Source organism: Flaviaestuariibacter amylovorans (assembly GCF_039541815.1).
In the GTDB taxonomy this organism is placed as follows: Bacteria; Bacteroidota; Bacteroidia; order Chitinophagales; family Chitinophagaceae; genus Flavisolibacter; species Flavisolibacter amylovorans.
On record NZ_BAABGY010000001.1, the window covers coordinates 57,672 to 113,876 of the forward strand.

Consider the following 56,205-nt stretch of genomic DNA (forward strand, 5'->3'; position numbering starts at 1 on the left):
CGCAACCACATCGAGAACGGCTCCATGCTCAACACGCCGCCCGTGTTCGCCGTATACGTGTGCCTGCTCACGCTCCGCTGGCTCAAGGGCATCGGCGGGGTGGACGTCATCGAAAAGGAGAACGAGCGCAAGGCGGCCCTGCTCTATGATACTATCGACGCCCTCCCGGTCTTCAAGCCCACGGTGGCCAAGGCCGACCGCAGCCGCATGAACGTCTGCTTCGTGATGGACAACCCCGATACCCAGGCTGAGTTCCTTGCGCTGTGCCAGCAGGAAGGTATGGTAGGCGTCAAGGGCCACCGCTCCGTCGGCGGCTTCCGCGCCTCGCTGTACAATGCGCTGCCCTACGAAAGCGTGGTGGCCCTCACCGACCTGATGAAGCACTTCGCGCAGAAGAAGGCATGATGCAATGTGCTGATGTGCAAATGAGTTAATATGCTAATAGAAAAAAGCCGCTCTACGGGAGTGGCTTTTTTATTGGGTGATTTCAAAAGATTAGCACATCAGCACATTAACCCATTAGCACATTGATTAACTGCGGTAGGGGAGCTTCTTCGCGATCCAGTTGCTGTAGTACTGCACGAGGTCGTTCACGTTGTTAGGCAGGTCGTCGCCGCCTTCGCGGAAGGTCTTCCAGAGCATGCGGCCGTCGGGGCCGTTATACAGCGTGCTGTTCATGTTGATGTCGGTGGCGTTGAAGCCGTCGAGGGAGGTGCCGGTGTTGCGGCCGCCCTTTCCGAACACATTGAGCAGGTCGCGGCCGACGCCCACCGCGGTGGCCACGCCGTCGCTTACGTTCTTCTTCTTGTCGAGGGTCGTCATCATCACGGCATCCACGCCCAGCAGCTTGGCCAGCTCCTCCGGCGACTTGCCGTAGGCGGTCTCGATGTCGAGACCGGCGGACTTGAGCAGGGCATTGGTCTGGGCCGCACCCTGGAAGCTTACCAGCGGGCCCTTGCGGCGCTTGCCGGCCTGGCTCACGATGTAGGAGAGGAGCGTTTCCTGGAACTGGGCGCTCCAGGCCTCGTTGGCGGCACGGATGCTTTCGGCGGTCTCGTTCTTGCCGACGTGGCCGGTCTGCACCACGCGAACGGGTAGTACTGCTACTTTTTTGTGCGTCGAAGCCTGCTGGCTAAAATCGGAAGCGGTAAATACATTCTTGCTGCTGCTGCAGGAGGCGAAGGCGATGGCGCCTGCGAGGAGGAGGGGTAGGAGTGTTCTCATAATTTAGTCGTTTAATTCCCAGACGAAGCCGGGCCGTAAAAGTGTGGCGCGTCGGTGTTAAAAGGAAGTAAAAGCCGGTCCGCCTGCTTTTTTAGGGGCACCGTCCGTGCATGGAACCGCGGAATGGGGTGATGAATTGCGAAACGCAGCACCCCTGCCGGTTCGCAAATATTCGCTACGTTTGCCCCCTTAGTTTTCAACGCTTCAATCCTTTCCGATATGGCCGACATCCGTCCGTTCCGCGCCCTGCGCCCGCACAATGAATTCGCTGCCCAGGTGGCTTCGCGTCCCTACGACGTGCTCAACTCCGAGGAGGCCCGCAAGGAGGCCGAGGGCAACCTGCTGTCGTTCCTGCACGTCACGAAGTCGGAGATCGACCTGCCCGCGGGCATCGACATCCATACGCCCGAGGTGTATGCAAAGGCCAAGGAAAACCTTGACGCCCTCGTGGCCCGCAAGGTGCTGTTCCAGGACGAGGCGCCCTGCTACTACATCTATGAGCTTGCCTGGCGCGGCCGCAGCCAGACCGGCCTCGTGTGCGTGTCGTCGGTGGACGATTACTTCAGCGACGTCATCAAGAAGCACGAGTTCACCCGTCCCGAAAAGGAGAAGGACCGCATCGAGCACATGGCCGCCATCCGCGCGCAGACGGGCAACGTGTTCCTCGCCTGCAAGGACCTCAAGGAGCTCAACGACATCTTCGAGCACTGGAAGAGGCAGCACGATGCGGAGTATATCTTCACCGCTCCTGACGGCGTGACGCATGCGATCTGGGTCGTGGACGGTGCCGCCACCATCGATTCGATCACCAGCCTCTTCGCCGAAAAGGTTCCCTTCACCTATATCGCCGACGGCCACCACCGCTGCGCCTCCGCCGCCAAAGTGAGCCAGCAGCTCCCCGACAGCGAGGCTGCTCAATGGTTCCTGACCACCATCTTCCCGGCCAACCAGCTCGCCATCCTCGATTACAACCGCATCGCGAAGGACCTGAACGGCATGAGTCCCGAGGCGTTCCTAGCTGCATTGAACGAGCAGTTCGACGTAACGCCGGCCGAAGGGGCCGTGCAGCCGGCAAAGCTCCATGAGTTCGGTATGTACCTCGGCAACCAATGGTACCGCCTCACCGCAAAGGAAGGCAGCTTCCGCACCGATCCCATCGGCGTGCTCGACGTCACCATCCTGCAGGAGAACGTACTGAGCCGGCTCCTCAATATCAACGATCCCCGTACCGACAACCGCGTCGACTTCGTGGGCGGCATCCGCGGCCTCGGCGAGCTCGAGAAGCGCGTCAAAGCGGGCGAGGCCGCGGCGTTCAGCCTGTATCCCGTGAGCATCCAGCAGCTCTTCGATATTGCCGACTCCGGCCAGGTAATGCCGCCCAAGAGCACCTGGTTCGAGCCGAAGCTGCGCGACGGCCTGCTCACGCACCTCATTTGATCTCAGATCTCGGATGTGATGATGTCTGATGTGAAGGAGAAAAAGGGTAGAAGTGATTTTTGACCGTTACAAAAAGAAGTAGAGAAGGTATTCGCTAAGAGACAAGTCCCGCGGCAGCGGGACTTTTTTTGTTGGATGGCCGGCGGGGGATTGCCGGCCGCGCAAGTTGCCTTTGTGCACGTTAGTCGCCAGAACGTGAGAGCGTCCACGCAGGGTCGCCGCCAGGCGAAAAGGCTGTCCGGTCAGGAACGACCGCTTACCAATAAACCAATAGACAAATAGACCAATAAACGCTTTTAACACATACTCCGCCCGCGATTCCTTTATTTTGGGCCCATGAAACGTTCCTTTCTCGTATTGCTGGCGGCTGCCCTCAGCTTCGGCGCCCGGGCCCAGGACCCCTCGGTCCAGGAAACGGCCCGCACCTTCCTGCGTTCCGGCGACTTCGATAACGCCGTGCTCGTGCTCACCCGCGCGCTCCAGCAGGATCCGAAGAACTACGGCCTCCAGAAAGACCTCACGATGGCGCTCTTCTACAAGCGCGATTATACAAAGGCCCTCGACATCATCCCGATGATGCTCGATCACAAGGAAGTGGACCCCTCCGCATTCCAGATCGCCGGCAACATCTACCGCGCGCTCGAACGGGCCAAAGACGCCGACAAGCTCTATCGCAAGGCGCTGGATAAGTTCCCGAAAAGCGGCCCGCTCTACAGCGAGTATGGCGAGCTGCTCTGGGCCCGCAAGGACTTCGACGCCATCAGGCAGTGGGAGAAAGGCATCAAGGCCGACCCGGCCTATGCCGGCAACTACTACAACGCCGCCCTGTATTATTACCATACGAAGGACAAGGTGTGGGCCCTCGTTTACGGGGAGATCTTCGTGAACATGGAAAGCCTCAGCGAGCGGGCCACCGCCATGCGCGGGCTCCTGCTCTCGGCCTACAAAGAGAAGCTGTTCGCCGATGCCGACATCATGAAGGACCAGCCGAAAGGCTCGTCGGAGTTTGCCCGCGCCTTCCTCGAGTCGATGGGTAAGCAGTCGTCGCTGGTCAACGCCGGCGTCAACGCCGACGTACTTACGATGGTGCGCACCCGCTTCATCCTCGACTGGAGCCGCAACTACGCCCAGAAGTTTCCCTTCAAGCTGTTCGAGTTCCAGCAGCAGCTGCTGCGCGAGGGGCTCTTCGAGGCTTACAACCAGTGGCTGTTCGGCACCGGCGACAACCTGCCCGCCTTCGACACCTGGGCCCGCAACCACAGCGCCGAATACGAGAAGTTCACCAACTTCCAGAAAGGCCGTGTGTTCCGCATGCCCCCCGGCCAGTACTACCAGTAGAATACCGAATAGCGAACAAGGAATATCGAAGGAGACCCCGGCCAGAGAGCCGGGGTCTCTTATCTCAGATCGGTGATCTCAGATCTTGGATCTGCCTATGCGCAACGCTTCTTACTGTTCGGATTTGCAGAAGTGGTACGAAGAACGCAGAAATGGTCCGCTTGGAACAGAGCTGAAATCTGAGATCTCAGATCTGAGATCTTGTCTTACCTTGTAACCGGACCTTATTTTTGCTATATGAGTACCCCCCGCCGGCTCTTCGACTGCCTGGATCAACTGATGGAAACGGCCCCCAACGACCCGCTGCTGGCAGCGAAGGAGCAGGGGCAGTGGCGCACCTATCCGGTGCGCGAAGTGAACGACATCGTGAACCGCCTGGCGGCCGGCCTGCTGGCCCTCGGCATCGGCGGGCACGACCTGTCGGTGGAAGGCAGCGACAAGATCGCCATCCTCTCCAAGAACCGCCCCGAATGGGTGTTCCTCGACCTCGCCGTGCAAAAGGCCGGCGCCGTGCTGGTACCGGTGTATCCTACCGTAGGCCTGCCCGACCTTGCCTTCGTGCTCAACGACGCACAGGTGAAGCTCGTATTCGTGAACGACGCCGACATGCTGGCCAAGGTGAGCGCCGTGCAGGAGCAGTGCCCCACCGTAAAGGCCGTCTATAGCTTTGAGACCATCACCGGCACGCAGCACTGGCGCTCCCTGCTCGACACCGGGCGGCCGGAGCACACGGCGATGCTGCAGGACGTCAACAGCCGCATCAACACCGAGGACCTGCTCACCATCATCTATACCTCCGGCACTACCGGCACCCCCAAGGGCGTCATGCTCTCGCACCACAACGTGCTGAGCAACGTCATGGCCACCCTGCCGCTGCTGCCCGTAGGCCGCGGCTGCAAGGTGCTCTCCTTCCTGCCGCTGAACCACATCTTCGAGCGCATGGTCACCTATATCTACCTCTATGCAGGCGTGACCATCTACTATGCCGAAAGCCTCGAAACGCTGGGCGACAACCTGAAAGAGGTAAAGCCCGAGATGTTCACCACCGTGCCGCGCCTGCTCGAGAAGGTGTACGAGAAGATCCTGGCAAAGGCCAACGACCTCACCGGCATCAAAAAGAAGCTGTTTTTCTGGGCCCTCCGCCTCGGCGAGCGCTACGACGTGCAGGAGCCGGGCTCCTTCGGCTACCGCCTGCAGCTGAAGCTCGCCAACAAGCTTATTTTCAGCAAGTGGCGCGAAGGCCTCGGCAACAACCTCAAATGTATCGTGACTGGTGCGGCCGCCTGCCCGGCGCGCCTCATCCGTATTTTTACGGCCGGCGGCATCCCCATCATGGAGGGCTATGGCCAGACCGAGTCCTCGCCGGTGATCTCCGTAAACCGGATCGAGCCCGAGAACCGCCGCTTTGGCACCGTAGGCCCCGCCATCGATGGCGTGGAGGTGAAGATCGCCGAGGATGGCGAGGTGCTGTGCAAGGGCCCCAACGTGATGATGGGCTACTACAAGCGCCCTGACCTCACCGAGGAAACCGTGAAGGACGGCTGGCTTTACACCGGCGATATCGGCGTCATCGAGAAGGGCAAGTTCCTCAAAATCACCGACCGCAAGAAGGAGATCTTCAAGACCTCCGGCGGTAAGTTCGTAGCGCCCCTGCCCATCGAGACGAAGATGGTGGAGTCGCCCTTTATCGAGCAGATCATGGTGGTAGGGGATGGCGAGAAATTCACCGGCGCCCTCGTGGTGCCCAACTTCGCCCGCCTGCAGCAGTGGTGCACCGAATCGGGCATCGACCACTCCGACCGCGACGCACTGTGCAAGAACCAGAAGGTCCAGTCCTTCCTGCAGCAGCAGGTGGATGCCTACAACTCCTTCTTCAACCCCGTGGAGCAGGTAAAGCGCATCGCGCTGCTGCCGAAAGAATGGAGCGTCGAAGGCGGCGAGATGACCCCGAAGCTGAGCCTGAAGCGCAAGGCCATCATGGAGAAATACAAGGAGGCGGTGCAGGGCATTTATCGTGAATGACCTCACCCCCCTGCCCCTCTCCGGGAGAGAGGGGTGACTCTGTTCATCTGACCTTTAACGGCGAGCCTTAACTTATGTCAAGGATGGTTATTAAAAAGCCCCTACATCGTAGATGTAGGGGCTTTTTCTAGTGATTATTCGAAAGTTGTGAACACAGCGCCTATAGTTCTGTTCCACAGAGTCACCCCTCTCTCCCGGAGAGGGGCCGGGGGTGAGGTCACGGAATCCCCTCCGTCGTGTTCTGTCCATTGGCATCACGCATCTGCTCTACATCCTGCTTCGTGTCGGCGCCGTCGCTCTGCTCGGTGAGGCGGCTGCTCTGCCGCTGCAGGTACTCGCCCTGCTCCTTCTGCTGCACGTCGGTCTGCGTGGGCTTCGGGTAGGCATTGGGGCGGTCGGGTTGATTGTTGTCCATGATCTTGGGTTTTAGTGCGAAACACAACGCCCTGTAGGGTGTACAGGGCGTCGGTCATTAGTTAACTAACAAGCAAATCGTGGGGTATTACATACCACCTTCGCGGCCGGAGTTGCCGCCCGACTGGCTCGAACCGCCACGGCCGCTGTCGCCGCTGTTGAGGTCCGTACCGCCGGAAGAGGAACCGTAATCGGAGCCGGAGCTGCGCTCAGAGCCACCGAGGTTGCCCGAGCTGGTGCCCTGGCTTTGTCCGCCGAGGCCTTCGGAGCCGCGCTGCTGGCCACCCTGGCCGGATTCAGATCCGCCCATCGAGCCGCCCTGGTTGCCCATCGAGCCGCCTTGCTGACCGCCCTGCTGACCACCCTGATTGCCCATAGAGCCACCCTGCTGACCACCCTGGCTGCCCATAGAGCCGCCCGTGTTCTGCGATTGACCACCTTGCTGGCCGCCTTGGTTACCCATCGAGCCGCCTTGCTGACCAGACCGGTTCATGTCCTGGTCCTGGTTTCTTTGATTGTCCTGCATAACTACTGGTTTTGTGTTAAGAAAAAATAGATACTACTGGTCTTAAAGAATTATGCCCGGAGCACCGCCGTTCAGCGCCTTCCCGCCGGACCGGTCCGGGAATCGGGACGCGCTTCCCTTTGTAGAAGCTTTGACACAGCGCACCGGCTGGCATAACGTTCTTAGCTACCCGAAACCTGCCCGTCGTAGTCGGAGCCGGTGATGCCCTTCTTGGTGCTGATGCCCGAATCGCCGCGGCGGGTAGCGGCCCCCGTGGTGCCCATATCGGAGAGGCCGCCACCGCTCGTGCGGGAGTCGCCACTCTGGTTGCCCGTGCCGCCCGTTTGCTGGTCGAGGCCGCTGTTGCCCGACAGGCGGTCGCGCTGCGGGTCGATGTTCTGCTGTTCGCGTTCGTTGTTCATGATCGTTGATTTAGAAAATGAAGAATAGCAGGGACCTACCGGCCGCTGCGGATGGCGCCGCCGGTGCCGCCCTGGCGGTTGTTGCCGCTGGTGCCTTTGCTGCGCTCCGATTCGTTTCCGGAATCGCCGGACACCTTTTCATCGGGCTGATCCTGCAGGCCGCGGGCCAGGCCCGGCGTCTGCTGGTCGTTGCCGCTGCCGCCTTTATGATTGTTGTTGCCGTGTGACTGCTCGTCGAGGCGTTTGTTCTTCTTTGACATGATGCGTCGTTTTTTATGAGTGAATAAGACCGGGCCTTGCGGTCCGGCAATAAGCTGCGGCGGGCGGGTCAGGGGTGCTTTTCGACGACGGAAGAGGAGCGAGGCGCCGACCGCTCCACAAGAGCGATCCGGACCGATACATATCAAAAAATTATGCCATGCTTTTGGCATGGAGGCGCCAACATATTAGGGATTAACCGATTCCGTTAGCGCCAAACGCCCTATCTTGTCGCACTCCTAAACAAAACGACTGATGAGAAAAGCCATCGTGGCGGGCCTTCTTGCCCTCCTGTGGGGAAAAAGCGGGGCACAAACCGACTACGCCATCTTCCGCGATACCGCTACCCTCCGGGCGGCCGACTCGGGGCGACTCTCCCTCGAGATCGACAACATCAACTACCTGCGCAACTACGAGTGGTTCGGCAACATCCCACTGAGCTATACGCTGCTCGGCTCCCAGCTCATCCCCCAGCTCAAATACCAGGTCAACGCTTACTTCCAGCTTAAGGGTGGCCTCTACGTCCGCCGCGAGTTCGGCCGGCCCGGCTATGTGACCGTGGAGCCGGTGTTCAGCGCGAAGTACCAGAAGAAAGGACTCACCTTCATCATGGGCACCCTCGAGGGCGGGCTCAACCATCGCTTCGTGGAGCCGCTCTACAACATCGAGCGCTTCATCGTGGGCCGCATGGACCGCACCGGCCTCAACGACGTGCAGCGCGCCGCCAACACCCGCATGGAGCAGGGCCTGCAGGTAAAGCTTCAGCGAAAGCGCTTCTGGGGCGACTGGTTCATCGACTGGCGCGAGTCCATCATCGTCGGCGATCCCTTCCGCGAGCAGCTCAACTCGGGCATCTCCACGCGCACACTGCTGGTAGACCGGCCCGGGGTACAGGTAACGGTGCCCCTGCAGGTACTCGTGTCGCACTACGGCGGCCAGGTGTCGAGCGCCCCCGTGGCCATCGAGTCGCTGTTCAACAGTGCGGTGGGCGTGTCGGTGCACTTCCCGATGCGGAGCGGTGTGCTGAAGTCGGTGCAGACCGATCATTACTACGTGGGCTACAAGAACATCTCGGGCAACAAGCTCCAGATCTATAACGAGGGATATGGGTGGCTCTCCACGCTGCTGCTGAAGTCGAAATGGAACCTCGACCTCGAGCTGCGCTACTGGAACGGCAATACATTCTATGGTCCGCTCGGGCTGCCGCTCTACAACTCGATCTCGGAAAAGTACCCCGGATACGGGGAGCCGGAGCGCTCGCTGCTCTTCGCCACCTTCATCTACGACAAGCAGCTCTTTCCCCACGTCGCCATCGACTTCCGCCTCGAGCCTTATTACGACCTGAAGAACAGCAAGCTCGAATACGGCTACTCCGCATTTCTACGGTTCAACAAAGATTTCTTCCTGAAAAAGCTTCGCTGATTCAAGCCCTCCGTTCGGAGGGCTTTTTTTATGCCGCCGGGGCGGCGGATCACGACAGCACGACGGCGCAAAGGCACGACGAATACCATCGCCCGCTTCACCAAATGCTATCGGCTTTGCACACATTCCTGCTTCGTGATCGACTTGACTCATTTCGTTGCGCCGTCGTGCCGTTGCGCATAAGGCGCTTGCGCCACTCATCGCTTCAGCGATGACTAAAAACAAACGCCTCCCGGCAGGGAGGCGTTTAGAATTATCGGATATAGGCCTTAACCTAATTTGGCTTCCGAAGAGATCTCCGTCTTCAGCAGCTTCGAGATGGGGCATTCCTGCTCAGCCTTCTTCACGCTTTCCTGCCACTTGGCCTCGTCGATGCCAGGCACGGTGCCGGTAACGGTGAGGTGCGATTTGGTGACGGCGCCGTTCTCGAACGTGATGTCGCACTTCGTCTCGAGGCGCTCGGGGGTAAAGCCGGCCTCGCCCAGCACGAAGGAGAGCTTCATCGTAAAGCAGCCGGCATGCGCCGCCGCCACGAGCTCCTCGGGGTTCGTGCCCTTGCCTTCCGCGAAGCGGGAGTTGAACGAATACTGCGTTGCCTCGAGCACGCCGCTCTGGGTGCTGAGGTTGCCATTGCCTTCCTTGCCGGAACCGTTCCAAACGGCTGTTGCGTTACGTACCATAATCGTTGATTTTGAAAATTTGACGCTAAAGGTAGGGGCGGGGTGAGGAATCGAACAATGAATAATACTATCGGATAATGAATATCGCCTCGCGGATGGTGGCGGTGCTCCGATGTGCTCCCTGCTGCCTCAGCCAAGAACCATAAGAACCTTTGAACCCCTTAAAACCCTCAGAACCCTCGCAACCCTCAAAACCTTAATCTCTAAACCCGGAACTTATCCCTATCTTTAGGTATACGCGGCCGCCTCGTCACCATGCCTGCGCCTTGCACCTCAACCAGGCTAAACAACCAAGACCAATCCTATGCCGCTGCTGATTAACAAGATCCTGCTGGTCGACGATGACCCCGATGATGGCTTCCTGATGGAAAAGGCACTGCTCGACGTTTCCCCCGACCTCCAGCTCCGCTACCTCGAAGAATCCGACCACCTGCTGGCCCTCCTGGCCGCGGAAGTTCCGGACCTCATTTTCATGGACATCAATATGCCCCGCTGTAATGGGATGGACGCCCTCGCCGAGCTGAAGCGCTCCGCCTACGCGCACGTCCCGGTGGTGATGTACAGCTCTTCAGACCGCATCTCGAGCGTGACCGCAGCCTATGAGCAGGGGGCAACACTCTACTTCCGCAAACCCGCCTCTTTTGGCAGCCTCGTCGACGCCCTGCGCGTCCTGATCGGCTACGACTGGAGCAATCCCGACGCCGTCAAAGCCAGTCAGCTGCTCGGTGGCCAGTACCTGCCTTTCGAAACCCCGGACGTGCGCTGAGTGCTTCCCCTTACGAAAGGCTTCGCAGGCTAAAACAACCTAAATTTTCCCCTTAGCGCTACCCCGCAAAAACCCGGTTTTTCGCGAGAAAGCGGGGCCGTTACTCATTTTTGGGTATAGCTGTGCTTAACTTCACTTCATATCCACGAAAAACCAAACAATCCAATCCTTTGAAAACGAAACGAGTCTGATTCCCATGAAAAACCAAAAGGTCCTGACTCCTGTGAAAAACCGCCGCCAATATCCTTCGAAAGTCCAACCGGCAAATTGATTCCGACAAAAAACAGGTAGGAAGCTCAATCCGTACCGTCCTCTTCCCGCCTGAGCCGACATTGATCCCCTCCCCACCAGGAGGGGATTTTTCGGCCCATCCCCCGGCCCCTTCCCGAAGGGAAGGGGAGTTTGGGTGCGGTTCCAAAAGGAAAATCTCAGTAAACGACGGGATTTTTCCCATGGCACCTTGCTTCATCATGGGGAGCTTTCCGGTATGGAGCAAAACCTGGAATTCTACCATTATCAACAGGCGCTTTCGGGAAACTATGCCGTGCTGAAGCAGTATGCCCAGCGGATGCGGGCAGCGCCCACGCCGGCGGAGGCTTTGCTGTGGGGCTACCTGCGGGGCTCGCGGCAGCAGGGATTGCACTTCCGGCGCCAGCACGTGATGTATGGATACATCGTCGATTTCATCTGCCTGACGCGCTGGCTCATCGTGGAGCTGGATGGCGGCATCCACAACAGGCCCGACCAACAGGCGTGGGACGCCCAGCGGACGCTGAAGCTCGAAGCCAAAGGCTACCAGGTACTGCGGTATCCGAACGAAGCCGTCTTCGCAGCCCCCTGGAAGGTAACCACAGAGATCGTAGCGGCCGCCCTTGCCCGCCCCCACCGCCCCCTTAAGGGAGACCAGCCGTAGATAAGAAAAGTCAGCCAACCCCTACCGGTTCAGGGAGCCCACACGTAAGCAGGGGAACAAAGCTCCCCTTCCCTCAGGGAAGGGGCCGGGGGATGGGCTGTTCTGTCACTTTACATGACTGTTTTTCGGTTAGACACGCCTGCGGAGCCATCTGACAGCCTTGCTGAGTGGTTTGACATCGCTGTTCTACCAGCCGCCATGACTGTTTTTCCCGATGACGTCTTTGTTTTGCGACCAGACATCGTTGTTTTGCGTAGTGACATGTCTGTTTGTCAGCCGACAAGCGTGTTTTGTACGCGACAAGCCTGTTCTGACCCATACATGCGTGTTATTTATCATACATGGCAGTTTTCAGGCCGGCAGGCGTGTGGCGCACCGGGATCGATTGATGGGCCGCGCTCCACCCTCCGGTTGCATAAACCAAATGTTAAAACGGAGCTCAAACTCCCCTTCCCCTGGGGAAGGGGCTGGGGGATGGGCTAAAACCCCCCAAAACCTTGCTCTTCGGGCGTACCTTTGCGCCCAATTATGGAACGCAAGCAAGAATTCGTGCAGGATGTGGTCATCAAGTTCGCCGGCGACTCCGGCGACGGCATGCAGCTCACCGGCACCCAGTTTACCAACAATACGGCCCTCCTCGGCGTGGACCTCTCCACCTTCCCCGACTTCCCCGCCGAGATCCGCGCCCCCATCGGCACCCTCCCGGGCGTATCGGGCTACCAGCTCCACTTCTCCTCCAACTCCATCCATACCCCCGGCGATGCCTTCGACGTGCTCGTGGCCATGAACGCCGCGGCCCTCAAGGTCAACATCAAGCACCTCAAGAAGGGCGGCAAGATCATCGTCAACGTCGACGGCTTCGACGCCAAGAACCTGCGCCTCGCCAACTACCCCGAGGGCGTCAATCCCATCGAGGATAACTCGCTCGACGGCTACGAGGTGATCCGGATGGACGTGACCAAGATGACCCGCGAGGCGCTCAAGGACGACAAGATGGGCACCAAGGAGAAGGACCGCGCCAAGAACATGTTCGTGCTCGGCTTCCTCTACTGGATGTACGGCCGCGACATGGCCTCCACCGAGCAGTTCCTCAACGAGAAGTTCGCGCGCAAGCCCGAGATCCTCGACTCCAACATCCGCGTGCTCCGCGCCGGCTACAACTACGGCGACACCACCGAGACCTTCACCACGCAATACCAGGTCGAAAAGGCGAAGATGAAAGTGGGCTCCTACCGCTCCATCATGGGCAACCAGGCGCTCGCCTACGGCCTCATCGCCGCCTCCGTGAAAAGCGGGCTCCCGCTCTTCCTCGGCACCTATCCCATCACGCCCGCCTCCGACATCCTCCACGAGCTGTCGAAGCACAAGAACTTCGGCATCCGCACCTTCCAGGCCGAAGACGAGATCGCCGGCATCTCCGCCGCCATCGGCGCGGCCTATGGCGGCCACCTCGGCGTCACAACGACTTCAGGTCCCGGCATGGCGCTGAAGACCGAGGCGATGGGCCTCGCCCTCATGCTGGAGCTGCCCCTTGTTATTGTAGATGTACAACGCGGCGGCCCCTCCACCGGCCTGCCCACCAAGACCGAGCAGAGCGACCTGCTGCAGGCCGTGTACGGCCGCAACGGCGAAAGCCCGATGCCCGTGATCGCGGCGTCCACGCCCTCCGACTGCTTCGATATGGCCTATGAGGCCACGCGCATCGCGGTGGAGCACATGACCCCCGTAATTCTACTGTCGGACGGCTACATCGCCAACGGCGCCGAGCCCTGGCAGTTCCCGAACACCGACGCGCTGCGTCCCATCCACGTGGAGTTCAAGACGGAGCTCGGACACAGCGAGCCGAAGTTCCAGCCCTACCTCCGCAACGAGAAGGGCGTGCGTCCCTGGGCCGTGCCCGGCACCGCCGGCCTCGAGCACCGCATCGGCGGCCTCGAGAAGGAGAACGTGACCGGCAACGTGAGCTACGACCCCGAGAACCACCAGACGATGGTGAAACTGCGCCAGGAAAAGGTCGACAAGATCGCGCAATACATTCCCGAGCAGGCCCTCGACAACGGCCCCGAGCGCGGCAAGGTGCTCGTGCTCGGCTGGGGCTCCACCTATGGCGTCATCAAGACGGCCGTGAAGGACCTGCTGGCCGAGGGCCATGAAGTGGCGCACGCGCACCTGAAATACATCCGCCCCTTCCCGCGCAACCTCGGCGAGCTGCTGGCCCGCTACGAGACCGTATTAATACCGGAGATCAACAACGGCCAGCTGATCAAGCTGATCCGCGACCAGTACATGATCGACGCCAAGGGATACAACAAGATCATGGGCGTGCCCATCACGAAGGCCGAATTGACGGAAGCGGTCCGGCAGTACCTTTAGAACAGCAGAACAAGGAATATCGAATGATGAAATATGGAGGCGCACCCGGTGCGTCTCTTTTCATTTGAGCGGGGGCTTGGTGAAGAAGTAGTAATTTGGAGCGACCGAAAAAAGGGGTGTGCGGTTACGCACTCCTGCCAACACCTACCGATGGAAGAAGACATCCACCAATCCGACCCGACTGCCGAAGAGCGGGCTGAGTCGATGAAGCGGCTGAACCGGGTATTTCTTGTCGTTCAGCTCCTGGTCCTGTTTCTCACCACGCTGCTGCTCCTGCAGTCGGGCAGCTACGGCGGCACGCTGTTCCTGATCATCCCCTTTTCAATCGGTGTCACCATCGGGGCCTATTCGCGCACACAACACACGAAGCGGGGGCTTCGCCAGTTCGGCCTCGTGCTGCTGGTGCTCGCTTCGTTCTGCATCCTGCTCGTAGCGGTGGGCGCCGAAGGTGCGATCTGCGTGCTCATGGCGATCGGGATCATCTGTATTCCCGCGCTGCTCGGCACGCTGATCGGCTACTGGATGCGCAGGGCTGTTCGCGGACTTTCGGTGGTGCTGATCGCGGTGCTTACCTCGTCGTCGGCCACGCTGGATGCGTACAGCGATGGGGCGGTTCGCTCGGTGGCCACCCGGTCGGTCATCATCAGTGCGCCGAAGGAGCGTGTGTGGGCCGTGCTCACCAACCCCGTGCGTTTCCTGCCTCCCCGCCATGCCCTCTTGCGCGCGGGTGTGAGCTACCCAACAACAATGGCGGTGACGCGCACAGCTGGTGGCGGCGCTTACCTCGACTGCTCTTATTCGAACGGACACGGCCGCTTCCCGATCGGCAGCCTCGACTCGCTGCGGCGCCTGCGCTTCACGATGATAGAGGACCTGACGACGATGTCGGAAGTTTCGTGGCTGAACGAGGTCGACGCCCCGCACCTGAAGGGCTACTTCGAGCCTTTTTATGGCGAGTTCGAGATCGAGGAGCTGGGGCCGGACCGATGCCGGCTGACGGCCCGTACGGCCTATGCCTATAAGATACGCCCGGCGTTTTACTGGCAATGGTGGACCGATCACCTGACCAATGCCATGCACGACAACGTGCTGCGCACGATCCGGGAATACGCCGAACGCTGATGCCTTGCCCATGTCGCTCCTCCCGCTCCAACAAGTCTTCGACGGCCTCGCGCCGTACTATCACCTGCCGGATCTCCTTTCGTTCCGGGTCGCCGACCGCCTGCGCCGCAACGTCGTGCGCGCTGCCCTGCGCCCTGCCGACCGGACGGTGATCGACCTAATGTGCGGTAGCGGGAACAACCGGAAGTGGCTCACCGGCAGGCAGCCGTTGCACTACACCGGCTATGACGTGTCGCCGGCCATGATCCGCGAGGCCCGGCGCCGGTATGGCGCCTCCGCCGGCGTGGACTTCTTCGAGCGCGACCTGCTTCGTGAAGATTGCGGGGCAGGGGCTGCCGACCTCGTGCTGTGCAGCTATGGGCTCAAGTGCATTCCGCCCGCGGACTACGAAGCGTTCGTGTGTCTGGTAGACCGTGCCATCGGGCAGCAGGGGCGCTTCTGCTTCCTCGAGTTTCAATACCCTTCCGCTCCGTTCCCGCGGCGCCTCGCCAAAGCCTACCTGAAGTGGATATGCCGCCCGCTGAACGGCCTCGTCGCAGGCAACAGCATGGCCACGCGGGCACTCGAAGCCCGTTTGCAATTTCCGGTCGACACGGAGCGGTGGTGCGCGCTCTTTGCGGCGAAAGGCATTGCGGTGGCCCTGCGCCGGCGTTTCGGGGGCGCGGTGATCGAACTGGAAGGCCAACGTATAGCCGCCCAATCGTGTGCTGCGGGCACTCAGGCTGTCGCTCCTGATGGCGTATCTTGAAGGATCAAAATCGACCGCGCATGCGCCTCCTCACCTGCCTGATCGCCCTTTACTACACGCTCGCCGCCTCCGCCCAGGACCGTGCCCGCGACTGGGGCATCCCCTTTCCCGGCACACCGGGTAAATACAATGCCATCACTGATGTGCCCGGCGTGGAGGTAGGTTATAAGACCCTCATCTCCGGCAGTGGCAAGAATGTAATCGGCAAGGGCCCCGTACGTACCGGCGTCACCGCCATCCTGCCCACGGGCCGCACGCGCAAGCCGCTCTTCGCCAACTGGCATACCCTCAACGGCAACGGCGAGATGACGGGCACCACTTGGATCACGCACTCCGGCCTCCTCGAAACCCCGATCCTCATCACCAACACCAACTCCGTGGGCACCGTGCGCGACGCCGTGCTCAAGTGGTTCGTGAAGCGCAACTGGTTCGGCAACGACAAGGGCTTTTACAAAGACTTCTGGTACACTTATCCCGTAGTGGCCGAGACCTACGACGGGATGCTCAACGACATCTACGGCTTTCATGTGCGGGAGCAGGACGCCTGGGAGGCGCTTGATTCGGCCCGGGGCGGCGCCATCGCAGAAGGCAATGTGGGCGGCGGCACCGGCATGACCTGCCTCGGCTTCAAGGGCGGCACCGGCACGGCTTCGCGACTCGTAAAGGCGGCGGGCCGTAGTTATACGGTGGGCGTGCTGGTGCAGTCCAACTTCGGCGGCCGGGCCAACCTGTCGATCGCGGGCGTGCCCGTGGGCCGCGAGCTGCGCGACACGCTGCGCCCGGAGTTCAAGGCCCCGCCGCAGTCGGCCGCGCCCGAAGGCCAGGGCTCCATCATCGTGGTGGTGGGCACCGACGCGCCGCTGCTGCCGCACCAGTTGAAGCGCATCGCCGAGCGAGTCACCATCGGCGTGGGGCGTGTGGGCGGCCGCGGCGAGAACTCCTCGGGCGATATCTTCTTCGCCTTCTCCACCGCCGATGCCGGCACCTTCAGCCGCGACAGCGTTACCAGCGTGCACCTGCTTCCCAACGAAGCCATCGACCCCCTCTTCGAGGCTACCGTGCAGGCCACCGAGGAAGCCATCCTCAATGCGATGGCCGCGGCTAAGACCATGGAAGGCATCAACGGCAATAAGATGCCGGCGCTGCCCCGCGAGGCGGTGATCCGCATCCTGAAGAAATACAACCGCGTTCCTTAGGGTTTTAGGAGGTTTTGGGAGGTTTTAAAGGTTTTGGAAGGTTGGGGGAGCAGCGCTGTAACATTTGCGCCCCTGGCCCGTATATCAGGAACCCTCCTTAATGTAACCCTTATGCTGCGTAACCTGCTCGCTCTGTTGCTTGGCGTTACGTGTCTTTCCGTGCAGGCGCAGAACACGCACCTCTGGAAGGTCACCGATCCGCAAAGCAAGCATGTGTCTTACCTGTTCGGCACCTATCACCTGTTCGGCAACACCTTTGTCGATTCCTTTCCCGCCATCAGGTCTGCACTCGAAGCTTCCATCGTTGTAGTCACGGAGACGTCTATGGATCTTGTAGAGCAGCGCCGGCTGTATCATGCGCGGCCTTCGTCGCCGATGCTGGCCGAAAGCCTTTCTCCCGCCGACCGCGATCTGCTGCAAGCGATCATCAACCGCCGCCGCAACGTAGACCTGTCGCGCCTTACGCCGGGCGAGCTGCTCGTACGCCTGCAGGCCTATTACCCGCTCGTGAAATGTCCCGTGATCTCGAAGCGTGATACCATCTTCATGGACGAATACCTCCAGCACCTCGGGCGCCAGGCAGGAAAGCGGATGGTCTACCTCGAAACCGACTCCTTCCAGCTGGTGCGCGTGGGCCAGCTCACAAAGCATGTGGATTGGCCCCTGTTCCGCAAGGCGGCACCAGCCTGGCTCGCCCTCTACCGCAAGGAAGGCCTGGAAGCAGTGCGCTGCGAAATGTCGGAGCGTTATGCCGGTTTTGCCGATGAATACAAGCTCGATGACGATTGCCGAAAGCAGGAAGCGCTGCTGATCCGCGACCGCAATGCCGACTGGATGACGCGGCTGCCCGCCCTGCTCCGCGATGCACCCACCTTCGTGGCGGTTGGCCGCGGACACCTCGAGCGCCGCTGCGGCCTTGTTGCTGAGCTGCGCCGGCTTGGCTTCACCGTAGAGCCCGTTCCCCTGCGCTAGCCCGTTGCGCGAAGTACCCTCCTTCTGACGCAAACGCCACCTGCAGGCGAGCGTAGGGCCGGCTATCTTTGTGGCTCACCAACACGCCGCACATGCAGACCCTCGACTTCTCCATCCACATCAACGCCCCGCGCGCCCGCGTTTGGGAATCGCTCTGGAGCAACGCCGGCTACCGCTACTGGACGGCCGTCTTCGCCGAGGGCTCGTATTACGAGGGCGACCTCAGCGAAGGAAGCCGGGTTCGCTTTCTGGGTCCCAACAACAGCGGCATGTGGAGCCTCGTGGGCGCCCACCGCGCACCGGAGCGCCTCGCCTTCGTGCACCAGGGCGCCATCAAAGACGGCGTGGAGCAGGAGCCCGGCGTATGGGCCGGCACCACCGAAAGCTACGACCTGCGTGATGTGGACGGCGCCACCGAGCTCTCCGTAACGGTGGGCACCACTGAGGAAGCGGCGGGCTATTTCAACGAGACGTTTCCGAAGGCGCTGCAGCGGGTAAAGGAGGCAGTGGAGGGGCGTTTATAGTTTGAGTCGGGCAGCGCTAACCGGGAGGATCAGGTATCTTCAGGAACCGGGTGGCACCTGCGGGCGCAGCCTGCTCAAACAAGTCGATATGGGATTTTTTACACGATTGCTCTGGGGCCGTAAGGCAGAAGCACGCCGGGCGGCGATGCGCAGGTTGGCGGCCGGGGAGGAAACCGAAATGCCGTCACCCAATCGCCCGTCCTATCTCCGCCTCATCGAACTCATTGCGCATGGGGAGTATGTGCGGCAGGAGGTCCGGGAAGCTGTCGGCCGGGCATTCGACGATCCGAAATCATTTTTTGATGCCAACGGGAATTACAAGCCTGCGGAGCGCGGACTGCGTTTCCCAGCCGACCTCCCGCTCGCGCCGAAGTTCGTGCTGATCGATACCCTGGCGGCGCACGGCCAGATGGCGGAAGTGGACAGGAACGAACCCGGGGAAGAGGAAATCCGTACCGCCGTGACGGAGATCCTGATGGCTAAGGAGATCCCGGTTCGACCCTCCAGGGAAGTGGGCGACGACCCCGATTGCGATCCCGGCACCCTGCTCTGGAATATCCACCAGTCGGAGCTCGAGCCGGAAGGCTATGCCCTCGTGCTCCTAGACATCAACACGGACAGCTATGTATTTACGGTCGTAGCCTCGGAGCACCAGGCGGAAGTGACAGCGCTATTCGCCAAGCTGGTATAGGGTTGTTTCGTCCTGAAAAACGTTGGGTACTCATAACAAAGCCCCGGCGCTTGCGCCGGGGCTTTGAACTTATTAGCACAGTAGCATATTACCCCATTAGCACATTCGCTACGCGCCGCCACCCCAGATATACGCGCCGATGAAGGCCAGCACGGCAGCGATGAGCCCGTACATGAAGATGGTGTAGGAGATGCGCAGCAGCTTGTACTTGCGCGCCAGCACGAGGCCGAGGTAATAGGTATCCTTGATGAGGGAGCTGTAGATATAGTCGCGGTCCTTCAGCAGCTCGTTCATCGCCCAGTTGTATTCCTCCAGCTGCATGCGGTGGAAGTTGCCGAAGAACAGCAGGTTGGTGCGGCGGTTGCGGATATCGTCCTCGCTGAAGGTGCCCTTGTTGACGTAGGGGCGCGTGGCGAGTACGGCGAAGATGATGGTGGCCACGCACACGGCCGACAGCAGCAGCGTAGGCAGCGCGAGGTGGGGATAGTATTCGAGGCGGCCGAGCAGCACGGAAAACATGATCGAGATGATGATGGAGTTCACCGAGATCATGATGTTTGCCTTGGAGTCGGCCTGCGAGGAGAGGTTGATGTGGTTCTCGGAGGTGAGGCGGAACATCGTCTGCACCGAGCGCTCGCGCTCCTTTTCGCTGCGGGCCGCGGCTGCGGCCGCTCCCCCGCCTTTTTCTTCCTTCGACGGCGGCTCCGTGGCGGCGGCATCGAACACATAAGGAGAGACATCCATGGCCTGCGTGTGCGGCACTTCTTTATCGCCCTGCTTCTTGCGCAGCTGCCGCAGCCACTCCTGCTTCTTCGGCTCGCGGTGCTGCTGCGCGTACTCGGTGAAGTACTGGTGCGTCTCGAAGAACTCGATGTTGCGCTGCCGCCATTCCTTCTTGGGCAGCTCCTTGCCGAAGTAGGCCTCCTGCTCGGCGCGGAGCATCCCGTTGATCTTCTTGTAGTCGGGGGCACCGAGGTGATAGAGGTCGGCGTCGCAGAGGATCTTTTCCACGGTGGAGAGGGGCGACTGTGGCATGCGCGTTGCTTGAATGCAGGACGACACGCGCTGGACGATGTGGGGCTCGACGCCTTCTCCCTGCAGGAACCCGGTGGCGAGGCGGATGCTCTCTTTCTCGTGGTCTTCCGCCTTTCCGCTGCTGAAGCCGGTATCGTGGAACCAGGCAGCGAGCAGGAGCACGTACTGATCCTCATCGCTCAGGGGGTAATGGGCAGCCAGCTCCTGGGCGGCAGCCACCACCTGCTCGGTGTGTCCCAGGTTATGAAACGCGAACATCGGGTTCACTTTCTGCCGGAACAGATCGCTTACATAGGCCTGCGCCCGCGATAGGATTTGTAATTGGGTTTCCGTCATGGCCATTCTTTCTTTAATATCGGACAATCATGCCCCATCCATTATATAAAATATCATTCCTCGCCTCCGCCCGCCGAAGCTTTAGCGAAGGCGGGCTCTTCCCAAGGCTACGGCGAGCGGAGCCGCACAGCACGATCGAAGGCCATCGCGAAGCCGCGCCCAAAGATAGCGCCCGGCCGCTGCGGCTAGCCGTTGCCGCGATGGCCCTCCTGCTCCTCCTGGGTGGCTGCCAGATGCTCGGGTCGCGGCGCACGCTGCCCGGCTATGTGCTGCCGCGACCCGAGATCCACTTCCTTGAAAAGAAGCTCAGCGAGATCTCCGGGATCAACTACATTCCCTCCGAGAACTCGCTCATCGCCATCACCGACGACAAGCGCCGCGTGTACCGCGTGCACATAGACGGGCATGCCGACGACTACTTCGAGCCGGAGATCGGTCCGGCGGCCGACTACGAAGACGTGGTGAAGGTGGACTCCTCGGTATTCGTGCTCGTCAGTAACGGCGCCCTCATCGAAGCACGCCGCACCGACTCGGGGGTGGCCACCACCACGCGGTTTCTTTTTCCGCCTGAGGGGGTGGACCCGGCCGTCACGAGCGGTGCGGCGGTGGACGCGGCCGTGGAGGAGCTCAGCAAGGATGTGGATTTCGAGACCCTTTATTACGATTCCAGCGCCCGCGGCCTCATCCTGCTCACCAAGAACCGGAAAGACGAGAGCAAGCAGGCCATCCGCACTGCCTGGCGCTTCGACCTCGCGGCACGCCGCTTCGACACGGTGCCCTTCTACACCATCTCGTTCAAGGAGGTGAACCTGCGCCTGAAGGACGGCCGCACCGAGTTCAAGCCCTCGGCGGCCGCCATCCACCCCATCGAGCGCCGCCTCTATATCCTGTCGTCGGCGGGAATGCTGCTGGTGGTGACGGACCTCCGCGGAACTGTGGAAGCCGTTTACCGCCTCAACCCCAGCTTTTACCCCCAGGCCGAGGGCATTGCTTTTGCAACGAACGGAGATATGTACATCTCCAACGAGGCGAAGCTCGGTAAAGCCACCCTGCTCCGCCTGCCCTATAAAACCGGGGACAAGGCCCCGGCGGGTGGAGCCCGTACCAAGCCGTCCAAACCGGCAGCCCGCAGCGCCGCACCCTGACCGGGAGCGCGCTTCCGCGCCGCCCCACCATAAACACCGAAGACCGATGAAGAGGATTTTATTCAGCTGGGCTTTATTACTCGCAGGGCTCCTGGCTACTGCACAGACCGACTCGCTGCGCCACCGCATCTTCCTGCTGGGCGACGCCGGCGAGCTCGTCAACGGCAAGCACCCCGCAGTAGACTGGCTCAAGCAGCACGTAGACTGGAACGACACCCGTAATATGGCCGTCTGGCTCGGCGACAACATCTATCCCCTCGGCCTGCCCACCGAGGGCGAGCCTGATTTCGAGGAGGCGAAGCAGGTCATCGACTACCTTATCTCGCTCAACCGCGGCAAGAAGGCAAAAGCCTACTTCATCCCGGGCAACCACGACTGGATGAACGGGAAGATCGGCGGCTGGCTCCGCGTTCAGAACCAGGTCGATTACATCAACTCGCAACAGCTCTCCAACGTGGAAGCCTGGCCCCGTGGCGGCTGTCCCGGACCCATCACCATCGAGGTCGACAGCCAGCTCGTGGTCGTGCTTACCGACACGCAGTGGTTCCTCCACATCCACGACAAGCCGGGCCCCGCCTCCAACTGCTCGGCCAAAAGCCTCGACGATTTCGCCACCGAGCTCGAGGAGATCATCGAGACCCATCCCAACCAGCTCGTAGTGGTGGCCACGCACCATCCCATTTACTCGCAGGGCGTGCACGGCGGCGCCTATACGCTGCGGCAGCACTTCTTCCCGCTCGCGGAGGCGATACCGGGGCTGTACATCCCGCTACCCGTGCTCGGCTCGGTGTACCCCATCGCCCGCGGCGTGTTCGGCAACGTGCAGGACTTCAACCACCCCACGTACCGCGCCATGGCCAAGGCCATCGAGGACGTGCTCAAGCGTCACCCCAACACCATCGCCGTAGCGGGCCACGACCACAGCTCGCAGCTGCTCAAGAAAGAAAAGGACAGTCTTTACTATATCGTTTCCGGCAACGTGGCCGAGCTCACCCGCGTCAAGAAGGCCAACAACAACCTGCTCTTCTCCGACCTCAACTACGGCTTCGGCATCATCGAGATCACGAAGAGCGGCAAGGTGACGGCCCGCTTCTACAACACGCGGAGCCCCAACCTGCAGAACGCCCTCTTCAGCAAGGACCTCTTTACGATCAAGAAGGCGGCCCCCGCGCTCGTGGATACCGTGTTCAAGCCCTACCCGAAAACGGTATCGGTGGCGGCCAACAAGAACCTCCGCGAAGGCGGCCTCCGCCGCTTCTTCAGCGGCCGCAACTACCGCCAGGAGTGGACCACGCCCGTGGCCGCGCCCGTACTCGACCTCAGCACCGAGCAGGGTGGCCTGAAGCCCGTGCGCCTCGGCGGCGGCAAGCAGACGCGCTCGCTCCGCCTCGAGGACAAGGAAGGCCGCGAGTGGGCGCTCCGCAGCATCGAGAAGTTCCCCGATGCGGCCCTGCCCCCCGACCTGCGCCAGACCCTCGCCCGCGACGTGGTGGCCCAGGGCATCTCCGCCTCCTATCCATACGCCGGCCTCGCCTACCTGCCGCTGGCCCGCGCCGTGGGGCTGCCCGAGATCCGGCGTAAGCTCGTGTTCGTACCCAGCGACCCGCGCCTCGGCCGCTTCCGCGCCGGCTTCTCCGACGTGCTGGCCATCCTCGAGGAGCGCGAGCCGGTGAACGTGAAGAAGACCTATAACACCGACGACGTGGTGTTCCGCCTCTTCGACGACAACGACGAGCACATCGACCAGCAGGTGGTGCTCCGCGCCCGCCTCCTCGACAACTTCATCATGGACTTCGACCGGCACGAGGACCAGTGGCGCTGGGCCACCCGCGACACCGGCAAGGGCAAGATCTACTACCCCATTGCCCGCGACCACGACCAGGCCTTCTTCAAGAACGAAGGCATCGTACCCTGGTTTGCCAAAAAGCCCTGGTTCCTGCCCGAGGTGCAGGGCTTCCGCGCGAAAGCCGAAAACATCCGCACCTTCAACCGCGTGGCCCGCAACTTCGACCGCTTCTTCATGACCGACCTTTCGGCCCCGGAGTGGGAGCGCGCCATCGACACCTTCCTCAGCGCCATGACCGACAGCGTGATCGAAAGGGCGCTCGCCACCCAGCCCCTGGAGGTGCACAACGCCCGCAAGAACGAGATCGTAGAGACCCTGAAACAGCGCCGCCAATACTTCCGCGACGACATGATGGAGTACTACCGATTCCTGTCGCACCATGTAGACGTAGTGGGCTCCAACCAGCGCGAAGAGTTCCGGGTGACGAAGAACGCCGACAAGACGGTGCGCGTGACGGTGCATAAGATCGACAAGCAGAACCGACTCGCCACGCCCATGTACGACCGCACCTTCGAGCCGAAGGTGACCGACGAGATACGCCTCTACGGCCTCAACGACGACGACCGCTTCATCATCGAGGGCGAGCGCTCGCCCATCAAGGTGCGCATCATCGGTGGCTCGGGTAAGGACTCGTTCGTGAACACGGCGTCGGGCGGCGCGCTCCGCATCTACGACGCCACCTTCGAGCAGAACTACCTCAGCGGCATCAGCGATGGCCACAACCGCCTCAGCCGCGACCCGAACGTGAACCGCTACAATCGCCTCGGATTCAAGTATAACTACAACCGCCCGGGCGTATCGGTTGCCTATAACATGGACGACGGGTTCTTCATCGGCACCAGCTTCGAGATGATGCGCCAGGGATTCCGTAAGGAGCCCTTCCGCGCGCGGCACTACTTCCTGGGCCAGCACGCCCTGCGCACCTCCTCGTTCCGCTTCCGCTACGAGGGCGACTTCACGCAGGCGCTCGGCCACAAAGACCTCATCGTGCGCGCCGACATCCGCGCCCCGGTCAACGTCACTAACTTCTTCGGCTTCGGCAACAATACGCCCTACAACCGCCAGAAGGCGATCGACCGGTACTACCGCATCCGCTACGACATCGCCGACCTGTCGGTGCTGGCGCGCCGCCAGCTGCAGTCGTGGATGCGGATCAGCTACGGCCTTACCTTCCAGTACTTCCGGGTGAAGGAGGAGCAGAACAAGCTGCACTTCATCGACGAGCCCAATATCCCGGGCGTGGATTATTCGGACCTGTACAAGGAGAAGTACTTCGTGGGCCCGCACTTCCGCCTCGACATCAACTCGCAGAACAACCGCATCATCCCCACGCGCGGCCTGGCCATGGATTTCAACGTGCGGCCGCTCATCGGGCTCAGCCAGCATGCGCACAACGTGGTGCGCGCCGACCTCGATATGCGCCTCTTCTCGAGCCTCTTCGAGCTCCCGCGCTTTGTGCTGGGCACCCGCTTCGGGTGGGGCAAGGTGTTCGGCGACGACATCGAGATCCCGCAGGCCTATTACCTCTCGGGGATCAACAACCTGCGGGGCTACCGCCGCGACCGCTTCGCCGGCCAGTCGGTGCTCTACCTGCAGAACGAGCTGCGCTTCCAGCTCGCCAACTTCCGCACCTACCTCTTCCCCGGCGCCATCGGCCTCCTCGGCTTCTTCGACGTGGGACAGGTGAAGTACGGCGATGTAAAGCCCCGCGGCTGGTATGCCGGCTACGGCGGAGGCATCTGGGTGGCCCCGGTAAAGCGCTTCGTGCTCACGGGCATGATGGCCTTCAGCCAGGAAGAAAAGAAAGGCATGCCGCTGTTGACCTTTGGCTTTCCCTTTTAAGGGGACCGAAGTTTGATAAGGGATTCTTACCGCTAAGAAAAGAAGCGGCCAAGGTATTCGCTAAGAGAAAGGTCCTGCGTCAGCAGGACCTTTCTCTTGATCTCAGATGTTGGATGTGAGGATCTCAGATTTATGGGTCGGAGGAACAGGATGTTCCCGGTGGTTTAGGAGAACAATGGAACAGGGAAGTAAGCGACCATGTCCGCCTGGCACCTCGTGACTCCTGCTCGTTGAAATATTGTGTCCCCAAGGCGACCTTACCAGTTTACAACTAGACCAATAGACGAGTACTTCTTAGCGAAACCCTTAGCTCCTTCTTTTCTTAGTGGTTAAAAAAACACTTCTTCTCCTTTTCTGCCTTGCCTATCCCGCATTGATCTCGCTTCCCGTTCTTTTAAACACGGGCGCCGTCTGATCCTGGGGCTGCACCCGCACCCGCATCGCCTTAAGGCCGCTGACGCCCTGGAGCTCCTCGAGGTCGAGGAACTCGGGATCGCCCTCCACGAGGCCCTCGCTGCGCAGGTACTCCACGTAGCCGAGGTATTCGTGCAGCTCCTTCTGCTGAGAGTATACGATGGCGATGGTGCCTGGCTGTGTGAGGCGCTCGCCCGCGCGGGTATGCACTTTGTCGATGCGCTTCTTCACGATCTCGTAGCGGATGTTGTAGGCGCCGTCGACGTCGAACTTGCGCTCCTTGCGGCGGAACGAGATGGAGATGGGCACGCTGTGGGCGAGGATGAGCTGGGTGGTGCGCAGCGGCAGCGGAAGGCGCTTCTCGAGCACCTGCGCCAGCAGCGCCGCCTTGGCCAGCAGGGTGAACTGCCACAGCTTCAGGTTGCTCACATACATCTCGTGAAAGGGTTGCTCCGGCGCGAGCGACTGTCCCACGTACATGTTGAACTCGATGCCGTCGGTGACGTAGCGCTCGAAGTAGTGCGGGTAGATCTTTTGCATCTGCGCCTGCTCCTTGTCGATAAAGCGCTCGAGCGCCTCATTGATGCGCGTGATGCTTTCCTCGTAGGCGCGCCGGTGGCGGTAGAGGATCTTCTTATCGGGGTCGATGCTTTCGAGGTAGCCGTTGATGCCGGCGGCGAGCTCGGGGCGGGCACTACGGAGGTGCTCCATGAGGGCCTGCAGCTCGCCCTGCAGGAAGTCGTAGATCTGCATCTCGTCGTCGGAGAGCAGGTTGTCGTGGATGGCGTCGAGGTACTGGCTGATCTTGAAGCGGACGGCCTTCAGCAGCGGGAAGTCGATGCGGCCCGCGGCCCCCAGCACGTCGCGCGCGCTTTCCAGCTGCTCTACGAGGTCGCGGCGGATGGCGGTGCTGCGCTCCTGCGATGAGTTGCGCACGTCGATCTGCGCGTACAGCGGGTACACCTCGGGGAAGGTGATGGCGGGCAGCGAGGCCGACTCCTCGTCGTGGGCGCTTTGCTCGAGGTAGCTGAAGGCAGCCTCGGTGAACTTCCATTCCACGGCAGGCTGCACGGCGGTGAAGTGCTCCTTGATGGTGCGGTCGATCTCCTGGGCGAGGGCCTCGATGCTTTTCTCAAGCGCGAGCGTGAAGAGGCCCACCGCGCTCTGGATGCGTGCGAGGTGGGGGTAGCGGAGGTAGCCGGCCACCTCGCTCGAGATCTCGAGGAGGCCGATGAGCTGGCCGTCGTCGCAGGTGAGGGGACAAAGGATGAGGGAGCGCGCGCCCTGGTTGTAGTAATACGGAAGGAGCTCGATGCGCTCGCCGTCGCGCGGCGTCACGGTGCCGAGCAGCAGGGGGCCGGCGGCGCCGGCGAAGAGCACCTGGCAGCGGGCGGCCACGGCTGCCCGCTGCGCCTTCACCTCGGCGTTGCGGAAGAGGATGCTGTTCTTATAATGCAGCTCCGAGAACTGGTAGTGCCCATTGATGCGGAAGAAGGGGGTGATGCCCACCGTTACGTGCGGCAGCCCCAGGAAAGTCTGGATATGGCGCTGCAGCTCGTCGTACACCGTTACGTCGGAGAAGGCGCGCACGTTGAGCAGCGTGTTCTTGATCTCGGCGATGACCTGCTCGGAGGTAACATCGTCGACGTTGATCACCACGAGGCCTTCAAAGCAGAACTGCTCGAGGGGGAAGGTGTGGCGCAGGTTGTCGAAGTCGAGGGTGCGCTGCACGGCATAGTCGGTGGGGAGGGTGAAGCCATCCTGTACCGATACCTGCACGAAGCGGGCGTCGAGCTCGAGCTCGAGGTAGTGGATAAGGCCGGTTTCGGGGTCTTCGAAGGGATACACGGAGGCCGCCTGGGCGGGGAGGTCCCAGCCGTAGAACTGGCGCAGGATGAGGTTGTAGGCCATACGCTGCGAGGCGCGGGCAATACCGGTAGCGGTGCGGCTGTCGGGCTCCGAGATGCAATGGTCGCCGGAAGCGATAAAGCGGTCGCGGAAGGGCACGGAGGCGAAGATCGTTTCGTGGCTGAAAGGCATGGCCACGGCATACATGCCTTCGGTGGCGCTGCTGCCGGGAGGGAAGAGGGTCGAGAGCAGGGTGTCGACGAGTTCGGCATGCGGGGCGAGGGCGTCGGCGGTCTCGAGCGGGCCCAGCAGTTCAGGGTGGGTGTCGAGCTCGGCAAGGAGGGGGGCGTACAAGGCGGCCGCGCCGGGCTTGCCTTCGCGGATCATCTGGCGTAAGACCGCTACGAGCGGCTGCAGGGAAAGCCGGCTGTCGATGCCGGTGGTGGTGCTTGTTTGTAGCTGCATAGAAAAGAGTTGGGCCGGCAGTCAGTTGGCCCGCACCACTGTATGGGCAATACCTGAGCCAGAATCTTGATGTGCTAATCAGGTAATGTGCTAATGTGCTGATGGGGAAGGTCGATCTGTGCGGTGCGGATGGTTGATTGGCAAGGACTTAAGGGTGGGGACACCAGGATACGTCCGGTGGTGGGCGGCAGAAAACCGATCGATAGTGCCAGACATCGTGTCAGGTAAGGCGCTCATTGCGACCGGGCTCAGGCGCGGTTTCCTTGAAGGCGAACATCATGTCAGGTACGTGGTCTGCAGGGCTGGGGTGGATTGTATGAACAAGAGGAGAAGCGTACCAGTCGGGATCCTCCTTCCGGAAATCCTTTTGCATCTTTTAACAGATGGTTGCCCGGCCCAACTGGTTGTCGTGCAGCGCATTCGCCTCATTGTTGACTGATAGTAGCCCCCTTTGACACCATTTGAGCCGAGTCCGATGCGTGTTAAGCCAAGCGGCGCCCCTACCGTATGCCCCATTAGCACATTTTCATTATCCCATCCCCTTCGAAACCACCTTCAGGTAGTAGGGACATACGGGCCGTAGTCCGCACTCGCCGCACTTCGGCTTGCGGGCCACGCACACGTAGCGCCCATGGAGGATGAGCCAGTGGTGGAACTTGTACACGAGCTCCGTGGGTACGTACTTGATGAGCTGCTTTTCGGTCTCCAGCGGGGTTTTGGCACGTACGGTGAGGCCGAGGCGGGCCGACACGCGGAACACGTGGGTGTCGACCGCCATATTGGGCTGGTTGTCGACCACGGAGGTGATGACGTTGGCGGTCTTGCGCCCGACGCCCGGCAGCTTTACCAGCTCGTCTACGGTCATCGGGATATCTCCGCCGAAATCGTCGCGCACCATTTTCGCCATACCCATGAGGTGGCGCGTTTTATTGCCGGGAAAAGAGATGGATTTGATGTAGGAGAAGAGCTCGTCGTATTCGGCCTCGGCCAGGGCGGGGATGTCGGGATACCGCCCGAAGAGGGCCGGGGTGTGCATGTTGACGCGCTTGTCGGTGCACTGCGCCGAGAGGATCACCGCCACGAGCAACTGGTAGGGATTGTCGTAGAGGAGCTCGGTTTCCGGGTCGGGCATGGCCTCCTCGAAGTAGGCGATGATATGATTAAAGCGCTGTTGCCTGGTCATCGGGCACAAGTTACGGAGGGGTGGGAGAACAATGGAACAGGGAAAGAAGAAGTGGGCCCCTTGCTGAATGGGCTGAGCAATTAGGATGGGCAACATGAGAGAAGGAACGCAGATTTCACGGATTTTATACGATGAGCGCGGACCGGTGCTTTCGAAGCTTCAGGCGTTGCTACTGCAGCCTCTTTCTGCCGGTATGATTTTCCAGTACGATCAGGTATGTTTTTCCAAACACAAAATACCAATAGGCAAATAGCCATTAAACGTTTTCTCCTTAGCGAATACCTTATTTCCTTCTTTTCTTAGCGGTTCAAAAACGCTTCTTTTCCTTCTCCTGCCTTTTCTGTTCCGTACTAAAAAAGCCCGTTCCGCGAAGCGGAACGGGCTTGGTAATGCTTTGGGAAAGGTGCTACCGTAACGACTGTGCCACCTTAGTTCCCCCTTCGGGGGACAGGGGGCTGGGCTGGGTTGCCTGCGCATAGCGCAGGATGTTGAGCACGGTCTCGGTGCGGGGCGTTTCTACAATGCTGTTGAGGCGGTCGTGGGCGGAGCGGAGCACGGCGAGCTTTTCGCGCAGGGCCCAGTTGCCGGCCAGCTCGGCGTCAACGGCTGCGGCTTCGTCGGGTGCCATTTCCTTGTAGATATAGCGAAGCAGGTCCTCCGGGGTGTAGAATGACATAAAGCGTTTTTAGTTCGTAAAAAGCGGACGGTGGTGGTTGACTAGGTCGTACGGCTCTTTAAACGATCTGATAACACCCTTATTGTGCGGAAGGTTCATTGTTTTTGGCCTCGGGCACGAGGTAGAGGTCCTCGTTTTCGCGCTTCATGCCGTATTTCTCGCGGGCGAGGCGCTCGATGGTGGCGGGGTCGTGGCGGAGGTCCTCAGCGAAGCGGCGCTCGGTATCGATCTGCTTCTGGTAGTTCCGCTTGGAGGCCTGCAGGTCGGAAAGCTCCTGCCGGCGGGCCTGCTGGGTAAAATAGTCGTTACGATCAAAGAAGAGCAGCCACAGCAAAAAGCCGACGCCGGCAATAAGGAACTTATTGCGGAGAATGGAGGGGATACGCTTCAAAGGGTTCATGTGGAGGCTTTCTGTAATACGAAAGTACGGAATGGGGTAATGGGATGATGGGGTAATGGGAGAATAATTTAGAGGAATGGGAGGATGGGGTAATGGGGTGATGGGAGAATGCTTTGGTCGCAGTAATACGTTGGTGGTTCTAATCGATCTTAAACAGATCGTAAAAGCCACATTTCATTCGCGCGTAAAAATATAAGAGCGTCCGCCAGAAGAATGAGCACCAACGGATCGTACTCAACCACAGCGGTCTGCATTCTTTCTCTGGATTACCCCATTCTCCCATTACCCCATCAGCACATTGAAAAAAGCTTCGCTTTTTTCTCAGGCCACTCCTCGTCGATGATGGAGAAGAGCACGGTGTGGCGGACGGAGCCGTCGGGGCGGAGCATGAACTTGCGGAGGGTGCCCTCGCGGGTGCCGCCGATCTTCTCTACCGCTTTCTGCGAGCGGAGGTTCTGGTGCGCCACCTCGAAGCCCACGCGCTGCAGCCCCCAGGTCTCGAAGGCGTATTGCAGCAGCAGGAGCTTGCACTCCTTGTTGTACACCTGACCCCACACTTCGGGCACATACCACGTATAGCCGATGTTGACGCGCTTGTGTTCCTCGTTGCCGTCGTAGAAGCGCGTCATCCCGATCACGGCGTCGTCCGACGTGCGGTGGATCACGAAGGCCTGCCCGTCGGCGCCCGCGTGGCCGTAGGCCTTGGCGATATAGGCATCGAACTGCGCGTCGTAGGTATCGTTGATCAGCAGTGTCTTCGTGAATTCCCAGAGGCGCTCGTCGCGCGCGAGGGTGCGGAGCTGCGGCTCGTATTCTTTGGTGAGGAGCGCCAGGTACAGGTGGCGGCCGCGGAGGAGGGAGGTGTCGATGGGTTGCATGGCGCAAAGCTATCGCTGCGGGTGGCTTTGGAACCGGTACAGTATGTACTGTTTCATCAACCTTTCTGTTGCGATGGCGTAGAAGAGAAAGAACGCAGATTGGACGGATGCTACGGGTTAGCGCAGATATCCGTGTTTATCCGTTCCATCCGCATCATCCGCGTTCCTTCTCTCATGCAAAGGGCCCCGCCATCGGCGGGGCCCTTCACTTATCAACAAATCAACTTATCAACTTGCTTACTTACCGAACCGCAGGCTCGCACCCGGGTAGTACGCCGATTCGCCGAGGAGCTCCTCGATGCGGATAAGCTGGTTGTACTTGGCCATGCGGTCGGAGCGGGAGGCCGAGCCGGTCTTGATCTGGCCGCAGTTGAGGGCCACGGCGAGGTCGGCGATGGTGTTGTCCTCCGTTTCGCCCGAGCGGTGGCTCATGATGGTGTTGTAGCCGGCGTGCTGCGCCATGCTTACGGCATTGATGGTTTCGGTGATGGTGCCGATCTGGTTCACCTTCACGAGCAGGCCATTGGCGGTGCCGGTGTCGATGCCTTGCTTGAGGCGCTTCACGTTCGTCACGAACAAGTCGTCGCCGACGAGCTGCACGCGCTTGCCCACTGTTTCGGTGAGGTTCTTCCAGCCTTCCCAGTCGTCTTCGGCCATGCCGTCCTCGATGGAGCAGATCGGGTATTGGTTCACCCAGTTCTCCCAGTATTTCACGAGCTCGTCGGAAGAGAGGGTCTTGCCGTCGGACTTGTGGAAGGTGTATTTGCCGTTCTTATAGAGCTCGGAATTGGCGGCGTCCATGGCGATCATGATCTGCGAGCCGGTCTTGTAGCCGGCAGCCTCGATGGCGGTCAGCACCGTCTCGATGGCCTCTTCGTTGGAGCCGATGTTGGGGGCGAAGCCGCCCTCGTCGCCCACGTTGGTGGAGTAGCCTTTCTTCTTCAGTACCGTCTTGAGCGCGTGGAAGATCTCGACGCCCCAGCGGAGGCCTTCGGAGAAGGATTTGGCGCCCACGGGCATCACCATGAACTCCTGGAAGTCGATCTTGTTATCGGCATGCGCGCCGCCGTTGAGGATGTTCATCATCGGCACGGGCAGCGTCTTGGCGTTGGTGCCGCCGATATAACGGTACAGGGGGAGCGAAGCCTCCTGGGCAGCGGCCTTGGCCACGGCCATCGACACGGCGAGCATGGCGTTGGCGCCGAGCTTGCCTTTATTTTCGGTGCCGTCGAGGGCGATGAGCTGGGCGTCGATGCCGGTCTGGTCGCTGGCGTCCTGTCCGAGCAGCTCGGGGGCGATCTTCTTGTTGACGTTCTCCACGGCTTTCAGCACGCCTTTGCCCACATACACGCTCTTATCGTTATCGCGCAGCTCTACGGCCTCATGCACGCCGGTAGACGCGCCGGACGGAACGGCCGCACGGCCCATGGAGCCTTCGTCGGTGATGACGTCCACTTCTACGGTGGGGTTGCCGCGGGAGTCCAGGATCTGGCGGGCGAATATCTCGGTAATGTAGCTCATGCTTTAAGAGTTTTGATTTTTACGGAGCCGCAATTTAGGTGTTTTCCAGTTGGGGGATGCTGCAGCTGCCGGCCCAAGTTGGGTTCGCCGCCGCAAGCGGCTCGCTTTTCCCAAAGCGGTACGCGGGTTTCTCGCAAAGGCGCCAAGACGCGGAGACGCAAAGAGTAACGCGCTACGCAGCATCTTGGAAGAACCCCCTCATGTACCGTTGTAAAAAGCTAGAAGCCGGTAGGCGTTGGTATGAATTCCCAAACGAAACGTTCAACATAGCTTCGTCGGACTAGCACCATGGGCGAATCATCCTTCTCGAAATGACGGACGCATAGGAAAGGCACACATTCCTGCGCCTTTGCGTCTCAGCGTCTTTGCGTGAAACCCGCGTGCAAATTAAAAAATTGCTAGCCGCTTGCGGCGGCTGTTGCTCCAGACGCGCGCAACGCCACTGACATTGATGGGCATTTTTTAAAGCTATTTCCCTGCGGTCAGGCTGCGGAACACCGTTTCGAGGCTCTCGGAGCCCGAGGTCAGCGATACGATGTTGAGGCCCTGCTCCACCGACAGCTGCAGCAGCGCCTTGCGTACCGTTTCCGGCTCGTTGGTGCGGAGCAGCCAGGTGTTGCCTTCTTCCTTTTCTGCTTCGAGCACACCGGGCAGGCGGCGCAGCCATTCGGCCTCGAGCCCTTCCTGGAAGCCCACGCGCACGTTGTTGACCGAGGAGCGGCTCCGCAGGTTGGCAAGCGTATCGTCGGCCACGATATTGCCTTTGTTGATGATGACCACGCGGTCGCAGATGGCTTCCACTTCCTGCAGGATATGCGAGGAGAAGAGCACGAGCTTGTTGCGGCCCTGCTCCCTGATCACGTTGCGGATCTCGATGATCTGGTTGGGGTCGAGGCCGGAGGTGGGCTCGTCGAGGATGAGCACCTCGGGGTCGTGGAGGAGTGCTGCGGCCAGGCCCACGCGCTGCTTGTACCCCTTCGAGAGCTGGCCCACGCGCTTGTGCGCCTCCGGTGTGAGGCCGGTGAGTGTGATCGCCTCCTCCACCCGCTCCTTCTTACGGGCGATGCCGTGCACGTCGCCGATGAAGCCGAGGTACTCGCGCACGTAGAGGTCGTAGTACAGTGCGTTGGACTCGGGCAGGTAGCCGATCTTCTTTTTCGCGGCAAGCGGGTCGGCCGTTACGTCGACGCCACCCACGGTCACGGAGCCGCCGTCGGGTTGCAGGTAGCCGGTGATCATCTTCATGGTCGTGCTCTTGCCGGCGCCGTTGGGGCCCAGGAAGCCCACGATCTCGCCGGGGCGCACCGTAAACGAAATACCGGCCACGGCGGTCTGTGTGCCGTACTGCTTGCGGAGGGCTTTTACTTCGATCGACATAAGTGAATAAAGATAAAGAAGGGTTTTTCACCGCTAAGAAAAGAAGGTGCTAAGGTTTTCGCAAAGAGGCGCGCAAGCGCGGGTCTATTAGTTTATTGGTCTATTAGTTTATTGGTCTATTAGTTTATTGGTAACTCGCCTCTGTGGAGCAGTCTTATGTATCGCCGACAGTCGCTTCTGTGCAAGGGTCGCGCTGCTACTGTTGCCTCGAGCATGTGTACGTCCTATTCGCGCGTACCCGTTTCGACATTCAATACTCATCATTCGCTATTCTCTCTCCTTCTCTGTTCCTTGTTCCTTATTCCCTGTTCCACTGTTCTTCTAAACGCGCAGAAGCTCATTCCGGCTTCCTCGCCCTTAAGATCTGACATCATCACATCTGACCTCTGAAATCAAGAAAGGTCCCATTGGGACCTTTCTCTTAGCGAATACCTTAGCGTCTTCTTTTCTTAGCGGTAAGAATCTCTTCTTTTGCTTTACCTGCCTTATAATCCGTCGAACTCATAGAGCGGGTCGATGCTCGTTCCGGCCTTCATCTCGAATACGGGCTTGATGAGGCCGTCCCTGAGGCCATACACCCAGCCGTGCAGGTCGGGGCGCTGCTCGCGCTTCCAGGCTTTCTGGATGATGGCGCTCTTGGCGAGGTTCATCACCTGCTCCTGCACGTTGAGCTCCACGAGGCGCTCGTGGCGCGCGTTCTCGTCCTGTATGGCATTGAGGTCGTGGCGGTGCGTGCGGATCACGTCCTTGATGTTGCGGAGCCACATGTTGAGCACGGGCTTGTAGTCGGTATTGGAGGCCGCCGCTTTCACGCCGCCGCAGCCGTAGTGGCCGCATACGATCACGTGCTTCACCTTCAGGTGCGTCACGGCATAATCAAGTACGGCAAGCAGGTTCACGTCGGTGTTCACCACGAGGTTGGCTACGTTGCGGTGCACGAAGATCTCGCCGGGCTGGGTGCCGGTGATCTCGTTGGCCGGCACGCGGCTGTCGCTGCACCCGATCCAGAGGAACTCGGGCTTCTGGATCTCGGCGAGCCGGTTGAAGTATTCGGGGTTGTCGGCCACCCGCTCCGCCGCCCAGGCCTTGTTTTCGAGCAATAATTTCTGATAGGTTTCCATGTAAGTAAGTGCGTTAAGTTGGTTAAGCAATCAGCGAAGATCAAGAGGCCATGTCCGACTGGGGCACATAGGGCGCATCGTCTTTTTCAGCGAAGCGCGACAGGCCGTTGGTGCGCTCGAGCGAGCCCTTCACTTCTACCTGTATGTTCTTCAGGTGCGCATGCTTCGTGAAATCCTCGATCACCTCCACCACGTCGCGGTCGATAAAGTCGGCGCGGCTCGCATCGATCAGCACGTAGGAATTTTCCGGCACCTTCTCGAGGCGGTTCTTGATGATCGCCTTGTTCAGGAAGGAGACGTCCTTGCGGAGGCGGAAGAGGTGGCGGTTGGCGTCGCTCACCACCATCACGGCCGTCTTAAAGTTACTGCGCAGCACGAAGAAAAGGCCGATAAAGATGCCGATCACCACGCCTTTCAGCAGGTCGGTGGCCAGAATGGCCGCGATCGTGATCACGAAAGGCAGGAACTGGTCCCAGCCTTTCTTGTAGAAATCCACGAAGAGGGCGGGCTTCGCCAGCTTGTAGCCGGTGAAGATGAGCACGGCGGCGAGGGCGGCCTTCGGAATGAGGTTGAGCAGGCTGGGGATGAAGGCCACGCAGAGCAGCAGCAGGGTGCCGTGCATGATGGTCGACTTCTTGGATTGGGCGCCCGAGTTCACGTTGGCCGAAGAGCGCACGATCACCGAGGTCACGGGGAGGCCGCCGATCATGCCGGAAATAAAGTTGCCGACGCCCTGGGCCTTCAGCTCGCGGTTCTTGTCGGTGACGCGCTGGTAGGGGTCGAGGTCGTCGATGGCTTCGATGGAAAGGAGCGTTTCGAGCGAGGCCACGATGGCGAGGGTGACACCCGTGATCCAGACATGGCTGTTCATGATCACCGACCAGTCGGGCTTCGTGAAAAACGAGAAGAATTCGTTTGCCGAGGAGGCTTGCGGCAGCTTTACAAGGTGCTGAGGATCGAGGGCGCCGTTGCCACCCATCGATTGAGCGATGCCGATGCCGATGAGCACCACCAGCAGCGGGGCGGGAATGAGGCGGACGAACCCTTTGCGGCCGGTCACGAGCTTTTCCCAGAGGAAGTGGAAGGCCAGGCACACGCCGCCGATGAGGAAGGCGATCTTGTTGATGTTGCCGAAGGCGAGGAAGAAGTTCGTGAAGATATTGCCCTTCTTCGCCGGCGGGGGAACGGCTTCGTCGGTCTCGAACTGCGAGTCGTCGCCCAGCAGGTGCGGGAACTGGTTCAGGATGAGGATGAGGCCGATCGCGGCCAGCATGCCCTTGATGACGGCACTGGGCACATAGTCGCCGATGGAGCCCGCGCGGGCAAAGCCCATCGCGATCTGCAGCACGCCGCAGATGACCACCGACACGAGGAAGGCAGGGAAGGAGCCGCCGGGCATCAGGAGGATGGCCGCCGATACGATAGCGGTAAGGCCGGCCGCGGGGCCCGACACGCTAAGCTGGGAGCCGCTGAGGGCGCCGATGACGATACCGCCGATCATGCCGGCGATGAGGCCGCTGAACAGCGGCGCCTTGGAGGCAAGAGCCACGCCGAGGCACAGGGGCAGGGCTACGAGGAAGACGACAATGGACGACGGAATGTCGGACCGCAGGGACGAGAAAAAGGAAGTACGCTCTTTCATACGAATGAGTTTAAGGAATTACTGTAAGGGTACATGACACAGGGCACGGGTGCCGGCATCCGGGTAGAGAGGGGTTACAGCAAGCAATCAGGAAAAGAAGGGTGAATTATGAAAGGCTGCCTTCGGGAGGGGGCGCCACGAATTCGGGATGGTACGACACGTGGTCGTCGACCGCATAGCGGTGGAATTCGGCAAGGTCGAAAGAGGAGGGGTGGTGGAGGTGCAGGGGCTCGTGGAGGTACTCCTGGGGCATTGACAGGCCGCCTTCGGCTTTTTCCTCGTTGGTGTTGGTGAGCGGAGCGTCGTCTTCGCAATCGGCGAGTTGCTCGGTGCCTGCCTTCTCCTCCAGCTGCGCTGCATATACAAAAGGCGTACATACACTCAGCCAGACCAGCGCCAGGATCAGCAGCAGGCTCCCGATCCGGTGCAGTAAGTGATATGTGCGATTTGCGGCGTGCATGCAGGGGGGCAAATCTATCGAAAAAACGCTCCCCCGGTGCAGGCCCGCCCCGGGATTCGATATCGCAACATAGTTTTAACGCCCCTGCGGGTTTCCGGATGAGTACCCAAGACGTTCGGACTCAGGGTGCCGGGCACGAAAAAAGGCCCCGGGAGGCCTTTCTATAAGTCGAGATCGTCTGTAAATCGGAATCTCCGGGCTTAGCCATATGGCGGGAGGTGTGCCGTGAAGTACCCCACAGGAGCGGCTTCAGTTCCCGCCTCCGGCTTCACAAATGTTCTGGGAGCTCCTGTTTTAGAGAGCGTTTTTAGTGGAGGGCAGGGGTCAGCGGCGGATCTGCACCGGGGTGCCCACGACGGCGTAGTGGTAGAGCTCCTGCACGTCCTCGTTCTTCATGGCGATGCAGCCATTGGTCCAGTTGCTGTAGCGGTCGATCATGTATTCGTCGTTGGGCCAGGTGCCGTGGATGCCGACGCCGGCGCCCGGGGTGGCATTGGCGGGGACCTTGCCGCGGCGCTTCAGCTCCTTGAAGCGCGCGATGCTCTGTGCCGTAGGGTAGTCGATGCCGAGGAAGCGGCTCCATTTATTATGTACGCGCTTGTTGATGATGCGGAAATCGCCCTCGGGGGTACAACGGTCGCCTTCCATGCACTTGTCGGCCAGGCTGTTGTTGCCGAACACCACCGGGTAGGTGGCATACCAGCCCTGCGCATCGTATACCTGCAGCTCATAGCCCGACTTGTCGATCATGATGCGTACTGGCTGGCTGGGCAGGCTGAAGCCTTTGGGTGTTTTGAAGGTAGGGGCGTGGGCCACGTGGCCATCGGCATTGGCGATGCGGTGCGCCGGCAGCAGGAAGAACGCGGCGGCGATCAGGCCCGAACGGAATAAGATGCTTTTCATACGGTCTAACGGTTGGCGACGTGAAGATAACGGCTGGAAACGGGGCTTGGTATGCACCCCTCGTTGTTCTTTTGCCAATTAGCAAAAACCCTGCACAAATTTCTAAGTGCAGGGTTTTCGAAGAAAAAAATCTCAGATCGGTGATCTCGGATCTGGGATCTCTTTCAGAAGCACCCATCCGATAGGAAAATTCCGTTCGTTCAGCAGATCTGAGATCATCACATCTGAGATCTCAGATCCTCGTCTTACCAGTGGCTGAGGCGGATGCCCACGTTATAGGGCTTCTGGTCGAGCCCGCGGCTCCACATATTGTTCATGGCATAGGAGCCGTAGAGGCGCACCGGGCCGAGGTTGAGCTCGCCGATCCAGGAAAGCTTCCAGGGCTCGAGGTCGAAGTTGTCGTGGGTCTTGTCTTTCTTGCCGGCGATCTTCACCTTCTGGCGCGACGAGTAGAGGTAGCCCGCGCTCACGCCTGCCGAGAAGCCGAAGCCCTTGCGGCGGCCGGGGGTAAAGTCGAAGTTGAGCATCACGGGCACGGTCACATAGTCGGCGGCCAGCTTGTTCTTGCTCACGCGGTCGTAGTCGAAGCGCACCACGGTCGGGTCCTCATAGAAGTGTACGCGCTCATCGTCGAAGTGGTAGTTGTTCAGCTCGAGGCCGATGCCGTATTTCAGGTTGAGGCGGTGCTTGGCGAGGTTCAGCTTCTGCATGAAGATCCAGAGGTTCACGTTCACCGACTTGCCGGTGCGCAGCTTGAAGCCCTCCTTCGTGCCCCCCGGGGCAAAGGCCTGGGCGCCGGCCGACCCGTAGTTGGTGGCGTCGTTGTAGTTGGAGAAGCCGAGGTCGAGGATGAACCAGTTGGAGCTCAGGTTCTTAGGCGTGCGGCGGTTGTTGCGGCTGCTGCTCCAGGTGATGTTGCGGTCGGATTTGCCGTTGCGGACGATCACGAGCCCCCCTACGCGGATCGTGTCGGCGGAGGTGCTGATCACGGCACTGTCGGTACGGGCGGTGCTGTCGGTCTGGGCAAGTGCGGACAAAGTGGTGCCCATTGCAAGGGCTGCAAGTAACATTCGTTTCATGTTCACGGTCTTTTTCGGTTATTTTAAATTGATGGCCACCGTACCGACTACGAGCTGGTCGTCTTCATTGGTGGTCCTGATGCCGGTGCGGCGCTCGATGAACCGGGTGGCTTTGCGCAGGAAGCTACGTACCGATCCCTGCCTGCCGTTGTTCAGTGAGGCCGTGCTGGCCTCGCTGTCGGCGTTGTTCATAGGAGTGTACGCAGCAAGAGGGGCATCTGTTACAGGTGTGCTGTTAATATTCTGTTGTTGGAGCGCGGGCTGGGCGTCGAGCTCGCTCACGCGGCCGGGGAGCCGCAGCGCATAGGTCTCCTGGGCTGCATCGTCGTTCGCCGCTACAAGTGCGTCGGCGGCCAGCTTTGCCGCTTCGGGTTGCGCGGGCGTTCCGGTGCCGGCAGGCTTTCGCTTTTCTGCGCGGGCGATCGCGGGAGCTACGGCATTGTAGCCTGCCGCAGGCTGCCCGGTTGCGGTTGCGGGTTGCTGGCCCGGTGCGGGCGTGCTACCGTAGGCGATGGTTGCCTTTGAAGGCACGGCGGGCTCCAGGGAAGCGGGCGCGCCGGCGGCCGTTTTCGGACCGGTTTGCGCGTTGTTCGTCTGTGCCAGGTTGCCCGGGTTACCCGTGCGTTCGGGGGTGCCGCTGAGCAGCAGGTAGGCGCCACCGGCACCTGCAAAGAGGAGCACGGCGGCGGCCGCGCGCCACCACCCGAAGGCGGCGCGGCGGGCGGGGGCTTTGCGGTACAGCTCGCTCTTGAAAGGGCAGGGCAGCGTCTCGAGCGGGTCCAGCTTGGTAGCCAGGAGCGCGGCGTGGCCGGCCTGGAGGCCGGCGTCGGTGCGCAGGAGAGCCTCGAGGCGGAGGCGCTCCGCTGCGGGCAGCTCGTCGTCGATATAGGAAAGCAGGTCTTCCTCCAGGGCCGCCGCGGCAATGCCGGGCGCCAGGAGGGCTTCTTTATCCAGGTGGGGCAGGAATTCCGGCTCGAGCTTCGTGTCGGCAAGCAGCGCGAGCTCCTCCTGCAGGTCGGGATGCAGCAGCACAAATGCGTCCACGGCGGCGCGCCCGGCGGCGGAGAGCTCGTCGTCGACATAGAGCAGGAAGTACTCCTCGTAGTTCGCGCGGGTGATCTGCAGGGGTGCGTTAAATGACATTTTCCACTTTTACAAGGTACTGCTTCAGTTGAAGCCGGGCGCGGTGCAGGTACACCTTCACCTGGCTGGGGTTAAGTCCCGTGATGGTGCCGATCTCTTCGTACGAATAGCCTTCGTAGTCTTTCAGCATCACCAGCGAGCGCTGCGTTTCGGAAAGACGGCCCAGGGCCTCCTCGAGGATGGCCTTGGCGTTGTGCGCGGGCTTGTGCACCACCTTCACGTCGGGGTTGAACTCCTCCTTGAGGTAGATGCGCTTCACCTTACGCAGGTGGTCGATCATGGCGTTGTACGCGATCGTGAAGAGGAAGGACTTGCTTTTGGCGGGGTCCACCTCTTCGCGCGAGCGCCACAGCTTCTCGAAGGCGGTCTGCACCACATCGCGCGCGTCTTCTTCATGCCTCAGGTTCTTGAAGATGAAGCGGAAGACCGCGTCGGCGTGCAGGGTTACACAATCATTGTAATCTCTTTCCGTCATAAACAGGCTTAGGGAGGGCTGGTTGCATGTTGTACGCGCACGCCCCTGTAAAAGTTACAGCAAAGACCGGAAAATTTCGGGAAGCAGTGGGTGGGAAAGCGGATGAACCGGGAAAACGAACGGTGAAATGGTGTTCCGTCGTACTCAGAGTGCCACGGCGGAACCGATGCCGCGGGATACGGATTCCCAGATGAGCTCGCTGCCCTTCACGGGTGCGGAGCGCCGGCATTGCTCGGTGGCAGCATTCCCCTTCAGGCAGCGCGCGGTGCCGGACGCCTTGCGTTGGATGGCCGTAAAGGCCAGCAGCCCGATCCCGAGGGGAAGGGCGACGGTGCGGATCAGGGAGCGGCGGGCGGGACGCATGTCGGTTGGTTTGGGAATAGGACGAAGGTAGCCGGGCCGGTGTTACAGATTTCCTAAAGAAAAGTGGAGGCCAGGAGCAGAATAACGAATATCGAACAGGGAATATCGAATGCAGCAGGGGGCTACTGTACCTCGGAAAGCGTTACGATCCGGTAGGTGATCCCGAGGCGCCGGGCGTTCTCCTCCACCGTCAGGTCGAAGCCGGCCTCCTTGCGGCGCCGGTTCACGCCCCCGGGGTCTTTGATGGGCCAGATAAAGCACTCGGTGCCGGTGACGCCCTTCCTGCCGCGGCAGGTACCCTGGGTGCCCCACACCTGCTCCTTGCCCTGCTCCATCAGGTACCGGTCTTCCATCATGGCCACGAGCCGGAAGGGCAGCTCGCCTTTCTTTCCGGCGGTGCGGATGAGCGGGAGGTAGTGAGCGATCTTGCCGGAATGCTGGATCACGTACCAGGCTGCTTCATGGGCCGGCTCGCCCACCAGGCTCCTCCCGGGATACCCTCTGCGGGCGATCACCGAGTCGACCCAGCGCAGGTTCGAGGAATCGATCCGGGACTGGATGCCCCACAGCTTCATGTCGATCTCCCCAAGCGATACGCCGTACGCTTTTGCCAGCGAGTCTTTCTGCGCCGGCGGGGCCGACAGCAGGGCGCGGTACTGCTGGTCGATGGCATATACCGAGTCGAGCTGACGCTTCAGTTCGCGATCGGGGGGAGATTGTGCGGAAGCATTCCAGGCAAGTAGCAGCAGCGCTGCTGCGATGAGCTGTTTCATACGTATTTGTTGATTCGATAAGGGCTGCCGAAGCCGCCGTTCTGTTTTGTTGCCTGACGATGCGGGTCAGCCGTCTCTTTTCTTTTTCATGTCGCGCAGCAGTCCGGCCGTCAGCAGTAATAATACGGCCGCGCCGGCCACTACGGCTACCCAGATCCAGCGGATGCCTTGGTCTGCGGCTTTGGGCGAAGCCACCTGCCCCAGGGGCTCGGGCGCGCCGTAGGCAAGCGTCGCTACGGCCTGCGGCAGCGTGTCGCGAAAGGCGGAAAGGTCGTAGCGCGGTGCCCGGGCTTCCGGGTCGCCGGCCTGCAGCGTGTATTGCATGCCGCCTTCGAGCCAGGCCCGGAGGCTGCGGGACCGCTGAAAGGCATCCGCACCGGAAATGCGCAGCGGCGGGTTATCGCCGTTCTCGATGACGAGCACCAGTGTTGTGTCGTTAAGCGTTGCGAACAAGAGCTCGGTCTGCCCCGGAGACAGCAGGAAGTTGGTGACGTACACTTCCCGCCCGCCGCGCACCGCGTACAGCGTGCTGTTGCGCAGGAAGTAAGGGGCACCTTCCACGGTGATGCGGATGCGCTCGAGGAGGTTCCCGTTGCCGTTCCGCAGGTGCAGGCGGGTGTGCCCGGCGCTGTCGTGCCGGCGGAGGCTCAGTGCGCCTAGCGGCTCCATTGGGGCAGGCGCCGCGCGGCCCGTGCTGTAGCCCGCCTCCAGTATTTCCATCGGATCCATACCGTTGTTGCGCACCTGCAGGCGGAGGTAGGGATAGCGGCTGAAGGGGAAGGTGAACGACTGCTGCGTGATCGCTTCCGATACCGCCGTCGGCGACAACTCCAGGTGCTCGGCGATGCTGTACCACTGCCGGCGGTCGTGCGATCCGCTGAGGTGCGCCGTGCGGCGGGCCGAGGTGTTGGCGAACTGTACCAGCAAGGTTCCTGTTCCGGGCGGCGGCACTTCGAGCTCGATGAAGCTGTGCACCGAGTCGGTGCGCATGGCGAGCAGCGGGCAGCGCACATAGGAGTAGCCCGAAACGGCGGCGGCGCTGTCGAGCAGGTAAGCGACCGTATTTCCACGGTCGTCGCGAAGCCGCAGGTCCGAGAGGTCGGGGCGGCAGTGCGCGGTAAAGGCGGTGGTCAGCGCCAGCCGGTACCAGCCGCTGCGGGGAACGGCTTCGAGCCGGGCCTGCACGCGCGGCTGCGCCGTGGCGACACTTCCTGCCCCGAGGGCCAGCGCCAGCAATCCTTTATACAGCACGGTCATCGATGAGGAGCTTTTTGAGTTTCTGGTACATGAACGATACGGTGAGGAGCAGCACGCCGAGGAGGATAAAGGCCGCGATGCGGGCGCCCTCGGAGAGGCCGCGCAGGTCGAAGCCAAACAGCTTCAGCAGCGCGAGCGAGAAGAGGCTCAGCGAGGCCACGCGCAGCGTCTTGTTGCGGTGCCGCATGCCCAGCCACATCAGCACAAAGGAGCAGCAGCCCCAGAGGATGGTGAGACCGGCGCGCCCGTATTGCCCCAGCAGGTAGGGGAGCGGCCGGCTGGGTGCCTGGAGTACAAAGCCGTAGTGCACCGATCCGTCAATACTCCCGAAGAGCACGAAGGCGGCGGCGAAGGCCCAGGCAAGCCCGGTGAGGTGCGCGCGGAGCGGGGCCGACTCCCGCTTCACCAGCAGGGCCGCCCGCAGCAACATCGCTATGTAAAATGCGGTGGCGGCCAGCTGCGCGTAATAGTGTCCGCGGGCGCCCGGGTCGCCGGCCAGCAGCTCGCGGAAGGCTACGATGTTGAAGAAGCTGCCGAGGTAGAACAGCGTCGCTCCGCCCGTTAGTGCCAGCGTGACCGGCGTTGTCCACCGGGCGCGGCGCCACTTCAGGATGATCCCGAGCAGCAGCACGAAGACGGCCGTTACGATGCGGTGGTACACGTTGGGTACCGCGTAGGCCGTCAATTTGTAGAAATACAGGTTGACGCCGAAGAGCGCCGTGAGGTAGAGCAGGGTGCAGCCGATGGCGAGTGCCGCCCGCTCCGTGGCCCGAAGGTCGAAGCCCGCTTCGTCCTTCGGTGTTTCGCGTGCCCGCAGGGCGGCGTAGGCGAAGAAGGCAGCCGTCACCACGAGGTTGGTGACGAGGCCCCGGGTGTCGCGGTACAGCAGCACGAGCCCCGGGTCGGAGTTGGCGGCCTGCCAGTCGAGGAAGAGGCTCAGCAGCGTGAGCCCGGTGAGCACGCGGGAGGCGGTGCGGAAGAGCCCGATTCCCGAGCGTTGGAACAGCCAGTAGAGCAGCACGAACTCGGCGCTCCAGAACAGGGTGATGGCATGTCCTTCGAGCTGCACCGGAACGGCAAGCGCACCGAAGGTGAGCGTGAGGCCGATGAGCAGGTAGAGGAGGTTGCGGTCGGTGCCGCCGCGGCGGTAGCAATACAGGGCGAGCGCGAGGTTGACGGCCCCGGTGCCGATGGTGAAGAGGCCCTGGTAGCGGCCACCTTCCACCGCTGCCAGCAGGGTCATGCCGGCCGCGTAGTACGCAGCGGTGAGGGCGAGCAGCAGCGAGAAGTCGAGGCGGCGGAAGGGCGTCCGGCGCCGTATCCCGTGCACCATGTTCATCCCGAGAAAGAGTCCGTAGAGTACCGTCACGAGTGCCAGGGCGAGGCCGTACCTGATGCGCGGGTCTTCTTCGATCCATACGTCCCGTACAATCCAGCCGCCCACGATCAGGAGCGTAAAGACAAGGGCGAGTATGTTGACGACGGGCCAGCGCTTGAACCAGGCCAGGGCGAGCAGGCCGGCGTTGAGGATGCAGAGGTAGGAGAGCAGTACTACGTAGTTGCCTTCGCCCGTGCTTACGAGGAAGGGGGTGAGGAAGCCGCCCACCGCCGCGATCACGGCCAGCGCCAGCTGGTTGTAGAGCAGCGCCAGCAGCACGGCGAAGCCGGTGATGCCCACCATGAGTACAAAGGCAGTGGTTTGCGACAGTAGCCCATACTGGTGGAAGGCGAAGGCTACGGTGAAGTAAAAGACGGCGATGCCGCCGCCGGCAAGCACCGAGGAGAAGGCCGTATAACTACGGCGCAGGAAGTGGGCGAGCCCCACGAGCAGGGCGCCGCAGCCAAAGCCGATGGCCACACGGCCCGCTTCCCCGATCCAGTCTTTATCGATGGCGTATTTCACGAAGAAGGCGATGCCCAGCACCAGCACGGCGATGCCGATCTTGTTGACCAGGTTCTCGCCGATGAATTTCTCGAGGTCGGGATTGTTGTTCCACCAGCTTTCCCAAGGGAGGGCGCGCTGGCGCTTCGGTTGCGGCATCGGCTCCGGCTCAACGGCTTCGGGAGGAGGCGCTTCGTGCAGGCGGGGCGGCTCGGCGGCGGCCTGGGGCGGGCGCTGCGGCATCGGGCGGGTGAGCGGCCGGGGCGGAATGGGTGTTTCTGTTTTTGGGGGCACCACCTGGGCGGGTGGCTCTGGTCCGCGCTGGCTGCGCAGGCGCGCCACCTCCTCGATCAGGAATTGGGTGCGGTGGGAGAGTCGCTCCACCTGGTCGGCCTGGCTGCGCACGGTGTTGAGCACGATCAGGACGAGCACCAGCAGCAGAATCAGCAGCAGTATTTCCATGGCGTTCGGTTGCGGGCCGGGGCCCGTGGTACATAATTACTCCCTTCGCGGCAGCAGTCCAAAAAGGGCGCTGCCAGGAATTGTTAAAACCGAAGGTCGGTCTCGGGTGCGGCTGGTCTCTTTGACATAAGTCAAAATTCAAAATTCAAAAGTCAAAATGCTTTTGCGCACGCCTTCTATCCATGTAGGGATCCGCATCCTGTGCGACCCTTTTTGAATTTTTACTTTTGAATTTTTATTTCCGCCCGTGCTTTCACCAGCGCCAGCTCGCCGCCCAGGATGTCGCCCATGAGGAACCGCGACCAGAGGCCGGCGTACCAGTTGAAGGGCGTATAAATGCGGTAGCTGCTCGCCAGCGACAGGCGCGTGCGGCCGCCGGGAAGCGGCTCGAGCCGGTAGCGGTCTTCTTCCACCTGCACATGCTTGCCGCCGATCACGATGTGCTCGTCGAGCACCGTCGGCGGCACCTTTTTGGGATCGATATGAACAGCGAGGTCGAGCGCACGCGCGGGCACGCATTGGGTCACGGTCTCGTCGAACACGAGGCCCTTCTCGTAGATGGCCCGGCGCCTGGCGCCCACGGCAAAGGGTTCGCTCTCGGTGCGGAGGTGGCGCGGAAACCCGATGGCGGTGCTGACGCGAAAGCCGGTGCGGGGCAGTGCCGCGTGCGTGCCTTCCATAGCGGCCCATACGGCCTCCGGGGGCGCATCGATCAGCACGGAGCGCGTAGTAACGAGTCCCTGCCCCGAAGAGCTGCGCTCGCCTTCGAGGAAGCCGGTGAAGAGCGGCAGCACAAGGGCCAGCAGCGAGAGCCGCAGCGTGTCCCGCTTTTCCCAGTCGAAGGGTTCGCTTCCTTCTTCCTCCCGCTGTCGCTTGCGCCGGATGCTGTTTGCCCAGAGCCCGCCGAGCCCCGCCATCACGGCAAAAAAAGGGTAGACCATGATCCAGCAGATGGCGCCTTCCATGCTCAGGGCGATGGTCGCAAACAGCAATATCAGCGTCGTGGCCCAGGGACGGAAGAAAGCACCGGTATTGCTGATGCGCGTCTTCTTCGGCGCGAGGATCACGGTGATAAAGCCGATCAGGACCGGCACCAGTCCCATAAAGGCAAGGCTCATTACCGACAGCGCGGCGTCGAAGAAGCCGTACAGCAGGTGCATCGTAAGGCCATACATAGTGGCCAGGGTGGTGGCAAGGATCGGGCGCATAAGTGGGATCGCCGGTGGCGGCAACTAAGGTACGGCATCTGCGCGGTCCGGCTGTATGCGGACACCGGCCGGGACAGGAAGAAGGGTCGTACCGTAATTATACAGGCGATGCGCCTGCGTCGAGCAGCAGGAGGTCGCGGCGGCAGTTCCAGCGCAGGGGCAGCGTGTCGCCAAGGCCTTTGCTGACGTAGTAATCGCAGCCGGCCACCCGCCGGGCGAGTACGTTCTGCGGGTACAGCCATTTTGCCGGGTACAGGCTTTCGCCGCGCCGCCAGAGCACCACCTGCCCGCCGTGAAGGTGCCCTGCAAAGGCCACGTCGTAGTGCGGCGCGAACGCTCCGGGCCGCAGCGGGGCATGCAGGCACAGCAGCCGGAGCGCGGCCCCCGCGTCGCGCCCGCGCGGCAGGTCGCCATCGATGCGGATGCGGGCCCCGTACCAATCGATGGCCGCCGTATCGTGGTGGATCCAGCTGCAGCCGGCCCCTTGGAGTAGTCGTTCCGTGCGCTTCAGTCCCCACCAGCGGTCGTGGTTGCCGCCGATGGCCAGCACGGTGCGCCCGGCGGCCAGGCGTACGGCAAGCGCTTCCACGTGGCGCCAGCCGGCGCGGCTGTCGGCGTAATCGCCGCCCAAGAGCACCAGGTCCACGTTCCGTGTTTCTACGGATGCGGCGATCGCTTCGGCCATGGGGCCGCTGCCGCCACGGAAGTGGAGGTCGGAGAGGTAGGCCACCCGGAGCGGCGTGAGCCCGGGCGCTTCCCGCCGGGCGGTGCGCAGGTCGAAGCGCGGCTCAGAAGCGGTTGCGTATCTCATCCTGGTACCAGATCAGAATGGCGAGGCACCCGATATGCCACTGCCGCAGGGGCTGGCGGAGCCGGAGCAGCCCGAGGAGCATATAGCCGGCGATGGGCAGCACGGTCAGCAGCGCGCGCAGCGGGCCCACTTTGTAGGTGGACCGGATAGAGGCGCGGAGCGGGTCGGGGCGGCCGTCGAGCAGGAGCGGGAAGAGGAAGAGGAAGTGGATCTCGCACGAATAGAAGACGAGCACCGCCAGCGGCGTGAGTGCGGGGTGCAGGAGCCAGAGTCCGTAGCCCGCCGCGCCTGCTATGACGCTGCAGGAGCCGTACTTGAGCAGGCCCCAGGCGGTGAACGGGATGCCGGGGTCAACGGCGGGCGATGTAGCGGGGTCGAGCGCCTGCAGCTGCTGCTGCATCCAGCGGGCGCCGCGGGCAAAAAGCTGCGGCGTAAAGGGGCGGCCCAGGGCGATCGGACGGTGATCGAAGGAATGGCCGGCGAGTTGGAGTAGGGTACGGTAATTCATGAACAGTAGATATAATGAAACCAGGAGCCCCAGGCGATGCCGTTGCCGAACACGAGCATCCGGTGATAGGTATTCTCCAGTGCGCCGCAGCGCTTGCGGTGAAATACGAATTCGTCGTAGCAGATGGCCGCCACCGTGTAGATCAGCACCACGATGATGGGCAAAAGGTAGCGGGTGGGCTGTGCGCTGAGGGTGGCTCCCCACATGAGCCCGAACATGGGCAGGCCGCCGAGGCCGAGCGCGGCCGCTTCGGCCTCCCGCTCTTTTTTCGGGATCTTCATGTTCAGCGGATTGCGGTGATAGCGCCAGTCGAGCACACCGCCGGCGGTGGCCACGGTGCCGGCGAGGGCCAGCAGCACGAATTGCCCCGGCAGGTAGGGGAAGGCGGCGCTGACACCAAGCCGCGGGTCGTGCCGGAAGGTGGCGAGCAGCACCGCGAAGAGCCCTGCCGGCAGGAAGAGCAGCACGAGCGAAAGGTATTCGCGAAGCGGGGCGCGGGTCAGCAACATCGGTATTGGTTTGAAGCGAAGGGTGACGGTAGTTCTACGGGCGGGTCAGCTGCCGTTTTGTTCCAGGTGGGCCGCGATGGCTTCGGAAGTGCGCTCCAGCAGGTCGGTGAGGGCGCTGTTGCGGAGCAGGTATTCGGCCTGCAGGCCGCCGGCAAGGCTGAACACGAGTTGCTGTTTCGGGAAGAGTGCAGCCACCTGCGGGTTGAGGTAGCGGATGCTGCAGATCAGGTCGAAGCCCTGGTTGCGCAGTTGCACGAGCGCCGTGAGCACCTCGTTGCGATAGGGGATGCGCACCTTGAATGGACGGCTCATAAGCAATCGGATTTTGAGCTAATGTACGGAAGGGCATTATTCGGTGCAAGGGGGATTTTTACTTAGCGGGTCCCGGTTCCCGGAGTTTTTGAAGCGTTGCAGCGGCCGGCCGGCGGGTTACGTATTTTGTGGGGGATAAACGCGAACAAATGCCCGCTTCCTCCGAAAAAGAAAAACGCAAAGCTGCCCTGGCTGCCCTGCGCCGCTCGGCGGCCGCCACGTTCGAATCGACGCTCCCGATGCCGCGGGCACTTTTCGAAGACCTGTTCGACCACCTCGGCGAAGCCCTCGAGGAGGAGGAGTGCGACGATACGTTGCGGCGTACGAAGACGTTCCTGGCGGAAGCGGGCGTTGCCGACCCGAAAAAGGTGGTAGCCTGGCTGATGGCCCATGGCGGCCGCTGCGACTGCGAGGTGCTCGCCAACGTGGAGGAAAAGTTCGAAGTATAGCAGGTGAGGTGCCGCAACGCCTCATCGCAAACTGGACTTACCGCGCTCTCCTGCATCCCTACGGGATGCACCCCAATCAGCCTTTGAGTTGGCGTCTACTTGTTTGGCGCTGCCTGCCTCGCTTCGGACGCCGGCCTGTAAGCAACCCTTCCTTGCTGCAAAGGACCGTATCCCACCATCGCCGACGTAAAATCCTGGAAAAGGGCAGGTGGCCCAAGGGTTTAAGGCGGCGTACCTACCGTTTCTTACGGTAAGCCGTTTCCCACCCTTAGGAACTGCCTGCGCCCGGGGCTCCCTCACGCCTGACGCCTGCCGGCCTCCCGCTTTTGTCCCCGCAAAAACCTCTTTCGTGTAACGTTTTTCGCCCCCGGCAAGGGGCGTTTTACGTTTGCGGCAGGTTCTGAAACCACTCCCAACTGATAAAAACCTTTGTTATGAGATCCTTATTCCTCCTCCTCTGCGCCGCGCTCCTCGCCGGCTTCACCGCCACCGCCCAGAGCGTGACGGGCCTCGTGAAGGACGCCGCCGGCAAGCCCCTCGCCGGCGTCACCGTTTCCCTGCTGCGCGAAGCCGCCGTGGTGAAGCTCGCCGTCTCCAACAACAACGGCACCTACGCCTTCGCTGCCATCCCCGAAGGCACCTACCGCGTGCAGGCCACCTACGTAGGCTTCGCGGCCGGCACCTCCGCCCCCTTCACCCTCGGCACGGCGCCGGTAACGGTGCCCGACCTCGCGCTCAGCCCCGCCAAAGCCGCCGACATGGCCGCCGTAACGGTGCAGTCGCGCAAGCCCATTGTGGAAGTGCGGGCCGACAAGATGGTGGTGAACGTGGAAGGCACCATCAACGCTACCGGAAACGACGCCCTGGAGCTGCTCCGCAAGAGCCCTGGTGTGCTGGTGGATAAGGACGAGAACCTCTCCGTAAGCGGCAAGAACGGCGTACAGGTCTATATCGACGGCCGCCCGACGCCGCTCTCCGGCACCGACCTCGCCCAATACCTCAAGACGCTGCAGTCGACGCAGATCGAAGCCATCGAGATCATCTCCAACCCCGGCGCCCGCTACGAGGCTGCCGGCAACGCGGGCATCATCAACATCCGCCTCAAGAAGAACAAGAACTTCGGCGCCAACGGCTCCGTGACCGCCGGCTACAACATCGGCGAGCTCGCCAAGTACAACGCCGGCGCCTCGCTCAACTACCGCAACAAGAACGTCAACCTGTTCGGCAACTACAACTACAACAACAGCCGCAACGCCAGCCGCATGAACATCTACCGCAGCATCGGCGACACGCTGTTCGACCAGCAGGGCCGCAACCGCTTCGACAACATCAGCCACGGCTTCAAAGTTGGCGCTGACCTGACGCTGAGCAAGCAGCACTCCATCGGCCTGCTCCTGAACGGCTCGCTCGCCACACCCGAGATGAACATGAGCAGCAGCACGCCCATCATCTACCGCCCCACCGGCGCCGTTACCCGCGTGCTCCGCGCCGGCTCCATGAGCGACATGCAGCGCGATAACCTGAACGGCAACCTCAACTACGCCTTCACGGGCAAGGAAGGCCGCAGCCTCACCGTGAACGCCGACTATGGCTACTTCAAGAACAACACCGACCAGCGTCAGCCCAACACGTATTTCGCCGCCGACGGAAGCACCAAGATCAACACGGTGGAATACCGCATGGTGTCGCCCACGCGCATCGACATCTCCTCGCTGAAGGCCGACTGGGAGCAGAACTTCGCCAAGGGTAAGCTCGGGGTCGGTGGCCTGTCGAAGTTCATCCGCACCGACAACGACTTCCTCCGCTACAATGTGAATGGCAACGCAGAAACGCTCGACCGCGACCGCAGCAACCGCTTCCGCTACGACGAGACGATCCATGCCGGCTACGTGAACTACAACCGCGCGCTCAAAGGCATGATGATCCAGGCCGGCCTGCGCGTGGAGCATACCGAAACGGGCGGCCGCTCCAACGGCGAGGTGCTCGATGGTGGTAGCTACAAGCCCACGGCCTCCGGCTTCGACCGCAGCTATACCGACTTCTTCCCCTCGGCCGCCATCACCTTCAACAAGAACCCGATGAAGGTGTGGAACCTGACCTACAGCCGCCGCATCGACCGCCCGGCCTACGCCGACCTGAACCCCTTCGAGTTCAAGCTCGATGAGTACACCTTCTCGAAAGGCAACACGGAACTGCGCCCCCAGTACACGAATTCCTTCGGCCTCACGCATACGTATAAATACAAGCTGAACGCCACCCTGAACTACAGCCACGTAGCCGATATCTTCACGCAGCTGATCGACACGGCCGACCGCTCGAAGTCGTTCATCACCAAGAAGAACCTCGCCACGCAGGACATCGTGAGCCTCAACGTAAGCTACCCCTTCATGTACAAGAACTTTACCTCGTTCGTGAACATGAATACCAACTACGCGATGTACAAGGCCGACTTCGGACCCGGCCGCACCGTGGACCTCGCCGCCGCCGCCTTCACGCTCTTCGTGCAGAACAGCCTGAAGTTTGGTAAGGACAAGACCTGGACCGGCGAGCTCACGGGCTTCTATAATGCACCCACCGTGCACCAGGGTACTTTCAGGGCAAAGGCCATGGGCGCCGTAGACCTCGGCGTGCAGAAGACGCTCTTCGCCGGCCAGGCTACCGTGAAGGCCTCGGTGAGCGATATCTTCCAGACCCTGCGCTTCCGCGGCTCCAACTCCTTCGCCGGCCAGGAGTCGCAGTTCCAGGCCCGCTGGGAAAGCCGCCAGTTCAAGCTGAACATGACCTGGCGCTTCGGCAACAAGCAGGTGAAGGCCGCGAAGCAACGCAACACCATCGCCGAAGAAGAAGCCAAGCGCACGCAGGGCGGCGGTGGCGGCATCGGCATCGGGCAGTAAGCAACGGCAATCGGCAATCGGCAATCGGTAATCGGGAATCGGGAATCGGGAATCGGGAATCGGGAATCGAGAGTCGCCTACTTATTCTGTCTCAGGGCCTCGCAGATCCCAAGGTAGAAAGAAAGATGAAGGCAGTGGGTGAGCATTGCCGATTCCCGATTGCCGATTCCCGACCCCAGAGTATCCGAACTATGAATAAAATGTCCTTACTTTCCGCTCTCATGAAAACGAAGCAGCGCTTTCAATTCTGGAACGTGTTCTGGGTGGTGCTTGGCCTCTTCCTCGCCGGGTTCCTCTTCACGCTGCTCATCACCTCCATGTCGCCCGTGGCCTCGAAGGAGTTCAACTGGAAGGAGCTGCTGACCGTTAATCAGCTCATATACCAGGTCTTCACGCTGCTCTTCGTGGTCCTGTATTATTACATTACGCTCAACGGCTACTACCGGCTGCTGGTGAACCGGCGCTCCTTTCTCAGCTTCCTGCGCTACAGCATCCTGATCGCCCTCGCCCTCATCGGTTACTACGTGTTGAGCTATCACCTGAGCCCGCAGCATTCCAGCAAGAAGCAGGTCACTACCGGGCTCATCGTCGTAGGCTATTTCATGGGTACGGTGTTCTACCTCGGCGTATCGCTGCTGCTGTCGTACTTCGTGTTCCTGCGCGACGAGCGCAAGCAGCGCAAGGTGCTCGAGGAGCAGAAGCTGCAGCTCGAGATCGAGAAGTCGCAGGCCAACTACAACTTCCTGAAGGCCCAGATCAACCCGCACTTCCTGCACAACACGCTCAACTTTCTCTACGCCAAGTCGCTGCCCTATTCGAACGAGCTTTCCGAAGGCATTCTCACCCTCAGCGACATCATGCGCTATGCCCTTTCCGACGGCAACACGCGCGACGGCAAGGCGCCGCTGAAAGACGAGGTGGAGCATGTCCGCAACGTGATCAAGATCAACCAGCTGCGCTACAGCAACAAGCTCAACGTCCACTTCGAGGTGGAGGGCGTCATCAACGGGGCCACCATCATCCCGTTCGTGCTCATCACCATCGTGGAGAATGCGTTCAAGCACGGCGACTTCAAGAGCGAGGCGCACCCGATCCGCATCCGCCTGCGCGTGGAGCACAATGCCGTCGTCTTTTCCTGCACCAACAAGAAGAAGACCGGCCCCAAGGAGCTCAGCACCGGAATCGGCCTGCAGAACATCAAGACGCGCCTCGACCTCGCCTATGGCCCGGCCGCCCGCCTCGAGGTGAAGGAAGATGCCGACATTTATACCACTGAACTAACCATTGACCGACTATGATCCGTTGCATGATCGTGGACGATGAGCAGCACGCCATCGACATCCTGGAGCACTACGTGCGGCAAACGCCCTACCTCGAGCTCGTGGACAGCAGCACGCACCCCATCGAGGCCCTCCAGGTGGTAGCCGCGGGCAAGGTGGACCTCGTGTTTCTCGACATCCAGATGCCCGAGCTCTCCGGTATCGACTTCATCAAGGCCATCAACGGGAAGGCACGCGTAATCCTCACCACTGCCTACAGCGAGTTTGCGCTCGAGGGCTACGAGCTCGACGTGGTGGACTACCTGCTGAAGCCCGTGCGCCTCCCGCGCTTCCTGCAGGCCGTGCAGAAAGCCATGGCGGTGCTGCAGCCTGCCGGCGCGGTGCCGGCAACCGAGGCCGAGGACGATTACCTCTTCGTCAAGACCGAATCGAAGGGCAAGCTGCTCAAGATCAACCTGGCCGACATCGACTATATCGAAGGGATGAAGAATTACGTGGCCATTCACCGCGGCGGCCAGAAGACCCTCGTGTATACAAGTATGAAGGAACTCGAGGAGCGCCTGCCGCAGAAGCAGTTCATGCGGGTACACAAGTCGTTCATCATTCCGCTGTCGCGCATCACGGGCATCGAAGGCAACCTGCTCCGCCTGCAGGGCGTGGGCGCCGAGATCCTGATTGGCGAGAACTACAAGCCCGACCTCATGGAGCTGATCCGGAATAAGATGATCAAGTAATGTGCTAATGGGTTAATGTGCTAATGGGGTGATGGGGAATGTGCTGACGGGAGAGACGACTATAGGATCCGTTAAATGGAATAACCATCTTGGAGGGCTGCACTGCGGCCCTTTTCTTTTCGGATCCGGCCGCCGGTGATGAGTCCGGTGGTGCTGGCAGGACTGCATTGCCGCTTCCTAGCACACTGTTTGTGTTTTTGTCGAAAACGATCTTTTGAAGCAAGCGCAACAAGGAAGTGGCGGCGCCGAGAATACCGGGCGCGGTCGGGAGGAGCAGGTAAACCGCAGCTCCGAGGAGCTCCGGGGTGGCAGCGACATGCAGGAAGCCGGAATCCGTAAGCAGGACGTATCGAGCATCGAAGAGCTCGGTGGCCGCAGCGGCCGCGACGATCTGTCTGGTGGCAGCAACGACGGCATGCCGGAGCAAAGCAGCGGCGAGGAAACGGACCGCTGAGCCAGGAACGTAAACGTGCACAGAGCGCCCTGCCGGGCGCTTTTTTGTTGCGGGCAGACGCAAAAACGCCCCGCATGGGCGGGGCGTCAGGTGTATGGAGATTTTGGTTGCTCAGCGACGGAAGAAACGCTGCTGGAGCCGCAGCCCCGGTGCGGTAATAACGGCCACGTAGAGTCCGGGACGCAGGCGGGCCGCGTCGGCGCTGCGCAGCTGCAGGCCCTTGCTGAGGGTGATGCCTTCGGTATAGGCGACGCCGCCGGCAGGGTCGAACACCTGCAGTTGCGCGGCACCTTCATAATCCGATTCGATGCGCAGCGGCAGGGTACCGCTTACGACGTTGGGCTGGATGACGAGAGCGGGCTCCACCGCTTCGGTAAAGCGCAGCGGGAAGGTCTTGCTGTACAGCGTGCGCCCGTTGTTGACGCCGATCTCGAGGCGGTAGTACAGCACCGAAACGCCGGCGCCGGCGTTGGGCAGGGTGATGCTGTAGCTGTGGCGCAGCTTCGTGGTGTCGTGCGAGGCGGGCAGCTGGCCCACAGTGCGGAAGTGCTGGCCGTCGCTGCTTTGCTGGAGGCGGAATTCGGTGATGGTCAGCTCCTGGATCGTTTCCCAGCTCACGATGGCGTGCAGCTTGTGGGTGCGGGCACCCAGGGTGAGGAAGCCATAAGCGCTTTGTTGCGTCTGGGCGGCGGCGGGAAGCAGGGATCCCAGGAAAAAGAGTACGGCAAGGAAGGGTACAGTGGGGCGCATGCGGATTTCTTTAAAGGGTACAATAAGCTTCAAGGAAATTGGAGCGGCCTCAGGGGATATAGGGATACGGAAATCCGACAGGAGATTGGACGGTAGGAGCCACTAAGATAAGACAATCCTTCAAAAACCGAAATCCCGGGCGGCGTTCTTCCGGCACAGTTTTTTCGACCTTTCGCCTTGGGAGCGCCCAATCGGGTTATTCCCAATTTATTACGCATTGGAAAACGAGGAACTATGAAAAACAATTCCCGCAACAACGGGTCGCGCGGCAGCGAACGGCCCAAAGACCGTCGCCCCGGCGGGCGTACGCAGCAATCCGATTACTGGGACCGCATCGCCAACGACGTAGCCTCCGGGTATGGCGCCCAGCAGCGCCCTGGCCGCTCTTACCTTAACCCCGATCAGGAGCCCGACGACGCCCGCCGCGGCGACGCCTGATCACCGGATTGGTGCCCGCCCTTCCGGCGGGCTTTTTTATGGGCTTCATCGTTGAAAGCACGGGCTCCGGCGTTCCGTCCGGGGTTTTTGCCTATTTGCGCCGAAGGGTGGCGGGGGTTTGAGTAGCTTAGGGCAACTACCAGAACCGCCGCCGGTGTCTTGCCCAAAAAGCACGGGCCGCCTAATTATCCTTCTTATGAACCTGCAACGATCCCTCAAAGCCCGGGTCAGCGAGGCCCCGGAAGCATCGCGGCATAGCGAGTACATCCGCCGCGATCCCAACTACGCGCTGTACCTGTTCCTGA

54 protein-coding genes (2 of these 54 running past the window's edge) are annotated in these 56,205 nt (G+C 61.1%); 23 read left to right on the top strand and 31 right to left on the bottom strand.

Annotated features, from left to right (window positions below):
• Positions 1 to 405, top strand: partial view of a 3-phosphoserine/phosphohydroxythreonine transaminase gene (gene serC, locus ABD937_RS00255; RefSeq protein WP_345252569.1) — the final stretch only. It extends 687 nt beyond the left edge of the window; the window shows 405 of its 1,092 coding nt (coding positions 688-1,092); the start codon falls outside the window, past its left edge; it ends in the stop codon at positions 403 to 405.
• Between the two features lie 126 nt (positions 406 to 531).
• On the opposite strand, the gene ABD937_RS00260 is transcribed toward serC, so the two are convergent.
• A complete protein-coding gene (locus ABD937_RS00260) occupies positions 532 to 1,224 on the bottom strand; it encodes a hypothetical protein (RefSeq protein WP_345252570.1) in 693 nt (230 codons plus the stop codon).
• 219 nt (positions 1,225 to 1,443) lie between these two features.
• On the opposite strand from ABD937_RS00260, the gene ABD937_RS00265 reads away from it, so the two are divergent.
• The 3 genes from ABD937_RS00265 (at position 1,444) to ABD937_RS00275 (ending at position 6,021) form a co-directional block, all read left to right on the top strand.
• A complete protein-coding gene (locus ABD937_RS00265; protein ID WP_345252571.1) occupies positions 1,444 to 2,661 on the top strand; it encodes a DUF1015 domain-containing protein in 1,218 nt (405 codons plus the stop codon).
• A 336-nt stretch (positions 2,662 to 2,997) separates the two neighbouring features.
• Positions 2,998 to 3,999 carry a tetratricopeptide repeat protein gene (locus ABD937_RS00270; protein WP_345252572.1) on the top strand — a complete coding sequence of 334 codons (1,002 nt, stop codon included), beginning with the start codon at positions 2,998 to 3,000 and terminating at the stop codon, positions 3,997 to 3,999.
• Between the two features lie 237 nt (positions 4,000 to 4,236).
• Positions 4,237 to 6,021 carry an AMP-dependent synthetase/ligase gene (locus ABD937_RS00275; protein ID WP_345252573.1) on the top strand — a complete coding sequence of 595 codons (1,785 nt, stop codon included), beginning with the start codon at positions 4,237 to 4,239 and terminating at the stop codon, positions 6,019 to 6,021.
• 217 nt (positions 6,022 to 6,238) lie between these two features.
• Here ABD937_RS00275 and ABD937_RS00280 read toward each other — a convergent pair whose 3' ends face one another.
• The 4 genes from ABD937_RS00280 to ABD937_RS00295 all read right to left on the bottom strand — a co-directional run bounded on the left by ABD937_RS00280 (position 6,239) and on the right by ABD937_RS00295 (position 7,622).
• Positions 6,239 to 6,436 (bottom strand): hypothetical protein, encoded by a 198-nt coding sequence (locus ABD937_RS00280; protein WP_345252574.1) that lies wholly within the window; start codon positions 6,434 to 6,436, stop codon positions 6,239 to 6,241.
• An 87-nt stretch (positions 6,437 to 6,523) separates the two neighbouring features.
• The gene (locus ABD937_RS00285) at positions 6,524 to 6,961 is read right to left on the bottom strand and encodes a hypothetical protein (protein ID WP_345252575.1); all 438 of its coding nucleotides are present in this window, start codon (positions 6,959 to 6,961) and stop codon (positions 6,524 to 6,526) included.
• 161 nt (positions 6,962 to 7,122) lie between these two features.
• The gene (locus ABD937_RS00290; RefSeq protein ID WP_345252576.1) at positions 7,123 to 7,362 is read right to left on the bottom strand and encodes a hypothetical protein; all 240 of its coding nucleotides are present in this window, start codon (positions 7,360 to 7,362) and stop codon (positions 7,123 to 7,125) included.
• A 35-nt stretch (positions 7,363 to 7,397) separates the two neighbouring features.
• Positions 7,398 to 7,622, bottom strand: a complete 225-nt coding sequence (locus tag ABD937_RS00295; protein ID WP_345252577.1) for a hypothetical protein — start codon at positions 7,620 to 7,622, stop codon at positions 7,398 to 7,400.
• Between the two features lie 253 nt (positions 7,623 to 7,875).
• Here ABD937_RS00295 and ABD937_RS00300 point away from each other — a divergent pair, with 253 nt between their 5' ends.
• Entirely contained in the window at positions 7,876 to 9,042 is a 1,167-nt protein-coding gene (locus ABD937_RS00300; protein ID WP_345252578.1) for a hypothetical protein, read from the top strand.
• 269 nt (positions 9,043 to 9,311) lie between these two features.
• On the opposite strand, the gene ABD937_RS00305 is transcribed toward ABD937_RS00300, so the two are convergent.
• Complete coding sequence (locus ABD937_RS00305) at positions 9,312 to 9,722, bottom strand: OsmC family protein (RefSeq protein ID WP_345252579.1); 411 nt, start codon at positions 9,720 to 9,722, stop codon at positions 9,312 to 9,314.
• 304 nt (positions 9,723 to 10,026) lie between these two features.
• Between ABD937_RS00305 and ABD937_RS00310 the strand changes: the two genes are divergently transcribed.
• From ABD937_RS00310 to ABD937_RS00350, 9 genes are all read left to right on the top strand, one after another.
• A complete protein-coding gene (locus ABD937_RS00310) occupies positions 10,027 to 10,488 on the top strand; it encodes a response regulator (protein WP_345252580.1) in 462 nt (153 codons plus the stop codon).
• Between the two features lie 487 nt (positions 10,489 to 10,975).
• Positions 10,976 to 11,401: an endonuclease domain-containing protein gene (locus ABD937_RS00315; RefSeq protein WP_345252581.1), complete on the top strand. Its 426-nt coding sequence runs from the start codon at positions 10,976 to 10,978 to the stop codon at positions 11,399 to 11,401.
• Positions 11,402 to 11,929: 528 nt separating this feature from the next.
• Positions 11,930 to 13,774: a 2-oxoacid:acceptor oxidoreductase subunit alpha gene (locus ABD937_RS00320; protein WP_345252582.1), complete on the top strand. Its 1,845-nt coding sequence runs from the start codon at positions 11,930 to 11,932 to the stop codon at positions 13,772 to 13,774.
• A gap of 150 nt (positions 13,775 to 13,924) precedes the next feature.
• On the top strand, positions 13,925 to 14,896 hold the full coding sequence (locus ABD937_RS00325) for an SRPBCC family protein (protein ID WP_345252583.1): 972 nt from the start codon (positions 13,925 to 13,927) through the stop codon (positions 14,894 to 14,896).
• Between the two features lie 10 nt (positions 14,897 to 14,906).
• Entirely contained in the window at positions 14,907 to 15,644 is a 738-nt protein-coding gene (locus tag ABD937_RS00330; RefSeq protein WP_345252584.1) for a class I SAM-dependent DNA methyltransferase, read from the top strand.
• Between the two features lie 20 nt (positions 15,645 to 15,664).
• On the top strand, positions 15,665 to 16,840 hold the full coding sequence (locus ABD937_RS00335) for a DmpA family aminopeptidase (protein WP_345252585.1): 1,176 nt from the start codon (positions 15,665 to 15,667) through the stop codon (positions 16,838 to 16,840).
• A 111-nt stretch (positions 16,841 to 16,951) separates the two neighbouring features.
• Positions 16,952 to 17,812 (top strand): TraB/GumN family protein, encoded by an 861-nt coding sequence (locus tag ABD937_RS00340; protein WP_345252586.1) that lies wholly within the window; start codon positions 16,952 to 16,954, stop codon positions 17,810 to 17,812.
• Between the two features lie 92 nt (positions 17,813 to 17,904).
• Positions 17,905 to 18,336, top strand: coding sequence for an SRPBCC family protein (locus ABD937_RS00345; RefSeq protein WP_345252587.1), 432 nt, complete (start codon positions 17,905 to 17,907; stop codon positions 18,334 to 18,336).
• Positions 18,337 to 18,424: 88 nt separating this feature from the next.
• On the top strand, positions 18,425 to 19,027 hold the full coding sequence (locus tag ABD937_RS00350) for a DUF6630 family protein (protein ID WP_345252588.1): 603 nt from the start codon (positions 18,425 to 18,427) through the stop codon (positions 19,025 to 19,027).
• 108 nt (positions 19,028 to 19,135) lie between these two features.
• Here ABD937_RS00350 and ABD937_RS00355 read toward each other — a convergent pair whose 3' ends face one another.
• Positions 19,136 to 20,398 (bottom strand): Pycsar system effector family protein, encoded by a 1,263-nt coding sequence (locus ABD937_RS00355; protein WP_345252589.1) that lies wholly within the window; start codon positions 20,396 to 20,398, stop codon positions 19,136 to 19,138.
• Between the two features lie 29 nt (positions 20,399 to 20,427).
• Between ABD937_RS00355 and ABD937_RS00360 the strand changes: the two genes are divergently transcribed.
• Together ABD937_RS00360 and ABD937_RS00365 are read left to right on the top strand one after the other, a co-directional pair.
• Positions 20,428 to 21,543: a hypothetical protein gene (locus ABD937_RS00360; RefSeq protein WP_345252590.1), complete on the top strand. Its 1,116-nt coding sequence runs from the start codon at positions 20,428 to 20,430 to the stop codon at positions 21,541 to 21,543.
• A gap of 46 nt (positions 21,544 to 21,589) precedes the next feature.
• A complete protein-coding gene (locus ABD937_RS00365) occupies positions 21,590 to 25,231 on the top strand; it encodes a BamA/TamA family outer membrane protein (RefSeq protein WP_345252591.1) in 3,642 nt (1,213 codons plus the stop codon).
• A 363-nt stretch (positions 25,232 to 25,594) separates the two neighbouring features.
• Here ABD937_RS00365 and ABD937_RS00370 read toward each other — a convergent pair whose 3' ends face one another.
• The 23 genes from ABD937_RS00370 to ABD937_RS00480 form a co-directional block, all read right to left on the bottom strand.
• Positions 25,595 to 27,958: a hypothetical protein gene (locus ABD937_RS00370; protein ID WP_345252592.1), complete on the bottom strand. Its 2,364-nt coding sequence runs from the start codon at positions 27,956 to 27,958 to the stop codon at positions 25,595 to 25,597.
• Positions 27,959 to 28,487: 529 nt separating this feature from the next.
• Positions 28,488 to 29,141, bottom strand: a complete 654-nt coding sequence (gene nth, locus ABD937_RS00375) for an endonuclease III (protein ID WP_345252593.1) — start codon at positions 29,139 to 29,141, stop codon at positions 28,488 to 28,490.
• Between the two features lie 406 nt (positions 29,142 to 29,547).
• Positions 29,548 to 29,817 (bottom strand): hypothetical protein, encoded by a 270-nt coding sequence (locus ABD937_RS00380; protein WP_345252594.1) that lies wholly within the window; start codon positions 29,815 to 29,817, stop codon positions 29,548 to 29,550.
• A 79-nt stretch (positions 29,818 to 29,896) separates the two neighbouring features.
• Entirely contained in the window at positions 29,897 to 30,217 is a 321-nt protein-coding gene (locus ABD937_RS00385) for an FtsB family cell division protein (RefSeq protein WP_345252595.1), read from the bottom strand.
• A 290-nt stretch (positions 30,218 to 30,507) separates the two neighbouring features.
• Positions 30,508 to 31,095, bottom strand: coding sequence for a GNAT family N-acetyltransferase (locus tag ABD937_RS00390; protein WP_345252596.1), 588 nt, complete (start codon positions 31,093 to 31,095; stop codon positions 30,508 to 30,510).
• A 237-nt stretch (positions 31,096 to 31,332) separates the two neighbouring features.
• Positions 31,333 to 32,616, bottom strand: coding sequence for a phosphopyruvate hydratase (eno, locus tag ABD937_RS00395; RefSeq protein ID WP_345252597.1), 1,284 nt, complete (start codon positions 32,614 to 32,616; stop codon positions 31,333 to 31,335).
• A gap of 468 nt (positions 32,617 to 33,084) precedes the next feature.
• Positions 33,085 to 33,993 (bottom strand): gliding motility-associated ABC transporter ATP-binding subunit GldA, encoded by a 909-nt coding sequence (gene gldA / locus ABD937_RS00400; protein ID WP_345252598.1) that lies wholly within the window; start codon positions 33,991 to 33,993, stop codon positions 33,085 to 33,087.
• Between the two features lie 485 nt (positions 33,994 to 34,478).
• Positions 34,479 to 35,114, bottom strand: coding sequence for a carbonic anhydrase (locus ABD937_RS00405; RefSeq protein WP_345252599.1), 636 nt, complete (start codon positions 35,112 to 35,114; stop codon positions 34,479 to 34,481).
• Positions 35,115 to 35,154: 40 nt separating this feature from the next.
• Positions 35,155 to 36,756, bottom strand: a complete 1,602-nt coding sequence (locus ABD937_RS00410) for a SulP family inorganic anion transporter (protein WP_345252600.1) — start codon at positions 36,754 to 36,756, stop codon at positions 35,155 to 35,157.
• A gap of 106 nt (positions 36,757 to 36,862) precedes the next feature.
• A complete protein-coding gene (locus ABD937_RS00415) occupies positions 36,863 to 37,216 on the bottom strand; it encodes a hypothetical protein (RefSeq protein WP_345252601.1) in 354 nt (117 codons plus the stop codon).
• A 324-nt stretch (positions 37,217 to 37,540) separates the two neighbouring features.
• A complete protein-coding gene (locus ABD937_RS00420; protein ID WP_345252602.1) occupies positions 37,541 to 38,119 on the bottom strand; it encodes a L,D-transpeptidase family protein in 579 nt (192 codons plus the stop codon).
• A 245-nt stretch (positions 38,120 to 38,364) separates the two neighbouring features.
• Positions 38,365 to 39,198, bottom strand: a complete 834-nt coding sequence (locus ABD937_RS00425) for an outer membrane beta-barrel protein (protein ID WP_345252603.1) — start codon at positions 39,196 to 39,198, stop codon at positions 38,365 to 38,367.
• Positions 39,199 to 39,216: 18 nt separating this feature from the next.
• A complete protein-coding gene (locus tag ABD937_RS00430; protein ID WP_345252604.1) occupies positions 39,217 to 40,341 on the bottom strand; it encodes an anti-sigma factor family protein in 1,125 nt (374 codons plus the stop codon).
• Positions 40,331 to 40,816 carry an RNA polymerase sigma factor gene (locus tag ABD937_RS00435; RefSeq protein WP_345252605.1) on the bottom strand — a complete coding sequence of 162 codons (486 nt, stop codon included), beginning with the start codon at positions 40,814 to 40,816 and terminating at the stop codon, positions 40,331 to 40,333. Before ABD937_RS00435 ends, ABD937_RS00430 begins: the two co-directional genes overlap by 11 nt.
• Positions 40,817 to 40,960: 144 nt before the next feature.
• On the bottom strand, positions 40,961 to 41,179 hold the full coding sequence (locus tag ABD937_RS00440; protein ID WP_345252606.1) for a hypothetical protein: 219 nt from the start codon (positions 41,177 to 41,179) through the stop codon (positions 40,961 to 40,963).
• Between the two features lie 122 nt (positions 41,180 to 41,301).
• Complete coding sequence (locus tag ABD937_RS00445) at positions 41,302 to 41,952, bottom strand: DUF6624 domain-containing protein (protein WP_345252607.1); 651 nt, start codon at positions 41,950 to 41,952, stop codon at positions 41,302 to 41,304.
• 66 nt (positions 41,953 to 42,018) lie between these two features.
• Positions 42,019 to 43,209, bottom strand: a complete 1,191-nt coding sequence (locus ABD937_RS00450; protein ID WP_345252608.1) for a hypothetical protein — start codon at positions 43,207 to 43,209, stop codon at positions 42,019 to 42,021.
• Entirely contained in the window at positions 43,193 to 45,553 is a 2,361-nt protein-coding gene (locus ABD937_RS00455; protein WP_345252609.1) for a DUF2339 domain-containing protein, read from the bottom strand. The genes ABD937_RS00450 and ABD937_RS00455 overlap by 17 nt, the downstream gene beginning before the upstream one ends.
• A gap of 221 nt (positions 45,554 to 45,774) precedes the next feature.
• Positions 45,775 to 46,761, bottom strand: a complete 987-nt coding sequence (locus tag ABD937_RS00460; RefSeq protein ID WP_345252610.1) for an SRPBCC family protein — start codon at positions 46,759 to 46,761, stop codon at positions 45,775 to 45,777.
• A 97-nt stretch (positions 46,762 to 46,858) separates the two neighbouring features.
• Entirely contained in the window at positions 46,859 to 47,572 is a 714-nt protein-coding gene (locus ABD937_RS00465) for a metallophosphoesterase (protein WP_345252611.1), read from the bottom strand.
• Positions 47,550 to 48,080: a hypothetical protein gene (locus tag ABD937_RS00470; RefSeq protein WP_345252612.1), complete on the bottom strand. Its 531-nt coding sequence runs from the start codon at positions 48,078 to 48,080 to the stop codon at positions 47,550 to 47,552. Before ABD937_RS00470 ends, ABD937_RS00465 begins: the two co-directional genes overlap by 23 nt.
• Positions 48,077 to 48,589 carry a hypothetical protein gene (locus tag ABD937_RS00475; protein ID WP_345252613.1) on the bottom strand — a complete coding sequence of 171 codons (513 nt, stop codon included), beginning with the start codon at positions 48,587 to 48,589 and terminating at the stop codon, positions 48,077 to 48,079. Before ABD937_RS00475 ends, ABD937_RS00470 begins: the two co-directional genes overlap by 4 nt.
• A gap of 45 nt (positions 48,590 to 48,634) precedes the next feature.
• On the bottom strand, positions 48,635 to 48,901 hold the full coding sequence (locus ABD937_RS00480; protein WP_345252614.1) for a hypothetical protein: 267 nt from the start codon (positions 48,899 to 48,901) through the stop codon (positions 48,635 to 48,637).
• Between the two features lie 149 nt (positions 48,902 to 49,050).
• On the opposite strand from ABD937_RS00480, the gene ABD937_RS00485 reads away from it, so the two are divergent.
• The 5 genes from ABD937_RS00485 (at position 49,051) to ABD937_RS00505 (ending at position 54,712) form a co-directional block, all read left to right on the top strand.
• Positions 49,051 to 49,350, top strand: coding sequence for a DUF2695 domain-containing protein (locus ABD937_RS00485; RefSeq protein ID WP_345252615.1), 300 nt, complete (start codon positions 49,051 to 49,053; stop codon positions 49,348 to 49,350).
• A gap of 434 nt (positions 49,351 to 49,784) precedes the next feature.
• Entirely contained in the window at positions 49,785 to 52,244 is a 2,460-nt protein-coding gene (locus tag ABD937_RS00490; RefSeq protein WP_345252616.1) for a TonB-dependent receptor domain-containing protein, read from the top strand.
• A 221-nt stretch (positions 52,245 to 52,465) separates the two neighbouring features.
• Complete coding sequence (locus tag ABD937_RS00495) at positions 52,466 to 53,542, top strand: sensor histidine kinase (protein ID WP_345252617.1); 1,077 nt, start codon at positions 52,466 to 52,468, stop codon at positions 53,540 to 53,542.
• The gene (locus ABD937_RS00500; protein WP_345252618.1) at positions 53,539 to 54,258 is read left to right on the top strand and encodes a LytR/AlgR family response regulator transcription factor; all 720 of its coding nucleotides are present in this window, start codon (positions 53,539 to 53,541) and stop codon (positions 54,256 to 54,258) included. Before ABD937_RS00495 ends, ABD937_RS00500 begins: the two co-directional genes overlap by 4 nt.
• 214 nt (positions 54,259 to 54,472) lie before the next feature.
• Entirely contained in the window at positions 54,473 to 54,712 is a 240-nt protein-coding gene (locus tag ABD937_RS00505; RefSeq protein ID WP_345252619.1) for a hypothetical protein, read from the top strand.
• 111 nt (positions 54,713 to 54,823) lie between these two features.
• On the opposite strand, the gene ABD937_RS00510 is transcribed toward ABD937_RS00505, so the two are convergent.
• A complete protein-coding gene (locus tag ABD937_RS00510) occupies positions 54,824 to 55,462 on the bottom strand; it encodes a hypothetical protein (RefSeq protein WP_345252620.1) in 639 nt (212 codons plus the stop codon).
• Between the two features lie 234 nt (positions 55,463 to 55,696).
• Between ABD937_RS00510 and ABD937_RS00515 the strand changes: the two genes are divergently transcribed.
• On the top strand, positions 55,697 to 55,900 hold the full coding sequence (locus tag ABD937_RS00515; protein WP_345252621.1) for a hypothetical protein: 204 nt from the start codon (positions 55,697 to 55,699) through the stop codon (positions 55,898 to 55,900).
• A 196-nt stretch (positions 55,901 to 56,096) separates the two neighbouring features.
• Positions 56,097 to 56,205, top strand: partial view of a hypothetical protein gene (locus ABD937_RS00520; RefSeq protein WP_345252622.1) — the 5' portion only. It continues 47 nt past the right edge of the window; only the first 109 of its 156 coding nucleotides appear in the window; its start codon is at positions 56,097 to 56,099; its stop codon lies beyond the right edge, outside the window.

Excerpts from the sequence above, each read along its gene's own strand:
- ABD937_RS00510 (WP_345252620.1), bottom strand. The coding sequence starts at position 55,462 with ATGCGCCCCACTGTACCCTTCCTTGCCGTACTCTTTTTCCTGGGATCC.
- nth (WP_345252593.1), bottom strand. The coding sequence starts at position 29,141 with ATGACCAGGCAACAGCGCTTTAATCATATCATCGCCTACTTCGAGGAG.
- ABD937_RS00515 (WP_345252621.1), top strand. The coding sequence starts at position 55,697 with ATGAAAAACAATTCCCGCAACAACGGGTCGCGCGGCAGCGAACGGCCC.
- ABD937_RS00460 (WP_345252610.1), bottom strand. The coding sequence starts at position 46,761 with ATGCGCCCGATCCTTGCCACCACCCTGGCCACTATGTATGGCCTTACG.
- ABD937_RS00495 (WP_345252617.1), top strand. The coding sequence starts at position 52,466 with ATGAAAACGAAGCAGCGCTTTCAATTCTGGAACGTGTTCTGGGTGGTG.
- ABD937_RS00295 (WP_345252577.1), bottom strand. The coding sequence starts at position 7,622 with ATGTCAAAGAAGAACAAACGCCTCGACGAGCAGTCACACGGCAACAAC.
- ABD937_RS00490 (WP_345252616.1), top strand. The coding sequence starts at position 49,785 with ATGAGATCCTTATTCCTCCTCCTCTGCGCCGCGCTCCTCGCCGGCTTC.
- ABD937_RS00290 (WP_345252576.1), bottom strand. The coding sequence starts at position 7,362 with ATGAACAACGAACGCGAACAGCAGAACATCGACCCGCAGCGCGACCGC.
- ABD937_RS00315 (WP_345252581.1), top strand. The coding sequence starts at position 10,976 with ATGGAGCAAAACCTGGAATTCTACCATTATCAACAGGCGCTTTCGGGA.
- ABD937_RS00325 (WP_345252583.1), top strand. The coding sequence starts at position 13,925 with ATGGAAGAAGACATCCACCAATCCGACCCGACTGCCGAAGAGCGGGCT.
- ABD937_RS00275 (WP_345252573.1), top strand. The coding sequence starts at position 4,237 with ATGAGTACCCCCCGCCGGCTCTTCGACTGCCTGGATCAACTGATGGAA.
- ABD937_RS00365 (WP_345252591.1), top strand. The coding sequence starts at position 21,590 with ATGAAGAGGATTTTATTCAGCTGGGCTTTATTACTCGCAGGGCTCCTG.
- ABD937_RS00475 (WP_345252613.1), bottom strand. The coding sequence starts at position 48,589 with ATGTTGCTGACCCGCGCCCCGCTTCGCGAATACCTTTCGCTCGTGCTG.
- ABD937_RS00405 (WP_345252599.1), bottom strand. The coding sequence starts at position 35,114 with ATGGAAACCTATCAGAAATTATTGCTCGAAAACAAGGCCTGGGCGGCG.
- ABD937_RS00470 (WP_345252612.1), bottom strand. The coding sequence starts at position 48,080 with ATGAATTACCGTACCCTACTCCAACTCGCCGGCCATTCCTTCGATCAC.
- eno (WP_345252597.1), bottom strand. The coding sequence starts at position 32,616 with ATGAGCTACATTACCGAGATATTCGCCCGCCAGATCCTGGACTCCCGC.
- ABD937_RS00330 (WP_345252584.1), top strand. The coding sequence starts at position 14,907 with ATGTCGCTCCTCCCGCTCCAACAAGTCTTCGACGGCCTCGCGCCGTAC.
- ABD937_RS00355 (WP_345252589.1), bottom strand. The coding sequence starts at position 20,398 with ATGACGGAAACCCAATTACAAATCCTATCGCGGGCGCAGGCCTATGTA.
- ABD937_RS00380 (WP_345252594.1), bottom strand. The coding sequence starts at position 29,817 with ATGTCATTCTACACCCCGGAGGACCTGCTTCGCTATATCTACAAGGAA.
- ABD937_RS00300 (WP_345252578.1), top strand. The coding sequence starts at position 7,876 with ATGAGAAAAGCCATCGTGGCGGGCCTTCTTGCCCTCCTGTGGGGAAAA.
- ABD937_RS00340 (WP_345252586.1), top strand. The coding sequence starts at position 16,952 with ATGCTGCGTAACCTGCTCGCTCTGTTGCTTGGCGTTACGTGTCTTTCC.
- ABD937_RS00420 (WP_345252602.1), bottom strand. The coding sequence starts at position 38,119 with ATGAAAAGCATCTTATTCCGTTCGGGCCTGATCGCCGCCGCGTTCTTC.
- ABD937_RS00450 (WP_345252608.1), bottom strand. The coding sequence starts at position 43,209 with ATGACCGTGCTGTATAAAGGATTGCTGGCGCTGGCCCTCGGGGCAGGA.
- ABD937_RS00310 (WP_345252580.1), top strand. The coding sequence starts at position 10,027 with ATGCCGCTGCTGATTAACAAGATCCTGCTGGTCGACGATGACCCCGAT.
- ABD937_RS00465 (WP_345252611.1), bottom strand. The coding sequence starts at position 47,572 with ATGAGATACGCAACCGCTTCTGAGCCGCGCTTCGACCTGCGCACCGCC.
- ABD937_RS00335 (WP_345252585.1), top strand. The coding sequence starts at position 15,665 with ATGCGCCTCCTCACCTGCCTGATCGCCCTTTACTACACGCTCGCCGCC.
- ABD937_RS00320 (WP_345252582.1), top strand. The coding sequence starts at position 11,930 with ATGGAACGCAAGCAAGAATTCGTGCAGGATGTGGTCATCAAGTTCGCC.
- ABD937_RS00500 (WP_345252618.1), top strand. The coding sequence starts at position 53,539 with ATGATCCGTTGCATGATCGTGGACGATGAGCAGCACGCCATCGACATC.
- ABD937_RS00390 (WP_345252596.1), bottom strand. The coding sequence starts at position 31,095 with ATGCAACCCATCGACACCTCCCTCCTCCGCGGCCGCCACCTGTACCTG.
- ABD937_RS00270 (WP_345252572.1), top strand. The coding sequence starts at position 2,998 with ATGAAACGTTCCTTTCTCGTATTGCTGGCGGCTGCCCTCAGCTTCGGC.
- ABD937_RS00350 (WP_345252588.1), top strand. The coding sequence starts at position 18,425 with ATGGGATTTTTTACACGATTGCTCTGGGGCCGTAAGGCAGAAGCACGC.
- ABD937_RS00260 (WP_345252570.1), bottom strand. The coding sequence starts at position 1,224 with ATGAGAACACTCCTACCCCTCCTCCTCGCAGGCGCCATCGCCTTCGCC.
- ABD937_RS00480 (WP_345252614.1), bottom strand. The coding sequence starts at position 48,901 with ATGAGCCGTCCATTCAAGGTGCGCATCCCCTATCGCAACGAGGTGCTC.
- ABD937_RS00455 (WP_345252609.1), bottom strand. The coding sequence starts at position 45,553 with ATGGAAATACTGCTGCTGATTCTGCTGCTGGTGCTCGTCCTGATCGTG.
- ABD937_RS00485 (WP_345252615.1), top strand. The coding sequence starts at position 49,051 with ATGCCCGCTTCCTCCGAAAAAGAAAAACGCAAAGCTGCCCTGGCTGCC.
- ABD937_RS00440 (WP_345252606.1), bottom strand. The coding sequence starts at position 41,179 with ATGCGTCCCGCCCGCCGCTCCCTGATCCGCACCGTCGCCCTTCCCCTC.
- ABD937_RS00385 (WP_345252595.1), bottom strand. The coding sequence starts at position 30,217 with ATGAACCCTTTGAAGCGTATCCCCTCCATTCTCCGCAATAAGTTCCTT.
- ABD937_RS00415 (WP_345252601.1), bottom strand. The coding sequence starts at position 37,216 with ATGCACGCCGCAAATCGCACATATCACTTACTGCACCGGATCGGGAGC.
- ABD937_RS00425 (WP_345252603.1), bottom strand. The coding sequence starts at position 39,198 with ATGAAACGAATGTTACTTGCAGCCCTTGCAATGGGCACCACTTTGTCC.
- ABD937_RS00360 (WP_345252590.1), top strand. The coding sequence starts at position 20,428 with ATGCCCCATCCATTATATAAAATATCATTCCTCGCCTCCGCCCGCCGA.
- ABD937_RS00370 (WP_345252592.1), bottom strand. The coding sequence starts at position 27,958 with ATGCAGCTACAAACAAGCACCACCACCGGCATCGACAGCCGGCTTTCC.
- ABD937_RS00265 (WP_345252571.1), top strand. The coding sequence starts at position 1,444 with ATGGCCGACATCCGTCCGTTCCGCGCCCTGCGCCCGCACAATGAATTC.
- ABD937_RS00345 (WP_345252587.1), top strand. The coding sequence starts at position 17,905 with ATGCAGACCCTCGACTTCTCCATCCACATCAACGCCCCGCGCGCCCGC.
- ABD937_RS00285 (WP_345252575.1), bottom strand. The coding sequence starts at position 6,961 with ATGCAGGACAATCAAAGAAACCAGGACCAGGACATGAACCGGTCTGGT.
- ABD937_RS00410 (WP_345252600.1), bottom strand. The coding sequence starts at position 36,756 with ATGAAAGAGCGTACTTCCTTTTTCTCGTCCCTGCGGTCCGACATTCCG.
- ABD937_RS00435 (WP_345252605.1), bottom strand. The coding sequence starts at position 40,816 with ATGACGGAAAGAGATTACAATGATTGTGTAACCCTGCACGCCGACGCG.
- ABD937_RS00445 (WP_345252607.1), bottom strand. The coding sequence starts at position 41,952 with ATGAAACAGCTCATCGCAGCAGCGCTGCTGCTACTTGCCTGGAATGCT.
- ABD937_RS00280 (WP_345252574.1), bottom strand. The coding sequence starts at position 6,436 with ATGGACAACAATCAACCCGACCGCCCCAATGCCTACCCGAAGCCCACG.
- gldA (WP_345252598.1), bottom strand. The coding sequence starts at position 33,993 with ATGTCGATCGAAGTAAAAGCCCTCCGCAAGCAGTACGGCACACAGACC.
- ABD937_RS00430 (WP_345252604.1), bottom strand. The coding sequence starts at position 40,341 with ATGTCATTTAACGCACCCCTGCAGATCACCCGCGCGAACTACGAGGAG.
- ABD937_RS00305 (WP_345252579.1), bottom strand. The coding sequence starts at position 9,722 with ATGGTACGTAACGCAACAGCCGTTTGGAACGGTTCCGGCAAGGAAGGC.